The sequence below is a fragment of the Micromonospora sp. CP22 genome (genome assembly GCF_009712475.1).
In the GTDB taxonomy this organism is placed as follows: domain Bacteria; phylum Actinomycetota; class Actinomycetes; order Mycobacteriales; family Micromonosporaceae; genus Micromonospora.
In genome coordinates this window covers 57,672-114,639 of record NZ_VCJO01000008.1, presented here as the reverse complement: position 1 = coordinate 114,639, position 56,968 = coordinate 57,672, and the positions used below count along the sequence as shown (strand labels likewise).

The 56,968-nt window shown below is 70.1% G+C and carries 52 protein-coding genes and 2 pseudogenes (2 of these 54 only partly in view); 24 read left to right on the top strand and 30 right to left on the bottom strand.

Annotated elements, in window-relative coordinates; all coding sequences use genetic code 11:
- The 8 genes from FF096_RS15840 to FF096_RS15805 all read left to right on the top strand — a co-directional run.
- Nucleotides 1-776, top strand: the 3' portion of a protein-coding gene (locus FF096_RS15840; protein WP_309223374.1) for a sugar ABC transporter permease. 157 nt of this gene lie to the left of the window's left edge; only the last 776 of its 933 coding nucleotides appear in the window; the start codon falls outside the window, past its left edge; it ends in the stop codon at nt 774-776.
- Entirely contained in the window at nt 776-1,690 is a 915-nt protein-coding gene (locus tag FF096_RS15835) for a carbohydrate ABC transporter permease (RefSeq protein ID WP_155218834.1), read from the top strand. The genes FF096_RS15840 and FF096_RS15835 overlap by 1 nt, the downstream gene beginning before the upstream one ends.
- Complete coding sequence (locus tag FF096_RS15830) at nt 1,690-2,757, top strand: ABC transporter ATP-binding protein (protein WP_155218832.1); 1,068 nt, start codon at nt 1,690-1,692, stop codon at nt 2,755-2,757. Before FF096_RS15835 ends, FF096_RS15830 begins: the two co-directional genes overlap by 1 nt.
- Complete coding sequence (locus FF096_RS15825) at nt 2,757-3,827, top strand: ABC transporter ATP-binding protein (RefSeq protein ID WP_155218830.1); 1,071 nt, start codon at nt 2,757-2,759, stop codon at nt 3,825-3,827. The genes FF096_RS15830 and FF096_RS15825 overlap by 1 nt, the downstream gene beginning before the upstream one ends.
- Nucleotides 3,828-4,033: 206 nt before the next feature.
- Nucleotides 4,034-5,494, top strand: a complete 1,461-nt coding sequence (locus FF096_RS15820; protein WP_155218828.1) for an NAD-dependent succinate-semialdehyde dehydrogenase — start codon at nt 4,034-4,036, stop codon at nt 5,492-5,494.
- 102 nt (nt 5,495-5,596) lie between these two features.
- Nucleotides 5,597-6,808: an iron-containing alcohol dehydrogenase gene (locus FF096_RS15815; RefSeq protein WP_155218826.1), complete on the top strand. Its 1,212-nt coding sequence runs from the start codon at nt 5,597-5,599 to the stop codon at nt 6,806-6,808.
- A 64-nt stretch (nt 6,809-6,872) separates the two neighbouring features.
- Entirely contained in the window at nt 6,873-7,589 is a 717-nt protein-coding gene (locus FF096_RS15810) for a hypothetical protein (RefSeq protein ID WP_155218824.1), read from the top strand.
- A gap of 66 nt (nt 7,590-7,655) precedes the next feature.
- Nucleotides 7,656-8,576 (top strand): phosphatidate cytidylyltransferase, encoded by a 921-nt coding sequence (locus FF096_RS15805; RefSeq protein WP_155218822.1) that lies wholly within the window; start codon nt 7,656-7,658, stop codon nt 8,574-8,576.
- Here FF096_RS15805 and uppS read toward each other — a convergent pair.
- Together uppS and FF096_RS15795 are read right to left on the bottom strand one after the other, a co-directional pair.
- A complete protein-coding gene (uppS, locus tag FF096_RS15800) occupies nt 8,484-9,290 on the bottom strand; it encodes a polyprenyl diphosphate synthase (protein WP_309223373.1) in 807 nt (268 codons plus the stop codon). The genes FF096_RS15805 and uppS overlap by 93 nt on opposite strands.
- Nucleotides 9,291-9,308: 18 nt before the next feature.
- Nucleotides 9,309-9,977, bottom strand: coding sequence for a CDP-alcohol phosphatidyltransferase family protein (locus tag FF096_RS15795; protein WP_155218820.1), 669 nt, complete (start codon nt 9,975-9,977; stop codon nt 9,309-9,311).
- Nucleotides 9,978-10,166: 189 nt separating this feature from the next.
- Between FF096_RS15795 and FF096_RS15790 the strand changes: the two genes are divergently transcribed.
- Nucleotides 10,167-11,012: an SDR family NAD(P)-dependent oxidoreductase gene (locus FF096_RS15790; RefSeq protein WP_155218818.1), complete on the top strand. Its 846-nt coding sequence runs from the start codon at nt 10,167-10,169 to the stop codon at nt 11,010-11,012.
- A 14-nt stretch (nt 11,013-11,026) separates the two neighbouring features.
- Here FF096_RS15790 and FF096_RS15785 read toward each other — a convergent pair whose 3' ends face one another.
- The 5 genes from FF096_RS15785 to FF096_RS15765 all read right to left on the bottom strand — a co-directional run bounded on the left by FF096_RS15785 (nt 11,027) and on the right by FF096_RS15765 (nt 16,413).
- Entirely contained in the window at nt 11,027-12,076 is a 1,050-nt protein-coding gene (locus FF096_RS15785) for a hypothetical protein (RefSeq protein WP_155218815.1), read from the bottom strand.
- A 301-nt stretch (nt 12,077-12,377) separates the two neighbouring features.
- Entirely contained in the window at nt 12,378-14,141 is a 1,764-nt protein-coding gene (locus FF096_RS15780; protein ID WP_155218814.1) for an FtsX-like permease family protein, read from the bottom strand.
- Between the two features lies 1 nt (nt 14,142).
- Nucleotides 14,143-14,868, bottom strand: a complete 726-nt coding sequence (locus FF096_RS15775) for an ABC transporter ATP-binding protein (protein ID WP_155218812.1) — start codon at nt 14,866-14,868, stop codon at nt 14,143-14,145.
- Nucleotides 14,865-15,407 carry a PadR family transcriptional regulator gene (locus FF096_RS15770; protein WP_309223372.1) on the bottom strand — a complete coding sequence of 181 codons (543 nt, stop codon included), beginning with the start codon at nt 15,405-15,407 and terminating at the stop codon, nt 14,865-14,867. The genes FF096_RS15775 and FF096_RS15770 overlap by 4 nt, the downstream gene beginning before the upstream one ends.
- A gap of 100 nt (nt 15,408-15,507) precedes the next feature.
- Nucleotides 15,508-16,413 carry an oxidoreductase gene (locus FF096_RS15765; RefSeq protein WP_155218808.1) on the bottom strand — a complete coding sequence of 302 codons (906 nt, stop codon included), beginning with the start codon at nt 16,411-16,413 and terminating at the stop codon, nt 15,508-15,510.
- A 132-nt stretch (nt 16,414-16,545) separates the two neighbouring features.
- On the opposite strand from FF096_RS15765, the gene FF096_RS15760 reads away from it, so the two are divergent.
- Nucleotides 16,546-17,451, top strand: a complete 906-nt coding sequence (locus FF096_RS15760; protein ID WP_155218806.1) for a helix-turn-helix transcriptional regulator — start codon at nt 16,546-16,548, stop codon at nt 17,449-17,451.
- A 42-nt stretch (nt 17,452-17,493) separates the two neighbouring features.
- On the opposite strand, the gene FF096_RS15755 is transcribed toward FF096_RS15760, so the two are convergent.
- Complete coding sequence (locus tag FF096_RS15755) at nt 17,494-18,231, bottom strand: phosphotransferase family protein (RefSeq protein WP_155218804.1); 738 nt, start codon at nt 18,229-18,231, stop codon at nt 17,494-17,496.
- A 193-nt stretch (nt 18,232-18,424) separates the two neighbouring features.
- Nucleotides 18,425-19,303, bottom strand: coding sequence for a hypothetical protein (locus FF096_RS15750; RefSeq protein WP_230462651.1), 879 nt, complete (start codon nt 19,301-19,303; stop codon nt 18,425-18,427).
- A gap of 100 nt (nt 19,304-19,403) precedes the next feature.
- Between FF096_RS15750 and FF096_RS15745 the strand changes: the two genes are divergently transcribed.
- A complete protein-coding gene (locus FF096_RS15745; RefSeq protein ID WP_230462650.1) occupies nt 19,404-19,826 on the top strand; it encodes a squamosa promoter-binding protein 15 in 423 nt (140 codons plus the stop codon).
- A gap of 27 nt (nt 19,827-19,853) precedes the next feature.
- On the opposite strand, the gene FF096_RS15740 is transcribed toward FF096_RS15745, so the two are convergent.
- A complete protein-coding gene (locus tag FF096_RS15740) occupies nt 19,854-23,117 on the bottom strand; it encodes a hypothetical protein (RefSeq protein ID WP_155219008.1) in 3,264 nt (1,087 codons plus the stop codon).
- Nucleotides 23,118-23,183: 66 nt separating this feature from the next.
- Here FF096_RS15740 and FF096_RS27315 point away from each other — a divergent pair.
- Nucleotides 23,184-23,387 (top strand): annotated as a pseudogene (locus FF096_RS27315) (alpha/beta fold hydrolase); the annotation flags it as partial.
- Here the strand turns inward: FF096_RS27315 and FF096_RS15730 are convergent.
- The 9 genes from FF096_RS15730 to FF096_RS15690 all read right to left on the bottom strand — a co-directional run bounded on the left by FF096_RS15730 (nt 23,375) and on the right by FF096_RS15690 (nt 33,620).
- Nucleotides 23,375-26,239 (bottom strand): AAA family ATPase, encoded by a 2,865-nt coding sequence (locus FF096_RS15730; protein ID WP_309223399.1) that lies wholly within the window; start codon nt 26,237-26,239, stop codon nt 23,375-23,377. The pseudogene FF096_RS27315 and the gene FF096_RS15730 overlap by 13 nt on opposite strands.
- A gap of 185 nt (nt 26,240-26,424) precedes the next feature.
- On the bottom strand, nt 26,425-26,793 hold the full coding sequence (locus FF096_RS15725) for a 4'-phosphopantetheinyl transferase superfamily protein (RefSeq protein WP_309223371.1): 369 nt from the start codon (nt 26,791-26,793) through the stop codon (nt 26,425-26,427).
- Complete coding sequence (locus FF096_RS15720) at nt 26,777-28,009, bottom strand: acyl-CoA dehydrogenase family protein (protein ID WP_230462649.1); 1,233 nt, start codon at nt 28,007-28,009, stop codon at nt 26,777-26,779. Before FF096_RS15720 ends, FF096_RS15725 begins: the two co-directional genes overlap by 17 nt.
- The gene (locus FF096_RS15715) at nt 28,002-28,604 is read right to left on the bottom strand and encodes a hypothetical protein (RefSeq protein ID WP_155218800.1); all 603 of its coding nucleotides are present in this window, start codon (nt 28,602-28,604) and stop codon (nt 28,002-28,004) included. Before FF096_RS15715 ends, FF096_RS15720 begins: the two co-directional genes overlap by 8 nt.
- Nucleotides 28,601-29,467, bottom strand: a complete 867-nt coding sequence (locus FF096_RS15710) for a hypothetical protein (protein ID WP_155218799.1) — start codon at nt 29,465-29,467, stop codon at nt 28,601-28,603. Before FF096_RS15710 ends, FF096_RS15715 begins: the two co-directional genes overlap by 4 nt.
- A gap of 38 nt (nt 29,468-29,505) precedes the next feature.
- Nucleotides 29,506-29,763, bottom strand: coding sequence for an acyl carrier protein (locus tag FF096_RS15705; RefSeq protein ID WP_099845203.1), 258 nt, complete (start codon nt 29,761-29,763; stop codon nt 29,506-29,508).
- Nucleotides 29,764-29,858: 95 nt separating this feature from the next.
- Nucleotides 29,859-31,265: an alanine racemase gene (locus FF096_RS15700; protein ID WP_155218797.1), complete on the bottom strand. Its 1,407-nt coding sequence runs from the start codon at nt 31,263-31,265 to the stop codon at nt 29,859-29,861.
- Nucleotides 31,258-32,649, bottom strand: a complete 1,392-nt coding sequence (locus FF096_RS15695) for an ATP-grasp domain-containing protein (RefSeq protein ID WP_155218795.1) — start codon at nt 32,647-32,649, stop codon at nt 31,258-31,260. The genes FF096_RS15700 and FF096_RS15695 overlap by 8 nt, the downstream gene beginning before the upstream one ends.
- An 11-nt stretch (nt 32,650-32,660) precedes the next feature.
- Nucleotides 32,661-33,620 carry a 3-oxoacyl-[acyl-carrier-protein] synthase III C-terminal domain-containing protein gene (locus FF096_RS15690; protein WP_155218793.1) on the bottom strand — a complete coding sequence of 320 codons (960 nt, stop codon included), beginning with the start codon at nt 33,618-33,620 and terminating at the stop codon, nt 32,661-32,663.
- Nucleotides 33,621-33,950: 330 nt separating this feature from the next.
- On the opposite strand from FF096_RS15690, the gene FF096_RS15685 reads away from it, so the two are divergent.
- The 4 genes from FF096_RS15685 to FF096_RS15670 are packed head-to-tail and all read left to right on the top strand — an operon-like array spanning nt 33,951 to nt 39,208.
- The gene (locus FF096_RS15685) at nt 33,951-35,723 is read left to right on the top strand and encodes a condensation domain-containing protein (RefSeq protein WP_155218791.1); all 1,773 of its coding nucleotides are present in this window, start codon (nt 33,951-33,953) and stop codon (nt 35,721-35,723) included.
- Entirely contained in the window at nt 35,720-37,453 is a 1,734-nt protein-coding gene (locus tag FF096_RS15680) for a condensation domain-containing protein (RefSeq protein WP_155218789.1), read from the top strand. The genes FF096_RS15685 and FF096_RS15680 overlap by 4 nt, the downstream gene beginning before the upstream one ends.
- A 2-nt stretch (nt 37,454-37,455) precedes the next feature.
- Nucleotides 37,456-38,463, top strand: coding sequence for an ATP-binding cassette domain-containing protein (locus tag FF096_RS15675; RefSeq protein WP_309223398.1), 1,008 nt, complete (start codon nt 37,456-37,458; stop codon nt 38,461-38,463).
- Nucleotides 38,447-39,208, top strand: a complete 762-nt coding sequence (locus FF096_RS15670) for an ABC transporter permease (protein WP_155218785.1) — start codon at nt 38,447-38,449, stop codon at nt 39,206-39,208. Before FF096_RS15675 ends, FF096_RS15670 begins: the two co-directional genes overlap by 17 nt.
- A gap of 19 nt (nt 39,209-39,227) precedes the next feature.
- On the opposite strand, the gene groEL is transcribed toward FF096_RS15670, so the two are convergent.
- Nucleotides 39,228-41,516, bottom strand: a complete 2,289-nt coding sequence (gene groEL / locus FF096_RS15665) for a chaperonin GroEL (RefSeq protein WP_155218783.1) — start codon at nt 41,514-41,516, stop codon at nt 39,228-39,230.
- Nucleotides 41,517-41,520: 4 nt separating this feature from the next.
- Complete coding sequence (locus tag FF096_RS15660) at nt 41,521-41,868, bottom strand: hypothetical protein (RefSeq protein ID WP_155218782.1); 348 nt, start codon at nt 41,866-41,868, stop codon at nt 41,521-41,523.
- A 436-nt stretch (nt 41,869-42,304) separates the two neighbouring features.
- Here FF096_RS15660 and FF096_RS15655 point away from each other — a divergent pair, with 436 nt between their 5' ends.
- Nucleotides 42,305-42,817: a hypothetical protein gene (locus FF096_RS15655; protein ID WP_155218779.1), complete on the top strand. Its 513-nt coding sequence runs from the start codon at nt 42,305-42,307 to the stop codon at nt 42,815-42,817.
- Nucleotides 42,818-43,011: 194 nt separating this feature from the next.
- Nucleotides 43,012-43,563: a hypothetical protein gene (locus tag FF096_RS15650; protein ID WP_196222546.1), complete on the top strand. Its 552-nt coding sequence runs from the start codon at nt 43,012-43,014 to the stop codon at nt 43,561-43,563.
- A gap of 59 nt (nt 43,564-43,622) precedes the next feature.
- On the opposite strand, the gene FF096_RS15645 is transcribed toward FF096_RS15650, so the two are convergent.
- Nucleotides 43,623-44,594: a zinc-binding dehydrogenase gene (locus FF096_RS15645; RefSeq protein WP_155218776.1), complete on the bottom strand. Its 972-nt coding sequence runs from the start codon at nt 44,592-44,594 to the stop codon at nt 43,623-43,625.
- Between the two features lie 134 nt (nt 44,595-44,728).
- Here FF096_RS15645 and FF096_RS15640 point away from each other — a divergent pair.
- Together FF096_RS15640 and FF096_RS15635 are read left to right on the top strand one after the other, a co-directional pair.
- Nucleotides 44,729-45,103: pseudogene (locus FF096_RS15640) on the top strand (DinB family protein); the annotation flags it as partial.
- 112 nt (nt 45,104-45,215) lie between these two features.
- Entirely contained in the window at nt 45,216-45,782 is a 567-nt protein-coding gene (locus tag FF096_RS15635) for an SMI1/KNR4 family protein (protein ID WP_155218774.1), read from the top strand.
- A 156-nt stretch (nt 45,783-45,938) separates the two neighbouring features.
- Here the strand turns inward: FF096_RS15635 and FF096_RS15630 are convergent, their stop codons facing one another.
- Nucleotides 45,939-46,448, bottom strand: coding sequence for an O-acetyl-ADP-ribose deacetylase (locus tag FF096_RS15630; protein WP_309223370.1), 510 nt, complete (start codon nt 46,446-46,448; stop codon nt 45,939-45,941).
- Nucleotides 46,449-46,528: 80 nt separating this feature from the next.
- Nucleotides 46,529-47,308 (bottom strand): endonuclease/exonuclease/phosphatase family protein, encoded by a 780-nt coding sequence (locus tag FF096_RS15625; protein WP_309223397.1) that lies wholly within the window; start codon nt 47,306-47,308, stop codon nt 46,529-46,531.
- A gap of 295 nt (nt 47,309-47,603) precedes the next feature.
- On the opposite strand from FF096_RS15625, the gene FF096_RS15620 reads away from it, so the two are divergent.
- Nucleotides 47,604-48,767, top strand: coding sequence for an MFS transporter (locus FF096_RS15620; protein ID WP_155218773.1), 1,164 nt, complete (start codon nt 47,604-47,606; stop codon nt 48,765-48,767).
- 90 nt (nt 48,768-48,857) lie between these two features.
- On the opposite strand, the gene coaD is transcribed toward FF096_RS15620, so the two are convergent.
- Entirely contained in the window at nt 48,858-49,298 is a 441-nt protein-coding gene (gene coaD, locus FF096_RS15615) for a pantetheine-phosphate adenylyltransferase (protein WP_309223369.1), read from the bottom strand.
- 454 nt (nt 49,299-49,752) lie between these two features.
- A complete protein-coding gene (locus FF096_RS15610) occupies nt 49,753-50,487 on the bottom strand; it encodes an alpha/beta hydrolase (RefSeq protein ID WP_155218771.1) in 735 nt (244 codons plus the stop codon).
- Nucleotides 50,488-50,861: 374 nt separating this feature from the next.
- Between FF096_RS15610 and FF096_RS15600 the strand changes: the two genes are divergently transcribed.
- On the top strand, nt 50,862-51,575 hold the full coding sequence (locus tag FF096_RS15600) for a hypothetical protein (protein ID WP_155218767.1): 714 nt from the start codon (nt 50,862-50,864) through the stop codon (nt 51,573-51,575).
- A gap of 60 nt (nt 51,576-51,635) precedes the next feature.
- Here FF096_RS15600 and cas3 read toward each other — a convergent pair whose 3' ends face one another.
- Together cas3 and FF096_RS15590 are read right to left on the bottom strand one after the other, a co-directional pair.
- On the bottom strand, nt 51,636-54,494 hold the full coding sequence (gene cas3 / locus FF096_RS15595) for a CRISPR-associated helicase Cas3' (protein WP_155218765.1): 2,859 nt from the start codon (nt 54,492-54,494) through the stop codon (nt 51,636-51,638).
- Nucleotides 54,491-54,643 carry a hypothetical protein gene (locus tag FF096_RS15590; protein WP_155218763.1) on the bottom strand — a complete coding sequence of 51 codons (153 nt, stop codon included), beginning with the start codon at nt 54,641-54,643 and terminating at the stop codon, nt 54,491-54,493. The genes cas3 and FF096_RS15590 overlap by 4 nt, the downstream gene beginning before the upstream one ends.
- Before the next feature lie 241 nt (nt 54,644-54,884).
- Here FF096_RS15590 and FF096_RS15585 point away from each other — a divergent pair, with 241 nt between their 5' ends.
- Nucleotides 54,885-55,838: a serine/threonine-protein kinase gene (locus FF096_RS15585; protein ID WP_309223368.1), complete on the top strand. Its 954-nt coding sequence runs from the start codon at nt 54,885-54,887 to the stop codon at nt 55,836-55,838.
- Here the strand turns inward: FF096_RS15585 and FF096_RS15580 are convergent.
- Together FF096_RS15580 and FF096_RS15575 are read right to left on the bottom strand one after the other, a co-directional pair.
- On the bottom strand, nt 55,741-56,358 hold the full coding sequence (locus FF096_RS15580) for a hypothetical protein (protein WP_230462648.1): 618 nt from the start codon (nt 56,356-56,358) through the stop codon (nt 55,741-55,743). The two genes, FF096_RS15585 and FF096_RS15580, sit on opposite strands and share 98 nt — an antisense overlap.
- Nucleotides 56,359-56,534: 176 nt before the next feature.
- Nucleotides 56,535-56,705, bottom strand: coding sequence for a hypothetical protein (locus tag FF096_RS15575; RefSeq protein ID WP_155218761.1), 171 nt, complete (start codon nt 56,703-56,705; stop codon nt 56,535-56,537).
- Between the two features lie 95 nt (nt 56,706-56,800).
- Between FF096_RS15575 and FF096_RS15570 the strand changes: the two genes are divergently transcribed.
- Nucleotides 56,801-56,968, top strand: partial view of an N-6 DNA methylase gene (locus FF096_RS15570; RefSeq protein WP_309223367.1) — the 5' portion only. Its footprint extends 1,926 nt past the window's final position; the window shows 168 of its 2,094 coding nt (coding positions 1-168); the start codon lies at nt 56,801-56,803; its stop codon lies beyond the right edge, outside the window.

Sequence of the window (56,968 nt, the reverse complement as noted above, 5' to 3'; positions counted from 1 at the left end):
ACCTGTCCTTCACCGACTACTCGGCCACCCGTGGCGGGCCCGCCCGGTGGGTCGGGTTCGGCAACTACACCGCAGTTCTGACGTCGGCGCAGGTCCACCAACGCACCCTGACCACGCTGATCTACGTGGTCGGCGCGGTCACCCTGCAGACGGTCCTCGGTTTCACCATCGCCTACCTGATCTCCCGGCGTACCCGTGGGCGAGGAGTGCTGACCACCCTGTTCCTGGTGCCGATGATGCTCTCACCGGTCGTGGTCGGCCTGTTCTGGCGGTTCATGCTCGACGCGCAGTTCGGCGTGATCAACAGCATGCTCGGCTCGCTCGGCATCGGGCAGGTGGAATGGCTCACCCGGCAGCGAACGGCGCTGATCTCCCTGATCGTGGTCGACACCTGGCAGTGGACGCCGTTCATCATGCTCATCGCCCTCGCCGGTCTCACCGCGGTTCCCAAGTACCTGTACGAGGCCGCCTCGATCGACCGGGCGTCCGAGTGGTTCCGGTTCCGCACCATCACCCTGCCGCTGGTGTGGCCGCTGCTGCTGATCGCCGTGCTGTTCCGGGCCATCGAGGCGTTCCGGCTGTTCGACCTCGTCTACATCCTCACCAACGGAGGCCCGGGTGTCTCCACCGAGACGTTGTCGTTCCACGTCTACAAGGTCGCGTTCCTGGGCTTCAACACCGGAACCGCCTCGGCGTACGGGATCCTCATGGTCCTCGTCGTCATCGTCCTCACCCAGCTCTACCTGCGCTACCTGAACAAACTCAAGGAGGGCTGATGGCCGTCTCCGTCGACGAGGCCGTGTCCCCGGGTCCTACCCGGCAACGCCGGCCCGCCACGCGTCGTTTCGGCGGCGGCCGGGGTCGATCCGTGGTGGAGGTCGCGCTGCTGGCCGTGCTGGCCGTGGTGATGCTGTTCCCGGTGCTGTGGATGATCGAGACATCCATCAAGGAGAACCGGGACGTCTACGCCGTCCCGGCCCAGTTCTTCGGCTTCACGGTCACCATGGACCACTTCCGGGACGTGTTCATCGCCCCCGGCGGCGGTCGTTCGGACCTGTCCGTGGCGTTCCTCAACTCCGTACTGGTCGCCGGGGTCTCGACGACGCTGGCCACCGTGCTGGGGGTTCCGGCCGCCTGGGCCTACTCCCGCTTCGCCGTCAAGGCCAAGAAGGACCAGCTGTTCTTCATCCTGTCCACCCGCTTCATGCCGCCCGTGGTGGTCGTGATCCCGATCTTCCTCATGTACCGCCAGGTCGGCCTCATCGACACCAAGCTCGGCCTGATCCTCATCTACGCCGCGTTCAACCTCCCCTTCACCATCTGGATGATGAAGGGCTTCGTCGACGAGGTGCCCGCGGAGTACGAGGACGCCGCCATGCTCGACGGCTACACCCGTCTACAGGCGTTCCGACGATTCACCCTTCCCCTGCTCGTACCCGGCATCGCCGCGACGGCGGTCTTCGCCCTCATCTTCTCGTGGAACGAGTTCGTGTTCGCCATCTTCCTCACCTCCAGCGACGAGGTCCGGACCGCCCCACCCGCCATCGCGGGTCTGATCGGCGGCACCACCGTCGACTGGGGACTGGTGGCCGCCGCCTCCGTGGTGTTCGCCCTACCGGTGCTCATATTCGCCTACCTGGTCCGCAAGCACCTCGTCGCCGGTGTGACGCTCGGGGCGGTGCGACGCTGATGGCGGGCATCGAGGTGACCGCGCTGCACAAGCGCTACCCGGACGGGACGGTCGCGGTCAAGCACGTGGACCTGTCCATCGGCGACGGTGAACTGTTCGTGATGCTCGGCCCGTCGGGCTGCGGCAAGACGACCACGCTGCGGGCCATAGCCGGCCTGGAGCGGCAGACGACGGGCGACATCCACATCGGCGACACGCTGGTCAACGACCTGCCGCCCGCCGAACGCGACATCGCCATGGTGTTCCAGTTCTACGCCCTCTACCCGCACCTGAAGACCCGGGACAACCTGGCGTTCCCGCTGCGGGCCGAGGGACTACCCAAGGCGGAGGTCCGCCAACGGGTCGACGAGGCCGCCCGACTGATGCGGCTCGGCCCGCTGCTGGACCGGCGACCGCGCCAACTGTCCGGCGGCGAGCAGCAGCGCGTCGCGCTGGCCCGCGCCCTGGTGCGACGACCACGTGCCTTTCTCATGGACGAACCCCTCACCAACCTGGACGCGGAACTGCGGGCGGACATGCGCACGGAGATCAAGCACCTACAGGGGGAACTGGGCACGACGATGGTCTACGTCACCCACGACCAGGTCGAGGCGATGTCCCTCGGTCACCGGATCGCCATCCTCAACAAGGGCCGCGTCGAGCAGATCGGCACACCGCTGGAGGTCTACGACCGTCCGGCGAGTCTCTTCTGCGCCGCGTTCATCGGCTCTCCGCCGATGAACCTCATCGAGGTGGAGGTGGCCGACGGGAAGCTACGCAGTCCCGGCGGGCTGGCCCTCACGCCACCGCCGGGCCTGCCGCGCGACCGTCGCCTGGTCGCCGGGGTCCGACCGGAGGCGCTGGAGGTCACCGAACCGGGGGCGGACGGGTCGGTCCCGGCCCGGGTGGTCTCGGCGGAGTGGCTGGGCGACGAGATCATCTACGTCGTCGACCACGGCGGCGGGCACGACGTACGGGTCCGGATGCCACCGACGGTCCGGTTCGCCGCCGACGCACCGGTCGGGCTGCGGCACACCGGCGGCAACCCGACGGTCTACGACGTGAGCACGGAAGAACTGGTGGCCTGATGGGAACCGTGGCAACGCACGGGCTGTACAAGTCCTTCGGCAAGGTCCAGGCCCTCGACGGGGTGACCCTGGAGGTGCCGGACGGCTCGTTCTTCGTCGTGCTCGGGCCCTCCGGGGCCGGCAAGACGACGACGCTGCGAGCCATCGCCGGCCTGGAGAAACTCGACGCCGGGTCGGTGCATCTGGACGGCAGGGACGCGACCGGTGACTCCCCGGCCGCACGCGACCTGGCCATGGTCTTCCAGAACTACGCCCTCTACCCCCGCCACACCGCGTACGAGAACATCGCGTCGCCGTTGCGGGCACGCCGCTGTTCGCCGAGCGAGATCGCCGCCGCCGTCGAGCGGATGTCGAACCTGCTGCACATCGAACGTCTGCTACAGCGGCGTCCCGCGCAGTTGTCCGGCGGTGAGATGCAGCGGGTCGCCCTGGCCCGGGCGCTGGTCCGCAGCCCGCACGCATTCCTCATGGACGAGCCGCTGACGAACCTCGACCTCAAACTCCGCGTCGAGATGCGCACCGAACTCACCCGCATCCACCGCAGCCTCGGGGCGACCTTCATCTACGTGACCAACGACCAGGTCGAGGCCCTGTCCATGGCCGACCAGGTGGCGGTGCTGAAGGAGGGGAAGGTGCAACAGGTCGGAACGCCGACCGAGGTGTACGAGCGTCCCGCCAACACGTGGGTCGCCGGGTTCGTCGGAAGCCCGCCGATCAACCTGCTCGCCTGCCGCGCCGAGGGAGATCGGCTCGTCGGTGCGCAGGGCTGGACGCTGCCGCGGCCCCGCTGGTCCACCGTCGAGGACGGCCGTGCGCTGCTGCTGGGCGTACGCGCCGAGGACCTGTCCGTCGAGCAGCGTGGGAGCGCGTCGTTGTCGGGGGAACTCTACGGACTTGAGCCGCTCGGTGACCGGACGGTGGTCGACGTCCAGGTGGGTACGGAGATCCTCAAGGTCAAGGCACGACCCACCGTCACCGCGACACCCGGCGAACGGCTGCAGGTCACGGTCGACCTGGACCGGGCCCACCTGTTCGACGCGGACACCGGGCTGTCGCTAGCCGGGCGGTGACCGCGCCGGGTGGCGGTGTACGCCCCGGCAGCCGAACCTCGACGGACCGTCACCCCGGGGCTCGATCCGACGACGTGGCGACCGCCGGTGGCCCGGGGCGACCGGCGGCCCGCGTCGCCTGGGGACCGGACCACCACCACCGACCCGCCCGTCTACGCGTACGCGATCGCTGAGGCACGCCGGAGATCATCACAGGAGGCGACGCAATGAGTGACCCGACGAACGTCCTGGCCCCCGAGCACCGGCGGCTGCGCATCGGCGGCGCCTGGCGCGACGCCACAACCGGAGCCACCTTCACCGTCGAGGACCCGGCTACCGGCAAGACCATCGCCGAGGTGGCGGACGCCGACGTCGGCGACGGGCTCGCCGCGCTGGACGCGGCGAGCAGGGCCATGGCGCAGTGGGCGGCGACCCCGCCACGGAAACGGTCGGAGTTGTTGACCGCGACGTACCAGGCCCTGACCGAGCGGTCCGAGGAGTTCGCCCGGCTGATCACGTTGGAGATGGGCAAGCCGCTGGTCGAGGCGCGGGCGGAGGTGGCCTACGGCGCCGAGTTCTTCCGCTGGTTCGCCGAGGAGGCGGTACGCGTCGAGGGGCGCTACCGCACCGCTCCCGCCGGTGGCTACCGCATCCTCACCGTGCCGAAGCCGGTCGGACCGTGCGTCTTCGTGACGCCCTGGAACTTCCCGTTGGCCATGGGCGCCCGAAAGATCGCTCCCGCGCTGGCGGCGGGCTGCACGACGATCACCAAGCCGGCGGCCCAGACCCCGCTGACCATGCTGTTACTGGCCCGCGTGATGGAGGAGGTCGGCGTCCCGGCGGGCGTGGTCAACGTGGTGACCACCACCCGGTCCGGCAAGGTGGTCTCGGCACTGCTGGCCGACAGTCGGACCCGCAAGCTCTCGTTCACCGGGTCGACCGAGGTCGGACGCCTGTTGCTCCGCCAGGCAGCCGACAACGTGCTGCGTACCTCCATGGAGCTGGGCGGCAACGCGGCCTTGATCGTGTGCGCCGACGCGGACCTGGACGTCGCGGTCGACGGCGCCATGGTGGCCAAGATGCGCAACATCGGGCAGTCCTGCATCGCGGCCAACCGGATCTACGTGGAGGAGCCGGTACGCGAGGAGTTCACCGCACGTTTCGCCGAGCGGATGGGCGCGCTCTCGGTGGGCCACGGTCTCGACGACGGTGTGGACGTCGGGGCGCTGATCGACGACACCGCCGTCACCACGATCGACGAACTCGTCGCCGACGCGGTCGGTCGCGGTGCCCGGGTCGTGGTCGGCGGCGAGCGGCCGGACGGGCCGGGTCACTTCTACCCGCCCACCGTCCTCACCGACGTACCCGAGGACGCGCGGATGCTCCGGGCGGAGATCTTCGGGCCGGTCGCGCCGATCGTCTCGTTCACGTCCGACGACGAGGTGATGGCGAAGGCCAACGACACCGAGCACGGTCTGGTCGGTTACGTCTTCACCCGTGACCTCCAGCGGGCGCTACGGTTCGCCGAAGGGCTGGAAACCGGGATGGTCGGCGTCAACCGTGGCCTGCTGTCCGAGCCGTCAGCTCCGTTCGGCGGCGTGAAGCAGTCCGGGTTCGGCAAGGAGGGGTCGCACGAGGGCATCCTCGAGTACCTCGACCTCACCTACGCGGCGATCGACCTACCGTGACCGGCCCACCGCTGCGGGCACCCGCCGACGCCGTGTGGGTCACGCGGGTGGCCCGGACCTCCCCCACGCACAACGCCGCCGACGTTCCGGAGAGGCACAGACATGCTTGAGACCGTCCGCGGACCGCGCCAGCTGATAGTCGGCGAAGGGGTCGCACAGAACATCCCGCGAGTGGTGGCCGAGAGTGGCTCGCGAGTCCTCATCGTCACCGACCGGGTCCTGCTGGACCAGCCGGGTGTGGCCGAGATCGTGGCCGCCGTGCGAGAGCGGGTCGAGGTCGTCGCGGTGTTCTCCGAGGCGACTCCAGACGTGCCGCTCACCGACGTCGACCGGGCCGTCTCGGTCGCCGCCGAGGTGGACGCCGACGTGACCCTCGCCATCGGCGGCGGCACGGTGATCGACCTCGCCAAGATCGTCGGCGTCATCCGGCGGCACGGCGGCACGCCGCGCGACTACTACGGCGAGGCGAAGGTGCCGGGGCCGACGATCCCCCTCGTCGCGGTCCCGACGACGTCCGGCACCGGCTCCGAACTCACCCCCGTCTCCGTGTTGACCGACCCGGACCGCGAACTCAAGGTGGGGGTCTCCAGCGTCCACATCGTGCCCGACTTCGCCATCGTCGACCCCGAACTCACATACACCTGCCCGACGACCGTCACCGCCCACTCCGGTATCGACGCGTTCTGCCACGCCGTGGAGAGCTACACGGCGCGGCCCCGGGCCCACGGACCGCGTGACCCGGTGGAGCAGGTGTTCCTCGGCCGCAACCGGGTCACCGACCACTACGCGCTCCTGGCCGCCGAGCGGATCGCCCGTAGCCTGCCTCGCGCGGTCCGCGACGGCGGCGACACCGAGGCACGCGCGGACATGTCCTACGGCTCGATGCTCGCCGGGATCGCCTTCTCCCACGCGGGCACCGGAGCCCCACACGCCCTCCAATATCCGATCGGCGCGGCCACGCACACGCCACACGGCCTTGGCGTCGGGCTGCTCCTGCCCTACGCGCTGGACGCCGCCAGGGACGCCATCGGCGACCGGTTGGCCGTCCTCGCCCGGGTGTGTGGGCTAGACGTGACCGATGCTTCGGAGGCCGAGGCCACGGACGCCTTCCTCACCTGGCTCGACGGGTTCCTCGCCGAGATCGGTATCCCGCCCACCCTGGCGGACATCGGCGTGGCCCGCGCCGACCTCCCACGCTTCGCGCAGATGGCCAGTGGCGTCACCCGCCTGATCCAGAACCATCCGGGCCCCAACGACACCGCCAGCCTGACCGCGATCCTCGAAGCGGCCTGGACCGGGGATCGGATCATCTGACGCCGGGTTCCGTGCCCGGCCTCGTCGAGGAACGAGCGGGCACCTCACCTGTCATCATGACGGAGTGCCGATCGCTGCCGACGCGGCTGTCCGGATCCGGCGAATCCACACGCTGCTCAGCGTGCAGTCGCTGGTCGTGGTGCTGCTGTCGATCAACCGGCTGAGTGGGATCACCACCGGCTACGTCGCACCGAACCAGTTCCTGCGCTGGACTGACCTACTCAACATGCTCGTCCTGCCGGTCGTCAGTGTGCTGGTCGCGATGGGCCTGCGCGAGGTGACCCGCAGCGGCGCGACCCGGCGGTCCGGTGACCGGGCGCTGTCGGTGGTCTTCGTGGTGGGGGTTTACCTGCTCGGTGCCGGCTACGGCAGCCACGAGGTGACGAACTATCTGCACAGTCGCTTCTGCGGCGCTGACCTCGATCAGATGTGCGCCATCATCGTCTACCAGGACGACGAGTTCTCCCACTGGGTCTTCTTCAGCGGTTTCCTCCTGATCAACCTGGCGGTGCTGCTGACGGTGCCGTTGTACCCCACGACCCGGCCGGCCGTCGGCTGGCACGTACCCGCGCTGCTCGGCAACGGCATCGTCTTCGGCCTGGCCGTCTTCGCCAACCTGTCCTTCGAACCGATCGGGCTCGACCTGTACGTGGTGGCCGCGCTGGCGGTGGCGGCACTGGCTCTGTGGTGGCGTCGGCGACGGGAGCCCCTGCTGGTCTACTACCTGGTCGTCTACTGGTTCGGCCTGCTGTCGACAGCGGTCTACACCCATGTCGTCTAGGGCTGCGCCGCCAGCGGCCACAGGCGACGCCGGGTCGCGGCCGTACGCCTCGAAGGAGCCCGTCGGATGATCGAGAATCCACTGGCCAACCCCCATCTGCCGGGGACCGCCTGGCGGCTCGGCACCGTGCTCGCGGTGGTCGTCGCGGCACTGCTGTGGCGGCACTGGCGAACGGTACGGCGAGGAGCACACTCACCGCTCGCGGCCAAGGCGCTGACTGTCGTGTGGGTGGCGCCCGTTCTCCTGCTCGCCGTCTTCGCGGGGGCGGTGCCACTGGCCCTGGTGGTCGCGGTGGTGGTGACGCAGTCGGTACGCGAGTACGCCGTGCTGGCCCGACTCGACCGGCCGTACCGCGTGCTGCTGACCGCGTACTGCCTGGTCACCCTTGTGGTGGCGCTGGCCGGACAGCCGACGCTGCTGCTCGCGCTCCCCCCGGCGCTGGTCCTGGTGGTCGCCGCCGTGCCGATCCTGACCGGCCGGGTCGCCGACGCGCACCGGCAGCTGGGCGCGGTGGTCTTCGGCCACCTCTACATCGGCCTGGGCCTCTCCGTCGTCGTGCTCGCCCGTCAGGCCGAACCGTGGGGGCTGCGGTTCCTGGTCGTGGCCGGCACCGCCGTGGTGTTCGCCGACGCCGGTGCCTACCTGTTCGGCAACGCCATCCGTGGACCCAGGCTCGCCCCGAGTGTCAGCCCACAGAAGACCTGGAGTGGTGTCGGCGGTGCCGTCCTGGGCGTCGCCGGTGGGCTCGCCCTGCAATGGCCTCTGGTGCCCGATCGCTGGGGGCTCGCGGTGGCTGTCGCGCTTGCCGTCGCGCTCAGCGTGGGCGCGGTGTGGGGCGACCTCGTGGAGAGTGTCGTCAAGCGGGACGCCGGAGTGAAGGACGCGGGCACCGTGCTACCCGGCTTCGGTGGGTTGCTGGACCGGTTCGACTCGTTCCTCCTGAGCATCCCACTGGCCTTCGCCGTCGTCCTGCTGCTCACCCGGTAGGTCACCGACAGCGCCGTACCGCCGGCACCGCCGCTGGTAGCGCCGAACCGCCTCGGTCAGGTGCGCACCGGTGAAGTCGGGCCAGAGGGTGTCGACGAACATGAGTTCCGCGTACGCCACGCGCCACAGCATGAAGTTGGAGATCCGGTGCTCGCCCGAGGTGCGGATCAACAGGTCGACGTCAGGCATGTCCGGGTACTGGGTGAACTCGCCGAGGAGCTGCTCGGTGATGTCGTCCGGCGACACCTGCGCCCGGACGATCGCGCGAACGGCGTTGACGAGTTCGGATCGGCCACCGTGGTTGAAGGCCAACGTCACGGTGAGCCTGGTGTTGGCGGCCGTCACCCGCTCGATGGCGATGATCTCGTTGAGCACCTCCGGCGGAATGCGGGCGTCCTCCACGCCCATGTACCGCACGCGTACGCCCCGGGCGAGCAGTAGCTCGCCGTACTGCCGGATCGCCTCGGCATTGAGCCGCATGATCGCCGCGACCTCGGGACTCGGCCGACTCCAGTTCTCGGTGGAGAACACGAACAGCGTCAACCACCGCACCCCCAGGTCGAGCGCCGCGTCCACGCAGCCGAGCACGGCGGCGACACCGGCCGCGTGCCCGGCTGACCGGGGCAGCCCCCGCCGGGTCGCCCACCTGCCGTTGCCGTCCATGATGCAGGCGACGTGCCGGGGCAACTCCCCCGTCGGCCGGAACTCTCCCACGTCGACGTTCGACGCCCGCTACACGCGCTCTGGCTGCCGCCGGGACCGACCAGGTCGGATGGCGAGGGCGGCCCGAGCGTACTGAACGAGCGAGGCGTAGTAGAGCACGAGGCCGAGCACGGTGAGGGCCAGCGTGCCGGCGTGCAGGACCGACGCCCACGGCAGGTCGATCGCCGGCAGCAGGTACCCGGGAAGGCCGACGAGCAGTGCCAGTGTCCCGATCTTTCCGCTGCGGGTGACGGGCCTGGCCATCGCGCCTCGGGTGATCACGCCGACCACGAGTGCCAGGGTCAGCTCGCGCAGCAGCACACCGAGCGCCACCCACCAAGGCAGCAGGTCCACCACGAGAAGGGACACGACCAGAGCCGCGATCGTCACCCGATCGGTGATCGGGTCGAGCCAGGTGCCGACGCGGGTCACCTGGTTCAGCCGGCGAGCCAGATATCCGTCGAGGACGTCCAGGGCCGCGAACGTCCAGAGCAGAACGAAGGCGACGCCGTACGCACCCCGCCCGATGATCAGATAGACGATGACCGGCATTCCGGCCAGGCGGATGAAGGTGATGCCATTCGCCCAGGTGAATACCTGGTCGGTCGCGGTGGGCGTCGTGCCACCGCGGGCCCCTGAGGAGAAGATGTCATGACGAAAGAACGTCGCCACCCGCGCGCCGATTCCGGGCTCAGCCACCAACGGCCTCCCACAGGTTTGCAATTGTCCCGCTCACGGTAGCGTCCGAGTGGAGCGACCGCCATGGCTGAATCCCGTACAACCGTGCCGATTACCAAGATCAGAATGGCATACCCCACCGCCGCAGAGTGGTAAGGTCACAGCAGCACAATCGCCGCTGTCAGCTTCCACGCGTCGGATGTGGTGCGGATGCGCCGTCGAGGCATAGCCGGACTCGTCGCGGTCGTGACCGGTGGTTCACAAGGCATCGGAAGGTCCATCGCCGAACGCCTCTCGTCAATGGGCGCGCACGTCGCGATAGGCGACATCGACACCCAGTCGGCCCGCGAACAGGCCGCCCGGTTCGGCGCGCTCGGGTTGCCCCTCGACGTCACCGACGAGAACTCGGTGCAGGAATTCCTCACCGAGACGCGAACCCGACTGGGCGCGATCGACGTACTGGTCAACAACGCCGGCGTCCTCATTCCCGGCGAGTTCCGCACGCTCTCCCCCGTCGAGCACGACCTACAGATCGGGGTCAACCTCGGCGGCGTCGTACGGTGCATGCGACTGGTGATACCGGAGATGGTGGAACGCGGCTCCGGCCACATCGTCAACATCGCCTCCATAGCCGGCCGGATGCCCTGCCCCGGCGCCGCCGTCTACAGCGGCAGCAAGGCCGCCGTCATCGCGATGTCCGACGCCGTGCGATTCGAACTCGCCGGGCACGGTGTGGGCGTCACCGCCGTGCTGCCCACCTTCGTCCGCACGGAGATGGCTGCCGGCCTGACCCTCGGCGGCATGCCGACCCAGGGCACCGAGTTGGTGAGCGCAGCCGTGGCACGGGCGCTCACTCGACGTCGCCCCCCGGCCCGAGTCGCCGTACCACGATGGTCCGGCCTCCTCGCCACCCTGGACACCATGGCCCCCCGCTGGTCACGCGACGCCGCCCGACGGGCGGTACGCCTGGAGGCACAAGCCTCCTCCCGGTCGAGCTACCAGTCACGGATCGACAAGCAGATCGCCGGCCATCAGGGCCACAACGAGCAGCACTGACGGGTGAGCCACGATCACGTACTCAGGAAGAAGGCCACGATCGAGCCGAAGATGGCGGCACCGTACTGCACGATCGCCGCGGTGTTGAACGGCAGCCCCGGGCTCGTCTCCACCAGTCGATACAGCGCGATGTTCTCCTGGACGGACTTCACTTCCTGGGCGGTCGTCGGCGGCTCCGCCCCGGTCAGCGGCAGCATCGCCAACAGGGTCGCCTGGCGGGCATTGCGGACGGCCACGAACAACAGCATGTGCGGGATGATTCCGGTAGCCAGCGCGCAGACCGCCGCGATCGGCGGAACGGCCCTGATGACCGAGTCGAGCACGGCGCTGGAGCCGTAGGTCGAAGCCCTGATGGAGAGCAACTCCACCGCGAGCAGGGCGATCAGCGTGACCGTCGTGGTGAAGGCGTACCCGGTGCTCATCCGGGCGATGGCGGGAGTGCTGGCCGGTGAGTGCCAGACCAGGTTCAGGTCGCTGGAGCGCAGGATGCGGCTGGCGAAATAGACGAAGAACGCCATCCAGTACGCGCAGTTGCCGCCGATCAGCGTCGACCAGAAGATCGCCAGGTACGACACCGGCCCCATCTCGAGGTTGTCCACGATGTACGGCTGGATCAACCGCAGCAGCAGGCAACAGGCAACCGAACCGGCCACCGTCACCACGAGCTGACGCCGGACCGACATGAACCGCATCAGCGCGTCGGCCAGCGCCGCACGCAGCGAAGAATCCCGAATCAGGTCGTCGAGGTGGGGAGCCGTCTCCGCCAGGAGGGTCCACACCCACCACGCGCACAGCAGACCGAACACGCTGAGGGCCGACAGAATCGCCACCCAGGAGACGGCTTCGAACGTGTGCAACGCGTACGTGGGGGCGAAGAGTCGCGCTGTCACCTCGATGTAGAGCGGCAGACTCGCGGCGAGCGCGCACGGGCCCAACGCCCGCAGTAGACCGGGCCACTGCCGATCTCCGGGATGACCCATCCGCGCGAGACGCACCGCCAACATGCGGTCGAAGCCCCGCTCTACCGGCGTCACCAGAGTCGGCACCTGGCGTGTGATGGTCATATCACATCCGTTCGCAGACTGACGCACGTGACTGGCCCGAGCGTAAAGCGCGACGTCAAACGTCAGTCCCTCGAAATCCTCGATCAATTCGACCGCGCCCTGCACCGGCGGGACTGGCGGTATTGGTCGGCATCTGCGGCAACGCCAAGGGCTGGCCTTTGTCCGTGCCGGCGCTCGTCGAGGTCGTATCCGTGATCGATGCCGCCCCGAGTTCGATCTAATCCTCGACGGCGTTCGTAGCGCGACGCCGAATCGGAGCAGGGTGACCGGCGGCCTGCTTACCGTCGGCGGGTGGCGGCTGTCAGGTCGACGCGGATCGCAGCGCGTCCACGGCCGGGCGCCGTGCGGCGATCATTGCGGGAATGGCGGCGAGCACGGCGATGGCGAGTAGGACGCCGAGCGCGGTGCCGAGCAGCCAGACGGTGGGCGGGTAATGGACCTCGTCCCGGCTGAGGAAGGTGAGCAGCCCGAGGCCGGACGGGATCCCCGCCACGACGCCGGGTAGGGCGGGAAGCAGTTGCGCTGCCGCCAGGCCCATGCCGGCCTGCGCGGGCGTGGCCCCGAGCGCCCGCGCGACGGCCAGTGGCTGCCGAGCGTCGAGGACAGCCGTCCAGGCGCTCACGACCGCGTTGATGAGCGCGAGGAGGCAGAGTACGACGATGACGACGAGCAGCGCCTGCTTCATCCGCTCGCTACGGGGGTTGGCGAGTTCCGTGTAGCCGAGGTCGAAGCGCTCCACCTGGCCGTTGACCACGAGTACCGCGACGAGTGCGGTCGTGGTGATCAGGGCGTTCACGGTGACCAGCCGGGCACGGCGCGGCCGGCGCGCGTTGATCCGTACCCCGATCAACAGGGCGGTGGGCAGCAGCCGCGACAGCCGGATCCGCCACCGTCGACGGTGCGGTGGCGTCGCGGCGTCGGCCAGTGCGTGGACGGTGTTGGTGGTGACGGCGCGTACGACCGGCACCAGGGTCGCCGCCACGGCGATCGTCAGGGCGAGGAGCGTGGCGGCGACCACGGTACGCAGCGCGGGCGGCTGGGCGTTGACCGAGCCGACGAGCCCCACGCTGGGGCGGATCAGCACGGGTGCGACGGACCAGCCCACGGCCACGCCCGTCGCGGCGGCGGTGAGCCCGATGAGCAGGTACTCGGCGAGATGGACGGCGGCGATCACGGCCGGTCCGGCACCGACGGCCTTGAGCAGCCCCACCCGACGGCGTTGCCCGATGATCCGGCCCGCGACGATGCCGGCGACACCGGCCAACGCGAGGCCGCTGAGCAGCCAACTGCCGACGAGCAGCGTCATTTGCGCGTCCCGGTACAGCCGACCGTTGAGCCGGCCGATCTCCTGCCAGGTTGTCGCGTGGGGGCGATCGCCGTAGTTGACGCTGTCCGCCGGGTCGGTGAGTTTGAGGTTCAGGGTGTACGACAGCGGTTTGCCGTCGGCGAGCGTGGCGATGTCGCCGCGCTCGACCCAGACCAGGCCGCCGCGCTCGACCAGCACGCTGCCGGAGTAGTGCCACCCGGCGTACGGATACGTCGGTCTCGCGGCGGTGACCGCGGTCCCGGCCACGGACAGCGGATGGCCCTCGATGTCGACGGTGTCGCCGACGCGGATGCCGAGGGCGTCGGCGAAGGCGCTCTCGACGACCACGCCGCCCGGGCGTACCCAGGTGCCGTCGGTCACCGCCGGCCGGTTGATCGAGTCCGGTACGACGTCCCGGCCTTCGACAACGGCGTGCGCGGACCCACCGGCAGCCGTCATGGTCAGGTAGGCGATCGGGAACGGCCCGCTGTGATCAGCGACGCCGGCCGCGCCGGGCAGCGGTGCGAGTTCGTCCAACGCGGCCTGACCGGTGGCCAGGGGCGTCATGATCACGTCCGGTCCGGCGGTGGCGGCCCGGGTCTGCTGGTACGGCCGATCGGCGATCTCGTTGAGGTTGAGGCCGAGGGTCAGCGTGGCGGTGGTGGCGGTGATGGCGACCAAAAGCAGCAGGGTCTCGGTCCGGCGGCGGCGCAGGCTTCGCATCAGCAGCCGGCAGATGAGCAGGAGGCGACCGGACATGTCAGCGCCGCCCGTCGTAGACGTTCCCAGTGGTGGTGGCGAAGCGGCTGTCGTCGGCGAACGCCCCGTCCCGCATCGAGATCACCCGGTCGGCGACGGCGGCGATGCGGGCGTCGTGGGTGACCACCACGAGGGTCTGCCCGGCGCTGTGCAACTCCGCGAACAGCCGTAGCACCTCCAGGGTGGCCGCACTGTCCAGGTTGCCGGTGGGCTCGTCGGCGAGTACGACCAGCGGCTCGTTGCTCAGCGCGCGGGCGATCGCGACCCGCTGGCGCTGCCCGCCGGACAGCGCCGAGGGCAGGTGGGCGGCCCGGTCGGCCAACCCGACCCGGTCCAGCAGGTACATCGCCCGTCTGCGGGCCCGTCCCGGCGAGCGGCCGGCCAGTAGCGCCGCCAACTCGACGTTCTCGACCGCGGTGAGCTCGTCCATGAGGTGGAACGACTGGAAGACGAAGCCGACCCGGTCCCGCCGCAGCCGGGCCAGCGCCCGTTCGCTGAGCGTGTCGATCCGGTCCCCGGCCAGCCACACCTGCCCACCGGTCGGGCGTTGCAGGCCGCCGAGCAGGTGCAGCAGGGTGGACTTGCCGCACCCGCTGGGGCCCATCACCGCCAACGTCTGCCCGGCGGGCACGTCCAGGTCGACCTCGTCGACCGCCCGTACGAGGGTGTTGTCCGAGCCGTACCGTTTGGTCAGCCCGCGTGCCCGCAACGCCATCGAACCGGTCATGCCTGCTGCGCCTTCCGCCCCGTCCGATCACGATCGGCCCACATCCGCTCACATGCCTCCAGCCACTCCAGGTCGGCCCGCAGCCGCAGCACCACACCCTCCAGCAGCAATCCGGCGACCGGATCCACCGACCTGTCCAGTGCGGCGAGCTGGGTGTCGCGCAGCCGGCGCAGTACCTCGCGCCGCTGTGCGTCGACGAGTGCCACGGGATCGGCCAGCCGGGCAGCCGCAGCAGCCACCAGCTTCAGATGGAACTCCGTCAGGTCGGGCTTCGGCCAGCTCACCTCGGCCAGCCAGCCGGCGACCCGTTGCTGTCCGGCCGGAGTCAACGCGTAGACGCGACGGTCGGGCCGGTCCGGCAGCCCGTCGGCTCGCTCGGAGGTCACCAGTCCGGCCTTACCGAGCCGGGCCAGCGTCACGTAGATCTGCCCGGCGTTCATCGTGTCGCCCAGCGGACCGAGGGCGTCACGCAGGCGGCGGCGTAGTTCGTACCCGTGCGCCGGCTCCTTGGCCAGCATGGCCAGTACCACGTCCTGCACCCCAGCACACCCCTCGCTCCAGACCGCTAATAGATAGCCGTTAGCTATAGGGTTGTCAATCCCGAGCCGCGCCGTACCGCTGCGGGGCGGTGGCATCAGATCAGCGGTAGTCGACGCCGGTCAGGGCCTCGGCTGCCGCCCACAGCCGCTTGCCGACGACCGGATCGGCGGCGGCCCGGCTGAGCCGGGCCTCGGTGACCCGGCCCCGCGTCTCCCACAGCCCGGAGGGGCCGAAGAACTGGCCGCCGCGCACACCGGGCTCGGTCGCGGCACGCAACTGCGGCAGTGCGCCCTGCCGCACCGGCTGGGTCGCCAGCAGCCCGGCCCACGCGATCAGCCGCCCGAACCGGCCACGGTGCTCCCACGCACGCGGAGTCAGGTTGGTGCGGGTGAGACCGGGGTGGGCCAACGCGCTGACGATCGGCACTCCGGCCGCGCGCAGACGGCGGTCCAGTTCGACGCCGAAGATCGTGGTGGCGAGCTTGGACCGGCCGTAGGCCGACGCTGCCCGGTAGTCACGTTCGAACATCAGATCGTCGAAGTCCAGGTGCGCGTTCTTGTGCGTGATCGAGCTGAGACTCACCACGCGGGCCTCCCGCGCCGCAGCCAGGTTGTCGAGCAGCAGGCCGGTCAGCGCGAAGTGGCCGAGCATATTGGTGGCGAGGTGCAGCTCGAATCCGTCGACGGTGGTCCGGCGCGGGCCGAGCAACACCACGCCCGCGTTGTTGACCAGCAGGTCGATAACCGGATGGTCGCCGGTCAGCCTGGCCGCGAAGGCCCGCACGGAGGCGAGCGAGGCGAGGTCCAACTCGTACACCTCGACGTCGCCGCCGATCCGCCGGGCGACGTCCGCACCGGCGGCGACATCGCGTACGGCGAGCACGACGTGCGCGCCGTGGCGGGCCAGTTCGGTCGCGGTGACCAGGCCGAGGCCCGAGTTCGCGCCGGTCACGACGGCGACCCGACCACGCTGGTCGGGGATGCGGTCGGCGGTCCATCCGGTCATCTGCTGCTCCTGGGAGGTGTCGGTGCGCTGGGCCACCGACGCTAGGACCGGTCCACTCCGGTTCGATCGTTCTCGGCTGCCTAGGTCTGCGGGTCCTACCTTCGCCGGTCCGGGCCGCTGCACACTTGCGGCATGAACAGCCTCCAGCCGTACGCTCGCGAACTCGGCGACTTCCTGCGTGCTCGGCGCAGCCGGCTGCGTCCGCACGACGTCGGCCTGGAACCGGGCGGCCGACGCAAGGTCACCGGGCTCAGGCGCGAGGAGCTGGCCCTGCTGGCCGGGCTGAGCACCGACTACTACCAGCGGATCGAGCAGGGCCGGGAGGTACGCCCGTCCGACGACGTCCTGGACGCGATCGCCGGCGCGCTGGGCCTCGACGACGGGGAACGCCGGCACCTGTTCACCCTCGCCCACGCCGCCCGCCGGTCGGTGCCCGCCCGGGTGAACCGCGATCCGGAGCGGGTGCCGGAGGGCACCCGGCGCCTGCTGCGGGTGATGGACACCCCTGCGGTCGTCCTCGGTCGGCACCTCGACCTGCTCGACTGGAACCCGATGGCGCAGGCGCTGCTCGGCGACCCCGACGTCTACCCGACCGACCGGCTCAACATGCTCCTGCTGCTGTTCGACGACACGCTGACCGGCGAGCGCAGCTGCCCGGACTGGGAACGGCAGGCCCTGGACTACATCGGCATGATGCGTGCCGCCGTCGCCACCGACCCCACCCATCCGCGCGCCACCGCGATCGTCGGCGAGCTGAGCATCCGCAGCGCCGAGTTCCGGCGGCTGTGGGCCCAGCACGACGTACGCGAGGCGGTCAGCGGCACGAAGACCTTCCGGGTTCCCGAGGTGGGCGACATCGTCCTGGCCTGGGACACGTACCCGCTGCCGGGAAACCCCGGCCCCGTCATGCTCGTCTTCACCGCCGAGCCGGGCAGCGCCGACGCGGACCGCCTACAGCTCCTGGCGTCGCTGCACGCGACGCCGGTGGGCGTGGGCCCCGCACGGCAGGGTGTGTCCGGTGATCCCGGCGTACGGTGACAGGTCCGGCCGCGCCCTCGGTGCCACCTCGTGGCCGCCGGCTCACATCCGCGATCTCAACACGTCGAACTCGCAGCCCGGCGCGTCCGGGTCGAAGCCGTGTTCGATCAGCCAGCGGGATGCCAGCAGGCTGCGCAGCGACCACCAGGCGCGAATCACGTCCCGGTCGACGTCGGTGCCGTAACCGATGAGGAGATCGTCGAGGCGCTCCTCGTGCCCGAGGGTCAGGACGGCCAGATCGTACAGCGCATCACCGGGCGCCGCCTCGGACCAGTCGATCACACCGGTGACCTCGTCGTTGTCGGTGAAGATGTGGGTGATCTGCAGGTCGCCGTGCATGAACACCGGCGTCCACGGCCGAAGGGCGGCCTCGGCGATCTCGCGGTTGCGGTCGACCAGGTCGGTCGGTAGGACACCGCTGTCGACGAGCCAGGCGCATTCGCGGTCGAGTTCCGCGTCCAGCCCGACCAGCTTCTTGCCGACCCACGGCGGCGGTGGCGCGTCGTGCAGCGTCCGGATCACCTCGCCCGTCGCGGCCCACGCCGCCGGTGACACGGGCGACGGCTCACCGAGACAGCCGAGTGCCTGGCCGGGGACGGCGGCGATGGCAAGGACGGGCGGCTTGCGCCACAGCACCTCGGGGGTCGGGACGGGCGCCAGCCGCATCGCCTCGACCTCCACATCGATGCGGGCCTGATCACTGTCGACCTTCAGGAACACATCGCCGACCCGCAGGGTCGCGCGCTCACTGTGGGCTACGACGACCTCGACCTCATCCATGCCGACCATTGTCGGAGGCTCAGCATGATCATGGATTACCTGTAAGAGGGCACGCAGCACGTCGCCGCCGGCGGCCACTGTTCCGGAAGCTCGTGGATCAGCCGGAGGTCAGCCGACGGCGGTCAGGTGCGAACGGCTCGCTGCTCAGGTGTCGATCGGGCGCCACAGCCGCTGGAGAGAAGGCGGGAACGACTCACCCGGCGTTGAGGTCGGTGACGAGGGTACGCAGCCAGGACTGCGCGAGGGCCGGTTCCCGGCCGATCGCGCGGGCCAGGGCGTGGCGGCCGGAACGGCTGCGGCCATAGGCCACCAGCGCCGCAGCCTCCGCAAGCGCCTGCCGGGTGCGTTCGTCACGGCCGGGACCGTCGACCTCGGCCAGCCAGCGGTCCGGCCGCCACGAGCGGGTCAACTTGGTCTGGTAGTCACCGAAGTACGACCAGACGGTTCCGTCGAGGGACACGTTGACCACCGCCTGCGCCGGTAGTTGCCGCGTCCAGGCGGCCTCCTGCTGCCAGCGGTAGGTGTTCGGGCTGGTCTTGTGGCGGACGGTCACGCCCACGAAGCGCAGCTTGCGCCGGATCACCGGCCACGGTTCGCGTTGCTCGTCGATCCAGTCCCGCAGCAGGTGGAACAGGTCGGTGAAGGTGTTCCCGCCGTCGACCACGTCGACGAACGTCACCGGCCGTCGCCGCCGCGCCAGGTTGTGCGGCGTCACCTGTACGCCCGTGAGGATCTCCCGGGCCCGGGCACGTTCGGCTGGTGTCAAGGCACGTCGTCGCCACCGACGCCCGGCGCCGACGCCGGTGCGTTGGAAGGACAGCGGCAGCCGCCACAACCGACGTTCGCTGTCACTGTCGACAGCGCCGCTGAGCAGGTCGAACATCGAGTCCAGGCTTCTGCCGACGAAGACCAGGTCACCGTTGCCGCTGCGGGCCAGCACCTTTCCCGCGCAGGCCGTCAAATCATCGAGGAACCACAGATCCGGCGTACTCGTGCCGGTCAACAGCGACCCGAGTTCGTCCAGCGAGACAAGGTCCCACCGGAACGGCACCAGGTTCCCCGGTTCGGACATGTCCGCGATACTGCCATGATCGACGCCGAGGACGCCGACCGGCAGGTCCAGCCCTGCGCATGTGCTGGTCCGGCAACACGCGTTGGTGGACCATGCCGGGGTGAGCTGGGTAGCGAATCTGATGGTTCAGGCTGACATGGCCGACCACGACAATGTCCGGTCGTTGAGTGGCTGGCTGGAACGCGACGCGCCACGCAGAGCCGAAACCGGCCTGGACGTGCACGGCAACCCTGCTCACGGAGTCGGCACGCTGGAGACGCTGACCGACCCGGAGACCAACCAGTGGGGTGGCTGGAAGAACCCGGAGTGCGACGTCTGGGCCGGTGCCCTCAATCACGCGGACCTGGATGCGCTACTCGCCCAGCTTCGGGCGATCCCCTGGCGCTATCCCCAACGGGTGCAGGTGTTCCTGATGGACCAGGAGGAGTCCTACTTCCGGCTGTACATGTTCCGCGACGGCACCTGGAACCAGTACGCCCCGCCGCCGCCACCACCCGACGCCGACGATCAGCACGCGTGGTGAACCAGCCGTGACGGCGGTCAAGGACGCTCAGCTCATGTCGATCGCGTACGCCTGTTCGCGTACGTCGGCGTCGGGGTGTCGGCGCAGCCGGATCAGCAGGTCCCGCCACGGGGTTCTCCACCCGAAGCCGGCCCCGTGGCGGACCAGGGCAACGGCGAACAGGCCGCTGGTGAGGTCGCCGCGTTCCGTCAGCCGCGTGATGGTGTCGTTGAGGGTCGCCGGGTCGGGCCACTCGCGGAGGCTTCGCAGCCGGGTGGCGACACGTTCGGCGGTGCGAGTGGCCAGGACGGGCCGTCCCGCGCACAGCGCGGCGATCTCGTCGAGGTTGTCGAGTCGGCCGAGGTCGACCAGCAGCCCGGTCGCGGTGCCGGTGAAGGCGGGGCGGGTGGCGAGCCACCGCGCCGCTTCGATCAGCGCGGTCCGGTCGGCGCTGGTGGGATGGTGACCGGTCCGGACGATCGCACCGTGCGCGAGGAGTGCGATGCGGCGTCGGGCCGGGCGATCCGAGGCCGGGTCGCCCGGGTGGTCGTCATGGGAGTCGCGGTCCACCAGCCGGGCCAGCGCGATGCCGAGGACGTCGTCGCCACCGGCCTTGAGCAGGTGGGGGACTTCGATGGACACCATCGTCTCGTCGAGGTCGGTGAGCCGGTCGACGACCAGGTCGGTGAGACCGGCCAGCCACGGTGACCAGTCGCCGAGCCGGTGGAAGGCCGCGCGTCGAACTTCCCGGTCGGTGGCCTGACAGGCTTCGACGATGAGCGCACCGTACGCCGGGCGGTGTCGGTGCGAGATCGTGTCCGGGGTCGCGTCCAGGACCGCGCGCCGTTCCTCCCGGCTAGCGTCGACCGCGGCCCGCAGGATGGTCCAGCTCTCCTCGGCCGGTACGCGCTGCCGGGCGGCGGCGACGATCGCCGCTCGTACGTCGCGGTGCGCGTCCGGGTGGCGGTACGCGTCGAGCAGGGTCGCCATGACCTGCGGCGGCCCGTAGCGGGCCAGGAGCCGGGCAGCCTCCTTCCGGCTCGTGATCTTCGTCGGGCCGGTCAGCACCTCGGTGAGGACAGGGACCAGCCGGGACGGCGCGACGTGCCGGGCGGCCCGACCGGCCGCGTACATCGCGACCCGCGCCCGGTCGCTGTCGGCGTAGCGGACCAGCACCGGCAGTGCCTCGTCGGGCCGGTCGGTCCAGACCAACGCGCCCATCGCCGCCTCGGCGATCGCCACTTCGGGGGCATCGAGGTGACGCAGCACCAGCTCGCGGCCGACGCCGGGCACGTGGGCGGCGGCTCGGATCGCCGCCGCGCGCTGCCACACTCCCTGCTCGGTGTCGGCGAGGATCAGCCCCAACTGCTCCACGAAACGGGCCTGCTGGCGGGGCAGCCAACGCTCGGCGTGCGGCACCCAGACGGGCACCCAGCGAATCCCGGGTTCCACGAACCGGCCGCGTGGGCGGCGTTTGAACACCCGGTCGAGCAGGTCGGTGCGGGAGGCGGAGATGATCACCCAGACCTCGTGGAGCGTCACCGCCGTCGGATCGATGGCGAGCACCTCGGCGACGCGTTCCGAGCGGGTACGCGGATCATCGAGCCACAACCCGATCGCGGTGCGGGCAACCGACGCCAGCGTGCGCGGGCCGATCGCCTGACGCAGGAGGTCCTGCAACTGCGGCAGCCGCCGAGCCCGCTTGCCGAGCGCGTGGGTGAGCGCGAAGAGCGGGCCGTACCGGCCACGGGCGATGCCCGCCTCGACCCAGCCGCGTAGCCGCTCGAAGACCAGTGTCTCCTGCCCACGGCGCAGGACGGTGTCGAAGCGGCGCAGTACCGGCACGGCCGCGCCGGTGCTGACCAGGTCGATCGTCAGAAGCGCCCACTCGCGGAGCTGCGGCACTGCGACGTGGTGTTGCAGGACGTCGGCGGCGAGCGAACTCAGCGCTGTCGAGGTCGCGGCGGAGGCGTCGCGGGCGTCGACCGCGTCGGTGGTCAGCTGCGTGAGCCCGGCTGCCGTCTCCACGGTGAGCAGCGGCGCCGCCTTGGCGAGCGCGGTGAGCGCAGCGGCGCGTACCGGGTCCTGCTCGTTGCGCAGCCGGCCGAGCCGTAGGACCGTCTCCGCCACCGCCCGTGGGTCACGGGAGCGACGGGCGGCCTGCACCAGCAGCGTGTACCCGTGTGCCCGCTCGTCGGCGTCACCGGAGCGCAGCGCGTTGTCCAGCGCCGCTGACGCGTCCGGCCAGGCCAGGTACGCGCTCCAGAGGCGCACCGCCGCCTCGTGCTCCTGAATCGTCGCCAGGCCCAGTACCCGCCTCGCCTCGCGGATCCGGACCGCAGCCGGTAGCACCTCCATGACCTCGGCAGTCGGGATCAGCGTCGCCGTGTCGACCTCGGACAGTGCCCGGTCGTACAGCTCCGCGCGTCGGGCCGGGGCGACGGCGTCGAGCAGCGCCGCCAGCGCCGGGCTGTGTTCCCGGTACCGACTGGCCAGGGGCACCAGCTCGGCGGTGGACAGCACCGCGAGGCGGCGCAGTAGGGCCGGCGGAAGCACGTCGCGGCGCAACCAGGCCGCCCGGCCGGGTGCGGTGAGCAGCCGGACGACACGGCCCGGATCGTGTGCCGCGAGTCGTCCGTACGCGTCGAGCGGGCCGGGTAGCGACTCCTCCGGTGCGTACCGTTCAAGCAGATCGAGTGCCTGCGCCGGGTCGCACCGCAGCACCGCGACGGCGGCGTCACCCCAGACCCTTGCCCGCAGTTCGGGCGGGGCTTCGGCCAGCCGCTCGCGGACCCGCTCCAGGAGCGGACCGGTGTGCCACCGGACCAGCCGCTCCAGGCGCAGCGCGTGCTCCAGTTCCGGCAGCAACGCCCGTACCGTGGCATCGCCGCAGGCTGGTAGCAGCGCGGCGGCCTCCTCGTCGCCGAACTGGGCGCGGACCTCGCCGATCAGCGCGTCGGCGACAGTCGGCGCGTACCGGCGGCGCAGACTTCGATAGATACGACGCCGTTCCATCGCCGACCGGTCGGTGATGTCGCCGACCGGGATGTCGGCGCGCAGCGCCGCGGTGAGCGCCGCACCCCTGATCGACGGCAGCGGATCGCGGACCGCCGCGGCGATACCCTCGGCATCCCGGGTCGCCATCGCCGCGACCAGGGCCAAATGCCGCTCATAGGGGCCCTGCTCGCGCAGATTCCGGCAGACCTGCACACGATCAGGCGCGGTACGCGCCCACTCGACCAACCGGCGCATCCGCACGGGATACGGCAGCGGATCGAGCGACGCCAGCAGCCTGCGGGTGGCGGTCAGCATGGTGATCACAACGCGGAAGCGTAGCGGCAGGCCGCATCCGCCCACCTCGACGGCAGTAGGCCACAGGTGACGGCGCACAGGGTACGGCGCACTACCGGGTGCAGATCCACGACGGCGAGGGTGGGACAGGCCCTGTTGGGCCACTCGTGGGGTGCGCACCTGGCGTTGCGCTACACCATCGAGCACCCCGAACGGGTCAGCCATCTGATCTACGTCTCCGGCACCGGCATCGACCCCGAAGTCACCGTTCGAGTGGGTCAGGAGGACTGGGCTGACGCGAGCCCGCCGAGGTGGAAGCGGCGTACCAGGGCGGCCCGGTTGGTGACGCCCATCTTGGCGTACACGTGGGACAGGTGCATCTCCACGGTCTTCTGGGTGACGAACAGGCGGGCCGCCACCTGCCGGTTGGTCAGCCCTTCACTGACCAGGGCCGCCACCTGCGTCTCCCGCCGCGTCAGGGTCGGCGAGCCGCCCTGGCGGCGGGCCCGCCGGGCGCCGCCCGAGCGGCCCGCCAGCAGCCGCCGTCGCTCGGTGTTGACCTGGCGGGCGAAGAGGCCGGCGCCGCAGCGGTCGAAGATCTCCTCGGCCAGCCGCAGCGTCGCGACGGCCCTATCCGGGTCGCCGTCGGCGACCAGCGCTCGCGCGGCCACGATGTGGGCCTGCGCGGCGTCCAGCGGCAGCTGGACCCGCGTGAGGGTCTCCGCGGCGGCTGCGGCCTCCTCCGCTGCGGCGGCGGGGTCCCGCAGCGCCAGCACCCGGGCCTGCGCGGAGGCGGCCAGCGCACTGCGGCCCGGCCGGTCGAGTCGCTCGGCCACCTGGTACGCGCGCTGCGCCCACTCCGCCGCCGCCTCCGGATCGTCCTCGGCCAGGGCGGCCCGGGTCAACAGTTCGTACCAGCCGACCTGCGCCCAGGGTTCGAGGTCGGGCAGTCCGGCGTTCGCGGCCACAGCCAGGCACCCGGCAGGGTCCCCCAGCGCGAGCAGCGTCTCGGCGTTCGCGCTCAACGCCAGCCTGCCCGGCCAACTGGTGGCGGGCAGATCCAGGGTGTACGGAACCGCAGCTGGTTCGACCTCTTCGGTTCCGCTCCAGACGGTCAGCAGTCGACCCATCGCCTCGGCCGCGACGTGCAGTTCCCGGAACTGTGTGCCGGACGCCAGCCGCAGCACCTCGGCGCAGTCGGCGGACGCCTCCGCCAGCCGCCCGGCGCACCGGTGGGCCAGGCTCCGGGTGCACAACAGGTGCAGCAGGGAGAAGTAGCTCCGGGCCCCGGGCGAGACATCGATGGCCCGACTGAGGTGGTGCACTGCGGCATCGCAGCGGTCCAGCAGGATTTCGCTCCAGCCGACCCACAGGGCGCTCTCCGGCTCGTCACGGAGTTCGGCGTCCAACGTGGTGTTGAGTTCCAGCGCGGCCTGGTTGGTCTCGCCCCCGGCGGCGCGGTTGCCCCGCAGATGGCTCGCCGCCGCGAGCAGACCCAACGCGTGCGCCCGTACCGCCCCCGGGATGGTCGTGGCGCGGCGGGCGGCACCCAGCGCGGCGGCCGCCCACCGGCGGGCCTGCCCGGCCCGGCCGCTGATCAGTTCCACCGCGCCGAGCGCGAGTGCCAGCGCCGCCCAGTCCGCCGGCTGGGCCTCGTCGGGGCGCGTCAGGTTGGTGCGGAGCAACGCCGCCGCTGCCCCGTGCCGGCCGAGCTGGCGTTCGACCTGGGCGCAGAGCAGGGTCGCCGTGGTGCGGTACGCGGACGGGCGCTTGTCGAGCAGCCGCAGGGCGTCGTGCAGCACCGCTCGGGCGGCTCTCGGGTGGCCTGCTGCGGCCAGCGCCTGGCCGAGTCGCACCGTGAGCATCACGCGGGACTCGCTGGGGTTCGCGCTGCTCGGCGAGAGCCGGATCGCGGCGCCCAGCCATCGGACGGCGGTGTGCGGGGCCCGGTCGAGCACGGCGGTGGCCGCCTCGCGGAGTACCTCGACGGCGACCATGTCGCCCGGCACCGCCAACCGCAGCAGGTGTGGTGCCTGGGCGGCGGCGCTGCTCCGGCGGCGACGCAGCTCCGCCAGCGCACGGGCGTGCGCGGTCAGCCGCCAGCCGGCGTCGGTGGTGAGGTACGCCGCGTGCTGGACCACGGGATGTCGGAAGGCGAAGCAGCCACTGCCGGTCACCGGGCGAAGCAGGTCGGCGGCGACGAGTTCGTCGATGGCGGCCGGCACCTGTTCGGCGGCGATCCCGGCCACCTCGGCCAGCAGGCCGGTGTCGACCGGTTCGGGCCCGAGCACCGCTGCGGCCGAGGCCACCAGGTGGGCTGGGCGGGACAGCAGTTCGAGTTCGGCGGCCAGCGCGGCCTCCACTTCGGATGGGAGCGCTCCCAGTTCCACGTGTTCACTCGCCGGGCCATGTGGCAGCGCGCCGGCCAGCAACGCCGACAGGTACTGCGGGTTGCCCTCCGACAGCTCGTGCAACACGGCACGCTGCCCGGCCGACAGCGGCACCTCGGACAGCTCGTCGAGGTGCGCCCGCTGAAGCGGCGCCACCTCGATGCGGGTCACCTGCCCGGCGGTGTCCAACGCCAGCCGCAGCCGGGCCGGCGACTGGCGGCGACGATGCGCGATGACCAGCAGCAACGGCGTACGCAGAGGCGCGTCGAGCAGGTGGCAGATCAGGTCGATGGTGGCCCGGTCGCCGTTGTGCAGGTCGTCGATCGTGATCAGCAGCGGCCGTTCGGCGGCCAGTGTCTCCAACAGCACCCGCACGGCGCGTAACTGCCGGGCACCCGCCGGCACCCCAGCCGGTGCCAGGGAACGGGCGCCCGGCAGGCGCAGCGACGGAAAGGTGTCGTTGAGCAGTTGCGCGTGGTCGGAGCGGAGTTCGGCCAACCGGGCCGGGGAGACCTGGGGCAGGTACGGGTCCAGCGCGTCGACGATCGCCGCCATCGGCACGTCCGAACCGGGTACCGGTGCCCGACCGGCGAGCACCTGTACGCCGTGTTCCCGCGCCACCGCGGCCACCTGGTCCAACAGCCGGCTCTTGCCGATCCCCGGCTCCCCCGTCACCTCGACGATCCGTCCCGTGCCGTCGAGCAGGGCGGCCACGGCCGTGGCCAGCGCCGCACTCTCCCGCTCCCGGCCCACCAACGGTCGGCGGTGCTCGTCAGCCACCGCAGGCGGGCCTGGCGGCAGGGACAGCGCCCAACCTGCCGGTCGGGACGGCTCCGATCTCCGCTGGTGCCGATGGCCGAGACGAATCGAGGACCGGGTCAATGTGTGCTCCTCAGGGACGGTACGGCGGGGTTGCGGTGCTGGTCACCGAGCGGGCGTCACCATCCGGCGGCGACCACGGCCACCAGGTCCCGCTTGTGGGTGACGGAGACGGTCACGTGGGTGATCGAGGCCGACCGCGCCGCCTCAGCGGCGCTGCCCCGCAACGTGACGCTGGGCGACCCGCCGGGCTGACGCGGTAAGGCGATGTCGCGGGGGGCGACCCCCTCGAACAGGCCGGTGCCCAGAACCTTGAGCACGGCTTCCTTCGCGGCGAACCGCCCCACCAGGTATTCCCGGCGTCGGCTGTCGCCCAGCGCCTCGGCCTGGGCCAGTTCCTCGGCCGCGAAGAAGTACCGCAGGAACCAGCCCCGGCACAGGAGGCGGTCCAGTTCGTCCAGGGCGACGAGGTCAATGCCGAGCCGCACCGTCGACCGCCTGCTCCGGCACCGACTGCGGGGCGGCCCGGTCCCGCAGCAGTCGGTGGAAGACCGACATCGCGTGCAGGTTCGTCGTCCCCTCCATCAGTTCGAACGCCCGCACGTCGCGGTAGGTCTTCTCGACCCAGGGGTGCTCGATCAGACAGGCCGGACCCAGCAGCTCGGCCACGAGCCGGGTGGCGTCCTCGGCGACCCGCGCCGCCCGCGCCTTGACCGCACCGATGCCGGCCACGTCGACGACACCGGCGTCGATGTCACGGGCCACCGCGTACGTCCGGTGTCGGACCGCGGCGATGCGGTCCAGGATGCCGTCGAGCCGGTGCCGGTCGCGCCTGGGCAGCGACGGGCGGTGCGCGACCAGGTAGTCGCAGGCGGCCTGCGCGCAACCGATCGCCATCGCCGCGATACCCGGACGGAACCGGTAGAGGATGTAGGTCGCACCGTAGAGCCCCCGGCGGCTGGGTGACCGTTGTGCCCCGAGCACGTCCTCGTCGGCCACCGCGACGTCCTTGAAACGCAGCCGACTGATCCGCGCCCCGCGCAGGCCGACGGTGGGCAGCAGTTCGCCGCTGAACCCCGGCGAGCTGGTGTCCAGCAGCACCGCCTCGATGCCCCACGGTCCGGGTGCTCGACGGCAGAACACCACACCGAGTTGCGCGCGGGCGCCGTTGCCGATGTAGCACTTCACCCCGTTGAGCAGCCACCCACCACCCGGGGCCGGGGTCAGCGTCGTCTCCAGTTCCGTCGCGGCCGAGCCCTTTCCCGGCTCGGTCAGGGCGAAGAACGTGTGGGTGGGGCCGGACGTCAGCCGACCGAAGTACCGCTTGCGCTGTTGCTCGTCGGCCAGCGCCTGGACGGCCCCGCCGGACAGCGACGGACCGGGGCTGGCCAGGAGCACATTGGGATCGCCGTAGGACACCTGCTCGGTGGCGACCACCTGACCGAGGACGGTGCCGCTCACCTCCACCAGCCGCTCCGGGAACTCCCCCGCCGACCGGTACTCCGGCGGCAGCATCCCCTGGACGGGGAAGCGCACCTCCGGCTCGTGCAGGAACTCGGTGATGGCGTCCGGATCCTGGTCCAGCCGCATTCCGATCTCGCGCAACCGGCCGGCCATCGCCGCGCAGTAGTCGCCCAGCTCCCGGGTGCGTTCGTCGAGCAGGTCCGTCCCGGCGGGCGCGGCGGCCTCACGAAGCTCATTCATCGGCGTCCTCCGTGTCGGCGTGCAGGTAGACGTTGCCGACCACCTCGGCGAGGTGCAGGTCGCCGGCGGGTCCGTCGGCGAGGAAACCGCTGGCGCCGAGCAACCGCAGCAGGTCCCGGCCGATGTCGACCAGGCGCAGGTGACAGCGCCACCGGGCGTTCCGGTCGGCGTGCCGACGCGCCTCGGGAACGGCCGTGTCCTCGGCCAGCCGCAGCGCGATGTCGGCCAGTTGTCCGGCGACGAGTTGCTTGGCCAACAGCGTGGTGTCCCCTGAGGTGCGTCCTTCGAGGTGACGCAACGTGTGGGTGAGGGTGGCGTCGAGCAGTTCGCGGTGCGCCGCCAACAGGGCCACCGCGAAGCGGTCGGCGGCCGGTCCTTCGCCGAACGCGGACTCGGGGGTGGCTTCGGCGACGGCGAGGCCGAAGCGGGTCAGCGGCCCGGCCGGTGCGTCGGGCAGCGCCACCGTGGAGGCGAGAACATGACCGGTGGGAGACGCGACCAGCCGGCCGGGTGCCGCCCGACCGTGCAGCGCGTCCAGGACGAGGGGGTAGGGCGTCCCCGCCGCCTGCGGCGACGCGGGGGGTGCGGGTTTCATAGTCGGGCCTCCCTGCGCTCGGGCGCGCCGGCGCTGGACAGTACGGCGAGTTGACTGCGTCCGGTCCGCGGATCGGTGTCACAGAGGACGAGGTTGGCGTAGCGGGTGGCCCATTCCTCGTGGTGACGGGCCAGGTCCAGCCAGACGCTGGTGCAGTAGCCGCCGGGCTGGCAGCGGTGCACCGGCAGATCGACGCCGCTGAGCTGATCGTCCGCCGGCCACGGGCCGACGACCAGCAGGGTCGGCCCCGGCGGCAGCGCCGCGCGGTGGTCGGCCAGCAGGTCACCCAGCGGTACGTCCGCGCCGGCCGCCCGGGTCGCGGTGAACCGGAAACCGGATCGGGTGTCGGTGTCGGTGTCGGTGTCGGTGTCGAAGTAGAGCAGGACGCCGCTGTCCAGCAAGGGGGTGTCGTGCACCAGCGGATCCCGGTACGGCAGTGTGGTCTGCTCGCAGACGAACAGGGCCAGGCTCGATTTCCTGCCGGACCGGGTGTACGCGTCGGCGACGCGCAACGCGGTGAACGGCGCCTGTAGGCCCTGCTCGGAGAGGGCGAAGCTGTGGCTGCGCCCGCCGAACAGGGCGTTGAGCCGCGTGGTGACGGTCTTGACGGGATATCGGTCGGGCAGGGCATAGGCCAGGATCAGCAGATCCGGCGGACCGAACGGGCTCGGGCACCGGTCCATCAGTTCCTCGGCCAGTTCCCGGAACCCGATGTTCCGGGACTGCTTCAGCAGGTCCTCGTCGACCTCGATGCCGTACGGCGCGAGCAGGTCCCGGTGGTAGGTCAGCAGAGCCTCGTCGGGTTCGTAGGGAAGGCCGTCGGGGCGTACGAGCGCTGCCGCGCCGCGCAGGGTCAGGGACATGACCACGTCCTCGGTGAGGGGGGCGGTGGGCGCGGCGGTCAGGAACTCACCTTCCGCGCCCGCTCCAGGAAGTCCGTCAGGGTGCCCACCGTGCGGAAGTCGTCCATGTCCAGGTTCTCGGGATCCACCTCGATACCGATGTTGTCCTCCAGCGCCATGAGCAGTTCGAGAATGGCGGTGGAGTCCAGGTGCATGTCCTCGAAGAGCCGGGTTCCCTCGGCGAGCGGACCGAAGTCGCGCATCAGCACCTCGGTCAGCGCGGCCCGGATGTTCTCGACGATCTCGTGGCGTTCCATGTCTTCTTCCTCTCGGGATACCCGGTCCGCGGACCGGGTGACGCGGGACTGCTGGGGTCGGCGGCGGTCACCCCGACGGCGGTGGGAAAGGGGGCTCAGGTCGCTGCCCGTCCGGCGGGCACCGGCGCGGACGACGACTCCGGTACGGACGTCGGCTCCGGTTGGGCAGCGGCTGACGGTGGGACCGGCGGCGACGCGCTCGCGACCGGTGCGACCGGCACCACGAGGTGCTGCGGCCGGAGCAGGTCCTCGACGGTGTCCGCGCGGCGGACCAGGTGCGCCACGCCGTCGACGACGAGCACCTCCGACGGGTGGCCGTGACTGAGGAAGAGCACCGGCGACGCGCTCGGCCCGTACGCGCCGGAGCGCTCGACACCGATCAGGTCGCCTGGGCGTACCTCGGGCAGCGGCACCTTCTTGCCGATGACGTCGTTGGGGGTGCAGAGCGGACCGGTGACGGTGTAGTCGCGCACCGGCGGGTCGGCGGGACGGCTCAGCGACCGGATGGGGAAGTTCCGCTTGACGAAGCTGCCGATGCCGACCGCCGCCATGTGGTGGTTGGTGCCGCCGTCGGCGACGACGAACCATTCGCCGCGCGACGCCTTGACGTAGCGCGCCCGGACCACGTACATCCCCGCCCAGCCGACCAGATAGCGGCCCAGTTCGGTGATGACCCGGGTGTCGGGGTGTTCCGCGCGGAATCGCGCCACAGCGTTGTTGACCCCCTCGGCCACCGCCTCGATGTCGAGGGGAGACTCGTTGTCGAAGTAGGGAACGCCGAAACCGCCACCGACGTCGACCACGTCCAGCGGCAGGTCCAGCGCGGTGGCGAGCTCCGCCGCCGCAGTGAGCACGCTGCGGGTGTTGTGCGCGATGTCAGCGGCGTCGAGGATCCGGGTACCCATGTAGGCGTGCAGACCGATCACCCGTACGTGGCGCAGCGCGCGCAGGGTCGAGCCCGCCTCGGCGACACGTTCCTGGTCGATGCCGAACTGCCGGGGCTTGCCTCCCATGGCCAGCCGCGAGCCCTTGGTGGCGAACGACGGGTTGACCCGCAACATGACCGGCACCGGCTCGCCAGGGCCGTCGGGCAGCGCCGCCGCCATCGCGTCGACGGTGCTGACCTCTTCGAGCGACTCGCACACGATCGCGCCGATGCGCTGCTCGACGCAGGCGGCCAGCTCCTCCGCCGACTTGCCGGGACCGAGGAAGATGATGTCCCGCGCCGGCACCCCGGCCCGGCGGGCGGTCACCAGTTCGGCCAGGGACGACACCTCCGCGCCAGCGCCCAGGGAGTGCAGCAACGCGCAGACGCTGATGTTGGGATTGGCCTTCAGCGAGTAGTAGATCTCGACCGACGAGTCGAGCAGATCCCGCAGCTGCCGGTACGTCTCGCGGATCACCTCACCGTCGTAGAGGTACAGCGGCGTGCCGTACCGTTCGGCCAGTTCGGCGACGGGCAGGCCCTGGACGGTGTGGCCTTCGACGGCCGCTTCAGGCATGGCTTTCCTCCACAACGGACAAGGTGGTGACGGCGGCCTGCACCGCGCGGTCAAGGTCATGGAGCCGGTCACGGTCAGCGGCGACCAGCAGGGCGTACAGCCGGCCGTCGAACGGCTCCGGTGGGCCGCCGGCACCGACGGGCAGCAGCGCGTTCGCGGCGACGGTGGCGAAGCAGGTGACCAGCACCCGCTCCGTGTCCCGCGTGGTGGACACCGTGGCCAGTGCCCGCCGTACGGTGTCGAACTCCAGGGGCGCGGCGAGCCGCAACGGGTAGTGCCGGGCCAGCGCGACGGTCCCGGGCGGCTGGCACAGCTCGGTGACCCCACCCTGGTACGTCGACATGTTCAGTCGGGCGTTGATCTCCAGCACCGGGTAGACCGTCTCGTCGGCGCCGACGATGGCGTCGACACCCACCACGCCGTGGTAGCCGTCGGCGGACAACCGTTCCGCGACCGCACCTGCGGCGTGCTCGATCTGCCGGTACTGCGTGTCACTCAGCTCCGCCGGCATGAGATGGCCCTGGTGCACACCCTGCGCGGTCAGTGCCTGCTTGACGAAGTCGAGTTCGGCCCGCCCGTCCCGCGCGATGGTGATCTGGTAGTTGAGGTCGCACCGCTTGGGCAGCCACTCCTCGACCACCACGTGTATCCGGTCGTCGCCGGTACGCGCGGCCCGACGGTCCACCATGCGCAGCAACTGCGCCGCCCGTGCGGGGTTCTCCAGCACCAGCAGTCCCTTGCCGGAGACACCGTAGGCGTCCTTGACGACCAGTGGTTCGCCCGACTCCAGCCGGAGCCGGTGGTGGGACAGCACCTCGGCCAGTTCCTGCCGGGTCTCGCAGCAGACTCCGGGGACGGGTCGTAGGCCGGCCGCCTCGGTCAGCCGCCGACCGTAGATCTTGCTGTTGACCCGCTCGACCACCGCGGCGGCCGGGGTGGCCAGGGTGAGGCCGCTGCGCCGGGCCAACTCCTCCTCGTCGGAGGTGGTGCCCATCGGCAGCAGGTGGGCACCGGCCGCACCGAGCTGGCGCAGCCGGTCGAGCAGGACCGGTGAGTCCAGCACGTTCGCGGTGGTGGAACGATCGGGCCGGCTGTTCTCGGGCACCAGCATGGTGGGCAACGCCAGGCCCTGCCGCGTCAGGTAATCCCGGTAGTCCGGGTCGAGTGGGCGGCTGAGCAGAATCGCGTCGTCCGCGCCGGCGAGCAGCACGCCCAGCTCCTCCATCGCGGCGACCACCGGGCGGGGGCCACCAGACGGTACGGGCAGCCCCACGTGGTGGCGGGCCCACTGAGCCTCGGCCTCGAAGTTGCACAGCAGCACCAGCGGTGTATCGGCCGACCCCGTCAGGGCGCGCTTCAGCTTGCGCAGGTATGCGGTGGACATGCTCGGCTCCCTCAGCACTCGACGACCATGGCGGAATAGGTGGCGCCCAGGCCGACGGCGGTGACCAGGTAACGGCCTCCCGCGACCAGCGCGCCACGGCCGGCGAGCGTCGCGAGGTTGAGGAAGGGGTCCGCGCAGGAGCAGTGCGAGTACTCGCCCACGTTGTCCAGGAAGACCCGGTCCCGGTCCAGCCCCAGGGTGGCGCAGATGGTGATCCAGGAGGAGACGTTGACGTTGTGCGGGATGACCATGGTGATGTCGTCCAGGTCCAGCGCGGCGTCGTCCAGCGCCTCCCGGATCACCTCGGCCAGGTGGGTGTGGTATGTGCTGCCGAAGCGGTGCAGTGCCTCCCCGGCGAGCTGGTACCCGTCGAAGAACTCGCCCACCGTGCGGGAGGCGTACGACAGCACCCGGGTGCCCGAACCACCGAGGCCGATCAGGCAGGCGGAGGACGCCTCGCCGATGATCGAGGTGTTCCAGAGCACCTGGACCGCCTTGGTGAACGGCTGTTCGCCGGTGAGCACCAACGCGAGGGCGGCGGGATCCCCGTCGGCGCGTAACAGCTCGCCGGCGACCTCGACGGCGAGCAGGCCGCTGGCGCAGGCGTGTTGGGTCACCGCGAACGCCTCGGCGTCGGCGAGGCCGAGACGCTCACGCAGCGTGTCGGCCGCGACCAAAGTAGTGGGCGTGAGGTCCTGCGCGGTGTGCGCGAAGATCAGGTAACGGATCCGGTCGCGCTCCTCGACGGTGGACAGCAGGGCCTCGGCCGGCGGGCAGACCAGGTCGAAGAGCCCGAGATCGGGGTCGATGCGCAACCGGTCCAGCCCGCGGATGCGGCGGAACAGCCGGGTCTGATAGCGGTTCAGGCCCAGCCCTGCCGCGATTTCCTCCACGGTGACCGAGCGCTCCGGTGCGTACGCCTCCATCCGGCGCAGCACGACATCGGACCGGGTCGGTGCCAGCGTGGTCATGGGGCAATCCTCCGGTCATTTATTGATCGTCAGACGCCACTACGCTAGGAGCCGGTCACAGGGCGAGCAATGGGGGAATCCCCAGTATCTCAGGACCCCAAGAAGGCCCACGAAAAGAGACGTTGCCGATCGTAATCCAGAGCAGACAATTCACTCGCTTTGCCGACCATTCATCGCCAAACCCCTGGCAATTCGTACCGAACGGGACGTACGGACCGCGTTCGCACCCCGTACCCGGCCAACAATGGGGTTTTCCCGACTACCTACGACACAGCCGCGCGGGCGAGGGTGGGCGACAGTCACGCCGACCGCCGACGAACGGGAGACCCGATGTCCAGTCCCACGCTGGCCGACCGGATGAAGATCGCGTTCGAGGGTCTGCGGGCCGGCGAAGGACCCCTCACCTGCGGCCAGACCAACACCTGGCAGTGGATGCGAACAGACGTGGCCAATCCGATGGCCACTCTGCAGTGGAAGCTTCCGCTGCCGGCCGACACCCCCGTCGCAGACGTGGTGGACGCCTTCGCCATCCTGCTCGCCCGGCACGAGTCGCTGCGTACCACCTTTCACGAGCACGACGGCAAGATGCGTCAACGGGTCCTGCGCAGCGGGGTCCTCGTGGCCGAAATGCACCAGGTGGACGCCTCCGCCGATACGGAACTGACATCCCAGCGGATGATCGACCAGCTCCGCCAGAAACCGTTCGACCTGGCCAATGAATTACCGGTACGCCTGGCGATCGCGCTGGCCGGGGATAAGGCACTAGCAGCGGTTACCGTCTATTCGCACATGGCGGTCGATTATGGAAGTATGGCCATTCTTGGTCGGGAGTTCGCCGAGCTGATCGGCGCCACCGGCGACCGGTCCGTCGGAGCCCCTCGACACCAACCGCTCGACCAGGCGGCGGAGGAGGCCTCGCCGCGCGGGCGGCGGCGAACCGCAGCGGCCCTGCGGTACTGGACCCAACACCTACGCCAGATACCCCAGTGCCTGATGGCGTTGCCGCCGGTTGGCGACGGTGACGGCCCGGCCAGCGCCGCCCTGCGCTCCTCGGCCGCCACCGTCGCCCTCGACCGGATCGCCGCCCGGACACAGGCCAGTCCGGCGGCCGCCGTGCTCGCCGCGTTCTCCGCCGTGGTGTCGGTCCGGGTCGGCCAGTCCCGCTGCGTGTTCGCCTCACTGTCCAGCAACCGGTTCACCTCCCGGCTGCGTGACTACGTCGGCACCCTGGCCCAGGACGGTCTCGTGGTGGTCGACGTGACCGGACCGACCTTCGACGACCTGGTACGGCAGACCAGCGCGGCCATGCTGCGAGCCAACCGCAGCAGCATCTTCGACGTGACCGAACTGGTCACCCATGCCGTACAGATCAACGACGAGCAGGGCATGGACTTCAGCCGCGACTGCGTCTTCAACAACATCAGCGCCCACCTGCCCCCGGGTACCGACGAGACGACCAACGTCCAGTTGCCCCCGTTGGATCCCCCCGATCTGCGCTGGTCGCCCACGGCCGGGGCCGCCGAGCCCAGCACTCTCACCTGGATGCCGGCGCCAGCCTTTCCCAACCGCCTGGTGCTCCAGCTGATCGCCGCCCAACCGGCGCTCGTGGTCGGTCTGAGTACCGGTGACACCCGACACGTGCCCCCGCCCGAGATCGCCGGACTGCTACAGGGGATGGAAACCGTCCTCGTCGCCTCCGACGCCGGGCCACTGCCCCTAGCGGACGTGCCTGACCTCACCGGACTGACCCCGGTGCCCCGCGACAGCGACTGGGTGCGGGTGGGGGTCAGTTGGGTGCGGCTCAGTGAGGTTCAGCACCTGCTGCGCGACGCACTGGCCACCCCGGCGTACGTGACCGCCGAACCGGACGGTGACAGGCATCGGTTGACCGCGCACCTGCTCGCCACCGACAGCGTACGGACCCCGCGCCAGGCGCACACGGCGTGCATGGCCCGCCTCGCCGGCCGGTACGCGGTGTCCGCCCCGCACCACTACGTCCTGCACGACTCGGCTCCGACCGACCTCACCGACCTGGCGGCCTGGCGTACCCAGCCGGTGCTGGCCCACGGTGACGGCCGCGCATCCACGGAGGACCACCGATGACCGCCCCGAGCGAGACCATCCGTACCATCCACCTCCGCGTCGACGGCGACCGCGAGGCGCAAGGCCCACTGACCCTCGGCCAGGCGAACGCGCTGCAATGGATCTCCGCGCTCACCGACGACCACTTCCTCAGCCTGGTGCAGTGGATCTTCACGGTTCCGGCGGGGACCACACTCGAGCGCGCCTGCGCCGCCCTGGGCGAGCTGGTCCGCCGGTACGAGTCGCTGCGCACCACCTACCACGACGGGCCGGACGGTCCGGTGCAGCGCGTCGCGCGTACCGTCGACCTGCCGATCGAGATACACCAACGACCGGCCCAGCCCGACGGCACGACGCTGGCCCGAGAGCTGATCGCCCAGCTGCGTGCGCACCCCTTCGACCTCTCCAAGGATCTGCCGCTGCGCTTCGCCGTGGCGGTCGAGGGCGACCTGGTGCACACGGTGGTCGCGGTCTACTCACACATGGCCGCCGACTACGTGAGCATGACGGTGCTGGGCGACCGCTTCACCGGGCTGCTCACCGGGACCGTGGCCGACGGGGACGCGCCACCGCACCAGCCGCTGGACCGGGCGGATCGGGAACGTTCGCCGAAGGGCCTGCGGCAGGCGGACGCGGCGCTGCGGTACTGGTCCGACATCCTGCGGCGACGCCCCCGGTGCGTACTGCCCCGACCGACCACAGGTGCCGAGGCGTCGACGACGCCCACGCCACGCAGCGCGGACCTGAACTCGTCACGGTCAGCCGCCGCGCTGGACCGGATCACCGTCCGCACCGGCGCGAGCCGGGCCATGGCGGTGCTCGCCGCGCTCGCCGCCGTGCTCGCCATCCGCACCGGCCAACGACACGTGGTGCTCTACTCCCCCGCCGCCAACCGGCTCGGCGTGCCGCTGCGCGACTATGTCGGCACCATCTCCCAGGACGGCCTGATCAGCCTCGACGTCGACCAGCCCGACTACGACGCGCTGGTGCGGCACGCCGGGACCGCGTTGCTGCGGGCCAACCGGAACAGCGTCTTCGACGCCGAGGCGCTGCAACGCGCGCACGACCGCATCGCCCACGAGCGCGGCATGCCGATGGACCGTGACGGCGTCTTCAACAACATCTCCGGCAATGCCCCGCCGGATCTGCCGACAGTAGCCACCACGGAGACCTTCATCGACTGGTGGACCCCGACCGGCTTCACCAACCTGCTGCTGTTCCACCTGGTCCGGACCGAACAGGCGCTGATCCTGGAACTCATCACCGGGGACAACCGGTACCTTCCCGACGCGGAGATGGAGGCGCTGCTGCTCGGCACCGAACGGGTACTCACCGTGGCGGCCACCGGCAACGTCGCCCTGGCCGACCTCGGCACCCTCGCCGGCATCGACCCGATCCCCCGCGACGGCGACTGGCACTTCGTCGACCACAGCTGGATCCAGCTCAGCGAGGTCAACCGGGTACTGCAAGCAGCCCTACCCGGGCCGGTCCGAGCCTTCGTGACCGACGAAGGCCCCGAAGGCGCGACCGTCGTCGCCCACCTGACCGCCGTAGCCGAGATCACCGACCCCGTGCAGGCACACCTGGCCTGCCTACGACGAGTCGTCGACTCACCCACGGCCATCACCCCACACCGATACGTCCTGCACCGGGGCGCACCCGCCGATCCCGCTGACCCGCAGGCGTGGCGGGAACTGCCGGTGCTGGCCGACGGTGACGGCCGGGATGCGGGAAGCGAGGCAGGGACATGAGCATCATCGAAGCGAACGAGTTGACCCGTACGTTCCGGTCCGGCCGGCAGAGCGTCGAGGCGGTCCGCGGCGTCAACCTGCGGGTCGAGGCCGGCGAGATCGTCGGCTTCCTCGGACCCAACGGCGCCGGCAAGACCACCACCCTGCGGATGCTGACCACGCTGCTCCGCCCGACCAGTGGCACGGCCCGGATCGCCGGTGCGGACCTGGCCACCGCGCCCCGCGAGGTACGCCGCCGGATCGGGTACGTCGCCCAGTACGGCGGCACCGACCCCAACGCCCTGGTGGAGGAGGAACTGTTCCTCCAGGCGCGCCTCTACCGGATCCCGGTCGCACCCGCCCGGCGCCGGGTGGCCGACCTGCTCGAACGGTTGGACCTCGGCGGGCTGGGTAAGCGGCGGGTCGGTTCGCTCTCCGGCGGCCAGCGTCGCCGCCTGGACATCGCGCTCGGCCTGGTCCACGATCCGCAGGTCGTCTTCCTCGACGAACCCACCGCCGGCCTGGACCCGCACAGCCGCAACAACCTGTGGGAACACACCCGCCGGCTCCGCGAGGACCTCGGCACCACCGTCTTCCTGACCACCCACTACCTCGACGAGGCCGACGCGCTCTGCGACCGGATTTCCGTCATCGACCACGGGCGGATCGTCGCCGAGGACACCCCCGCGAACCTGAAACGCCAACTGGCCTCGGACGTGCTCACCGTGGAGGTGGTCGGCGATCCGGCCGCTGGCCAGCGGCTGCTGGCCGAGCTGCCGGGCGTCCGGCACGCCGCGGTGACGAGCACGGGCGGGATCCAGGTCACCCTGGCCGACGCCGAACAGGGGATCACCGACGTGATCACCGCCCTGTCCGGCGCGGGCATCGGCGTGCGTGCCCTGCAACTGGCGCGGGCCAGCCTGGACGACGTCTTCCTCAGCCTCACCGGCCGCGAACTGCGCGACGACCCGCAAGGCCGGCACTCCTCCATCCCGACCACCGAGGGGGCGGACCATGTCCCTGCTCGTTGACATCATGCTGGTGTTCCAGCGCCACCTACGCATCTCCCTGCGCAATCCACTCTGGATCGTCATCGGGCTCTCCCAGCCGGTGGCCTTCCTGGTGCTCTACGGCCCACTGATGACCAGCACCCTGTCGATCACCGGCGTCGCACCGGAGCGCGCCTGGCAGACGTACGTGCCGGGGGTCCTCGTGCAACTCTGCCTCTTCGGCTCCGCCTTCGTCGGATTCGGAGTGATCGCCGAGTGGCGCGGAGGCGTGATCGAGCGGCTCCGGGTCACCCCGGTGAGCCGGGTGGCGTTGCTGCTCGGTCGGGTGCTGCGGGACGTCGCGCTGCTGGTGGTGCAGGCGGTGATGCTGGTCCTGGTGGCGTTGCCGCTGGGCCTGCGCGCGTCGGTGCCGGGTGTGCTGGTGGCACTCGGCGTGGTCACGCTTCTCTCGCTCGGCCTGGCCTGTCTGTCCTGCGCTCTCGCGCTGACCGTCAAGAGCGAGGACACGCTGGGCCCCACCCTCAACACCGGCCTGATGCCGCTGCTGCTGCTGTCCGGCGTGCTGCTACCGATGTCCTTCGCACCGCGCTGGCTGGACCTGGTCTCCCGGCTCACCCCGTTCCGGTACATCGTGGACGGCATGCGCAGCGCGTTCCAGGGTGAGGTTTTCACCGTAACCGTGCTGTCGACAGTCCTGGTCGCCCTGTCGATCAGCGTGCTGTCGGTGCTGCTCGGCGTACGCACCTACCTGCGGCAGAGCGCCTGAGCTCGACACGGAGGTGCTCTCAGGCGACCTTGAGGAAACGGACGGCGGCAGTCTTCGCTGCCTCGAGCGCTGAGGTCAGCACCCCGCAGCCGTCGTAGATACCGGCCGCGAACAGGTCCGTGGGTTGGTCGGTCGTGACGTCGATCGGTGAATCGAGCCGCCCGTCGACCGGGATGCCGGCGTTGGTCAAGATCTGCCGGTAGGGCGCGCTCAGCGACCGGGCGACGATCCGCACGCCGACACCCTCGTCGCCGGTGCCGGCTGCGACAGCGACCTCGTCGGCGATGCCACAGAGGCTGGTCGCTCCACCGGGTAGGAGACCGTCGGCGACTGCGACCTGGCTGAGCTGGACACTCCGGCGGTAGCGCTCCATACGCTGCTTGAGTGCGGCCTCGGTGGACGCGCCGACCTTGATGACGGCCACCCCACCGCCGAGCCTGGCCAGCCGCTCCTCCAGCTTCGCCAGGTCATAGCGATGGCCAGCCTGTGAGATGTCGGCTCGGATCCGGTTGATGCGGTCCTGGATCCGTGCACTGTCGCCCGCGCCGTCGATCAGTGTGGTCTGGTCCGCCGTGACGACGGCCTTGCGGACCCTTCCGAGCAACTCCAGTGTCGCGCCCGGCAGTGCGTCGGTCGCAAGGACCTGCCCGCCGGTCAGGGCAGCGATGTCCCCGAGCAGTGCCTCGCGCTGCGCTCCCGACTCGGGTGCGTTGACGGCGACCGACGAGAACGTGCCCCGCACCTTGTTGACGACGACCGTGGCCAGTGTCTCCCCGTCGATATTGTGCGCGATCAAGAGAAGCGGCTTCTGGGCCTCCATCACCTTCTGCAGGATCGGGAGCAGGATCTGCACGCCGGACAGGTTGCCATCGACGATCAGCACGTACGCGTCGTCGAGAACGGCTTCCTGCCGCTCCACGTCGGTCACCAGGTAGGGCGAGACGTAACCCTGGTCGAGGCGCATGCCTTCGGTGATCTCCAGCTCCGGACCGACGGTGTTACTCTCCTCGACCGTGAGGACGCCGTAGGCCCCGACCTTGTCCATCGCCTCGGCGACTATCTCGCCGGCTGCCGGGTCGCCAGCGGCTAGCCCGACGACCCGAGCGATCTGTTCCTTGTACTCCACCGGCCTGGCCAGAGGCGCGAGGGCCTCGATCGCGCGGGCGACCCCCGCCTCGATGCCGCGAGCCAGCGCCATCGGGTGGGCTCCGTCCTTCAGCGCCTCCACCGCGCCGTCGACCATGGCCTGCGCGAGCACGATCGCCGTCCCCGCTCCGTCGCCAGCCCGCTGGTGTGCCTGTTGAACGATCTCGGTGGCGTACTCGGCACCGAGCTGATCCCGTGGGTCCGCAGCCTTGTAGCGAGTGACGAAAACCGACGGATCGTCGGTCTCGGCGAAGCTGCCGTCCTCGTTCTCGAAGACGATGCGACGGCCCAGTGGTCCCAGCATCAGCCGCAGCCGCTCGGACACGCGGTGCAACCCGCGGGCCACGACGACCTGGTTCCGGTTGTAGTTGCTGGGCCGTTTGGCGACCGCGGCCGGTTGCGTTTGCCCCGGGATGCCGGCCAGCTTCCGCTCCGCGACATTGGCCAGGTAGATATTCAGCTCGGCGTCGTGCGCCCAGAACTTCGGCGACTGGTTGGGTTGCCGGATGCCGACGCCGTCCTTCACGTATCGGAAGAGCTCGTCGATGCCGATCCGGTGGTCGCCGTCGAGATCGGCCGCACCACTCAGTCCCTCGATCAGCACGTCGGTGAAAACCGAGGCGTGCGGTGACGAGTCGGCGATGCTGTCGCCCTCCCACGAGTACTCATAGGCGTCGGATGCGGTCAGGACCACGTAGCCGCTGCCGAGCTGATCGTCGAGCGCGTTCCGGGTGGACGCCTTGAACCCCTCGGCGAACGCCCCGCTGAAACAGCAGTCGAGGATGAGGACCTTCGCCCGGGCGGGTAAGGACTCCAACTGCTCGTTGACGAAAGATCGCGACACGGCCGTGCTGGCTGGTCGAGTACGTCGGGTGTTGGTGGCCGCGAAGTAGAGCCGGTGCAGCCGGTCCACGATGCCGTGGCAGGAAAAGTAGATGAGAACGAGGTCGTCCCGGAGCCGGTCAGCGAGAATGTTCTCGATGCCAGCCCGTACATCCGCGTCGGTGGTGTCCTGCAACACCTCGACCGAGTCGAACCCGCCGACCTCGGGCGCCTCGAGCAACGCGGCGAGTCGGCTCACATCCTGGCTCGGCGCCCGTAACTGGCTGAGTCCCGGATCCTCGTACTCCCCCGCCGCGATCAGCAGCGCGTACCGGCCCATGTCGCTATCTCTCCGATCGCGTCAGCCACTCGACGAGCGCCCGCTCGGTGTCGCGGCTGGCGTTCTCGATTTCGATCGACCGCTCGCCGTCCTGAAGCTTGATCCTCCCGGCCAGCCCACGCCGCATAGCCGCCATGACGACCTGAGCGACTGCCCGCATGACGGGCACCGAGAGTGCCCCGCCCAGCAATAGCGTCCCAGCAGCTACGGCCGTACCGCTCTTGCTGCCGTCGGGATCAGCCGCAGCGCTGGTCTCCAGCGGCACTCCTTTGCGGGTCAGCTCCCGGCCGAGCGTTGTGGCAGCACGCGCGGCGTCGACGCTCGGACCGTCCTCGATGACGAGCTGAATCATGTGGAACCAACCTTCCGGCCCGCATCGATCAAGGATTTCGGCACCAACATGCTAAGGGACGTGCATCCATAATCGATCATGCTTTCGGTTCACAGGATCGGCTACTCCTCCATCGCATGTGTCGACTTCCGGACCTGCCGATACGAGTGCATCTGATCATGGCGAACTCCGGGCTACGGATGCGGACCGTCGAACATTCCCGCGCAACCCGAACTCGAACCAGGCAGCGAGGTCTGCGTCGAGATCGGTCTGAGTCGCCTCCGGCGCACACTCTCGCTTATCGGCGGCCAGATTCTGCGGTCCCCTCACGGGTCTGCCACGGAACCGTCGTCGCTCTGCGTCATGAGGAACGCTCCGGCTCAGGCTCGGTCGTGCCGAGAAGAGCGCGCGGTGACTGCCAGCAACACAGCATCCAGGGCACCGATGATGATCCTCCGTGGCGGAAGCCGCCACCCACCCTGCCGCACCGCTCGGTCATACTGGCGTCGTGTTCGCCCTTGTCGCCGATACTCCCGTCGCAGCCGGTGAGTTGGTCCGCCGAGGGCCAATGCAGTTCGGCCAGGACGTTCCAGGATGGACGGCGGCGCCGTACTGCCTGCATGTGCCGATCGAGCACCTTGTCGCGGTTTTCGAACCGGTCTACGACACGTTCCTCAACGACGGGCTGGCCGATGCCCGTGACTGTAGCGACGACTGGCCCGAAATCGAGGCTCTCGTCGCTGCCGGCTGCCCACCGCTGTCCGACATACCCACGAGACTGCCGGAACTGCTCGCCGAGATCCTGCGGGAGTCGTTGTACATGGACGTCCTCGACGCACTGCTGCCGCTGAAGCCCGACGTCACCATCAGATACCTGGCCAACACCGTCGACCATGTCGCCGTCGATCCGAACTGGGTGGCGGTGTGCGGACGAGCCTTTCAAGTACCCGAAGCGACCCTGTCCGGCTGAACCCCGCAAACGCCGACGACTCACCGTGTCAAGGCCCCCAGCATTAGGTTCCAATATTCGCCGCCGAGTGGATCAGGGCATTGGCGAACGTGACAGACATCGGGAGGAGACGGAGCGCGGACATGAGTGACGGCAGGTGGTTGGATCAGCTGGATCAGTGGGCCCGGCGGGGGTGGAGCCGGTTCCTGCTGCTGGTGGCAGCGCTGACGGTCGTAGGGGCGGTCATCGTCGTGATGCTGATCGTCGTGTTTGACGCGACCGGCGTCTTGGCCGAAGACTCACCATTCTGGCGCGGTGACGGGCCGGACTGGGCAGGAACCGTCGGCATCGTCTGCTACCTCACCGGACTGGCCTGCATAGGGGGCGCCTTCTGGTGGCTCGTGCGCAACGGCTACTACCAGCGTTACGCCCGCACCCGGCAATGGGCAAAAAGCTGGTCTCGTAGCCGGCACCTGGTCCGGCAGGTACGCGGCACCGTCGCACGCCGGGACGAGGATCGACCGTTGCTGCCCCTGGTTGCGGAATACCTGATCGACCAGCCGACATTCCTGCTGCCGCTCTACGGCGTGGCGCTGCTTCAGATCGGGCAGATGTTCACTCGGTGGGCACCGGGCTTCACCCTCATCGCCGTGCTCTTCGTCGGGGTGCTTACCGTCGGGGCCCTCCGGTCCTTCCAGAGCGCGCGCCGGGCGAGAGTGTTCCTCGCCGAACACGCGGGCGGCGAGACCTTACGCGTCGACCGCTGACGGCGGCATCTCGGCCCTGCGGGGGCGTACTGCGCGTCGACACCCGGGGGCCCTGACCGTCAGATCAGCAACAGCGTCTTGCCCACGGTGGTGCGGTTCTCGACCGCGGCGTGCGCGTCGGCGGCAGAGTCCAACGGGAAGGTCTGACCGATGATCGGCCGGACACGCCCCGCTGCCGCCTGCGACATCATCCGTTCCGCCCACCTCGCCACATTCGGCCTGAAGCTGGAAAGCTGCTCGATGCCAATCACCTCCACACCCTTGCGGCGCGCCTCCGCCGGATCGATACGGGTGACCTCGCCGCTGGAGGCGCCGTGTATCGAGAAGCGGCCGCCACGGGCCGTGACCTCGAACGCGGCCCGCCCGATCTGGCCTCCGACACCATCGAACACCACATCCGGTCCCGCGCTCCCGGTCACTTCGAGCACACGCTTGGTCCAGCCTGGTTCGGAGTAGTCGACCACCGCTTCGACGCCCAGGTCACGAAGCACGTCGAGCTTTCGGGATCCGCGAGCGGCTCCGACGACGTGCGCGCCAGCCGCACGGGCGAGCTGCACCAGCAGGTTGCCCACCCCGCCCGCCGCCGCTTCGACCAGAACCCAGTCGCCGGGGCCGATCTTGGCGCCTTCGGCCAGTCCCATTGCCGTGCTGCCGTCGGTGTAGAGGGCGGCGGCCTCCGGCAGGCCCAAGCTGTCCGGTACCGGAAACAGGTTCCCGACCATCGCCACCGCCTGCTCGGCGAAACCACCGGTCTCTCCCGTGCGGGCGATGACACGCCGCCCCAGCCATGCCGGATCCACCTGCGCGCCGACCGCACTCACGAGCCCGGCCACCAGGCCGCCCGGCACATACGGCAGCTGCGGCCGCTCATGCCACCTGTCGGTGCCACGCCGGATCTGGGTCTCGACGAACGTCATGCCCGCTACCGCCACATCGACCACGACCTGGCCCGGCCCGGCTACCGGATCCGGTACCTCCGCCGGAACCAGCACCTCGGGACCCCCGAAACCGATCGCCTGGACCACCCGCATCTCACCCTGCCCCCGTCCCGCTCGCTGACGCGATCTACTGACAGGATGAAATCTGAAGTTAAGTTGAGGTCAAGGGATTCGCTCTGACGAGACGGGATCCCACCGGCGTCACGTCCATGGCAGGCTCATGCCGCATGATCGACGAATTCGCGAAAGACAACCTGCACGGGAGGCTGCGGCGGGACCGCGAGGCGTTGCTGTGGAAACTCGACGGCTTGTCCGAATACGACGCCCGTCGGCCTTTGACAGCGACCGGGACCAACCTCCTCGGTCTGGTCAAGCACGTGGCCACCGTCGAGGCCAGGTACTTCGGCGAGGTTTTCGACCGCCCTTCCCCGGAACCGCTGCCCCGGTGGCGGGACTCCAACGGCGCTGATCTGTGGGCGACTGAGGACGAGACCCGTGAGCAGATCATCGCGTTCTACCGACGCACGTGGGAACATTCGGACGCGACGATCAACGAGCTTCCCCTCGACGCCCCCGGCCACGTGCCGTGGTGGCCGGAGCCTTATGGCCCGCGCCGTTCGCAGCGGACGAAGCGCCCGGGGCCCGGATCGAGAACTCGAATGCTGGTTGACTACCCGCATGGTTGATCGGCGCGATGACCTGTCGACCCGGCTGATGCGGGTGGCCTCGAAGTTGGCGGCCGCAGCGTCGGTGCCCCGCGAACCGGTGATGTTCGGTGCGGATTCCCACCGTTTCCGGCTCGGGCCGGTGTTACCGGAAGGTGAGGTCGTCGGTTTCGAGAAGCGTCATGGGGTGAGGCTGCCGCCCGACTATCGCGGTTTCATCACCACCATCGGACATGGAGGACCTGGTCGGTTCGGTGGAGCAGGCCCCTTCTATGGTCTGCTCCCGATCGAGGACTGGGACCTGACGCTGGAGGGCGACCTCGACGTCACCATGTTGGCCAGGCCGTTCCCTGCCGAGCCCGGCCGGGTGTACGAAGACTGGCTTGCTCAGGCGGCGCCGGGCGAGGACGACGAGCCGTACCGCGGGACGTTGGCCCTCAGTCATCAGGGCTGCGGCGACCTGTCCCTCCTCGTCCTCAGCGGCCCTGCTCGCGGACGGGTTGTCGACACCCACCCCGGCAAGCAGGGCCCGCGCTTCACTCCGGATCCGGACTTCCTTTCGTGGTACGAGAGATGGCTGGACGCCGTTCTGGCCGGCGAGCACCACTTCCGCTGAGCGGTCGGTCGATTCCGCCATACGCGCACGTCATCTTGATCATGCACGTTCGTGCCTCGTCGGGTCCGTCGAGTCTGTCGGTCGCCGCCACGAGTACGGCGACCGAGAAGCTCACCACACCGCCCATGGTGCCCTTCTGTGTCGGACGCCGGTGGGTCAGGCCGTGGCTGCCATGGCGGCTTGTAGGTGTTGTCGGGTGTCTTCGTCGAAGGCGACGAGGCGTACCCGGTGGACGCTTGTCGGCGTGGATTTGATCGTTGCCACGGCGATCCTGGCCGCCTGGTCGGCAGGGTAGCCGTACACGCCGGTGGCGATTGCCGGAAAGGCGATGCTCCGGACGCCGAGTTCGTCGGCGACCTGGAGGCTCCTGCGATAGCAGGAGGCCAGCACGTCGGCCTCACCGTGGCCGCCGCCTTCCCAGACCGGACCGACGGCATGGATGATGTGCCGTACCGGTGGGTCGAGGTCGAACGCCGGGGTTGCCATCGCGTTGCCCGGCTCGCACGGGCCGATCGCGCCCCCGGCTTGCGCCAACCGAGGCCCCGCAGCGCGGTGAACCGCGCCGTCGACCCCACCACCGCCGAGCAGTGACTCGTTCGCGGCGGTGACGATGGCGTCCACGTTCTCTCGCGTGATGTCACCCATCACGACCTCGATCTCCACCACAGCAGAATCCTGACATACCAGACGAGGTTGTGCCCGCACAGCGTCACCAGACCAACTGCGGCGCGCAGGGATACGCCGGATCAGATGTCGAGGATCAGGGCGCGATGGTCCGACACCTCCGGCTCGGCCAGAATCTCGAACCGCTTCACCGCGGCGACGTCGGAGACGAGCAGATAGCTCGCGTGTCGCACCGCCTTGCGGTAGTGGGAGGTTCGAGTGTCTGCCGCGCCAACCAGATCGACAAGGCCGACCTCGGCCAGCACGCCGAACGTCTCGCTCTCCGGCAGCAGGTTGAAGTCTCCGCAGACGACCACCAGATCGTGCGGGCCGCGTACCCGGCACACGAGCTCCGCGAGCCGCTCGGCCTGCCGACGCCGTACCGGCGTATCAGTCTTGCCGGCCGGATCGCGCAGCCCATGCACCTGCACCACCCAGACCGACCGGCCCACGGCACGGTCTACCGTACGCACGGCGAGCGCCACGCGTGGACGATCCTCGACCGTCCACTCGACGTGGTCGACGAACTGCCCGTGCACGAAGGCCGAATCGACGCCGACGACTGGGAAGTGCTCACCGACCAGGGTCGCCAGACCGAAATCCTGCTGATGACGCGCGCCCGTGCCGTCGTACACCGGCCCGGAGTCGCTCGCCACGAAGATCGCCTGATGACGGGGCAACGTGCCACGTACATCATCGAGGAGATCAGCACGTTGGGGCAGCGACCGATGCGCATCCTCGAACCGCGTCCACCCGGTCAGGCCGGCTGTCCGGGTCACCTCCTGTAGGCAGACGATGTCGGCCTGGCTGCGAGGAAGCCACGCGACAAGTTCGTCGAACAACGCGCCACCCCAGGTGTTCACACTCACGATCCGCACAGCGACGCACCCCCGTCCCTCGATGTCCAGCGATCACGCATCACCGGCGCGACCCGACCTTAGATCAGTCGGGCCGTAACGGTTACGTCACCCGGCCACAAGCACCTTGGCCTAGGATGGAGGCGTGATCCCGTCGGACGCCGCGTACGCCTCGTGGATCACGCCGGATCTGCCGCTCTACGGCAATGATCACGAACGGTCCGACTTCGCTCCCTGACCGGCCCGGCCATCACGGCCGTCCCGTGTCCACTCTCATCTCGTCGTCCGGGAGCGACGTCTCATGTCTGCTGAGCTAATCCCCCCGAACAGCGCGCGTGCGGTGCTGCGTGCCCCGCAGGTTCCTCTGCTACTCGCCGCCAGCCAGGTGGGCCGGCTGCCTGTTGCGGCCTCCCCGATCGCCCTGCTGCTGTTCGCCCGCCAGCACGTCAGTCTCGGCGTCGCCGGTCTCGTCGTCGCCTTCTACACCGCCGGGATGGCGGCCGGTGCGCCGGTGCTGGCGCGCGCCGTCAACCGGCATGGTCAATCTGCCGTCCTGAACGCGTCAGCGTTGTTCTCAGCCGTCGGTTTCGCCGTGGTCGCGCTGGGTGGCGGTCGCCTGATCCCGACCCTGGCTGGTGCGGCGGTGGCCGGTCTGGGCACGCCGCCGTTGGAGGCATGCCTGCGTGCGCTCTGGCCGACGCTGGTTCCCGCACCCTCGGTGCCGGCGGCGTACGCCTTGGAGATCGCCGTTCACGAACTCACCTTCGTTGTCGGCCCGCTTGTCGCGGTCGCCGTCGTAGCTCTGGCCGGTACCTCAGCCGCGCTGCTGGTGGCGGCCTTGTTGCAGTTGGCCGGGGCTGCGGTCTTTGCCGCGAACAGCCGTGTGCGCCAGTGGCGGGACGATCCGGCGCCCCGACACTGGGCCGGCCCGCTGCGCTCGCCACGCCTGGTCTCGCTGGTGCTCGGCGTGGTCGGGGTAGGCGCGTCGATCGGGGTGTTGCCGGTAGTCGTCACCGCTTACGCCGAGACTGTCGGCAACCGTTCCCTGGCCGGGTGGCTGCTGGCGGCGCAGGCGGCTGGCGGGCTGATCGGCGGGTTGTGCTATACCCGCCTGAGCCCCGGCGGCCCGGCCCGACTACCGCTGGTGGCCGTGGCGTTCTCGGCCGGGCTGGCGCCGCTGGCACTGGCTCCGGCACCGCCGGTGATGGCTCTCCTGATCGTCGTTGCCGGCCTCAGCCTGCCCCCGCTGCTGACCGTTGTCTTCCTGGCTGCCGACCGGCACGCACCTGCCGGCACATCGGTGGAGGCGTTCGCCTGGATCATCACGGCGTTCGCCGTCGGTAGCGCGGCAGGCTCCGCTGCGGCGGGCGCGCTGGCTACCGTCGATCTGACGTACGGATTCCTCCTGGCACCTATCGTCGCCGCCGCCGCGGTGCTCGTCATGCTCCCAGGGCGGGTTAGCTGACACCGGTTAGCCGTAGCGGATTGCGGCCAGTGAGCAGCATCCAGGGTGGGCTGCCAGTCCACGTCCGTCGGGATGAGACGGAGGTATCCATCACTCACGGGCCGACCGTGCCGAGCGGTACGCGCGAAAGACCGTGGACGAGGTGGCGGCCAGTTGCGGACGGGACGGCAACCAGACGGTCTGGATACCAAGTTGCTCGTTCATCGCGGCGAGCTGGTACTCGTGTTGGAGGTCTGCGGCCGTACGTAGGCCGCGGACGATGACCGTGGCGCCACGGCGCAGACAGTAGGCGCTGGTCAGGCCAGCCCAGGTATCCACTTCGACGTTGTCCCAGGATGCCGGCATGACGTCGCGTACGAGTGCCGCCCTGGTCGTGGCCTCGGCGGTTGGCTGTTTGTCGGGGTTCACCGCCAGCAACACGATGATCCGATCGAACATCAGCCGAGCACGGTCCACCAGGTCGCGGTGCCCCGGGGTGAACGGATCGAACGTACCGGGATAGATCGCCAGCGAACCGTGAACAGGCGTCACCACGACTCCAAGTGAACATTTCGGACTTTTATCCGAGCGACGTTTATCGCCAGTATGGTGGCCGGCGCTACGTGGCAACGCCGAGCCCGGGGCCGGCGTCGTTCCATCGGTTGGCGAAGGCGCCTGCGCGGGCGGCGGCGGTGACGCTGTGGGCGGCAAGTTCTCGACCCTGACGGACAGCCCACCATCGTCGTCACCGGACCCGACGGCGCCCTGTGGACGGCATTGGAGAACGGCGCCCTGGCCCGCATCACTGTCTCCGCTCGTGACGCAGACAGTCGCCTCCGCCTCGCGACAGCCGCAATCCAGTGGCTACGACACCGCTGCGCCGATGCGCAGGACGCTGTCAATCCGTGACAGCGCCCTGCGCACTCACGCGCCGCCGCCCGAGCGCTACCGGGCAGCTACGGCCCATCCATGCAGCCTGGCCCAGCACCGTCAACGTGCCGCAGCGCTAGCGCAGATGCCGCCTGAAGAACCCGGCCGCGTCCTCCCCCGCGAAGTGCGGGACGCCGGTGTGTCCGCCCATGTTGGCGTGCAGCGTCTTCTCCCTGGAGCCGAAGGCATCGAACAGGTCCAGGGCCGCCTGCCGGTCGTTTCCCTCGTCGTCCCACTGCAGCAGGACGTGCAACGGAATGGTGACCTGTCGGGCTTCCTCGAACATGGTGCGAGGCACGAAACTCCCGGCGAACAGCCCGGCAGCCACGATGCGCGGCTCGACCACCGCAAGCCGGATGCCGATGGAGATCAATCCACCCGAATACCCGATCGGGCCACTGATGTCCGGCAGTGACAGCAGGGCATCCAGGGCGGCCTGCCATTCCGGGACCGCCCGGTCGACGAGCGGGAGGACGAGTGCGTCGATGATCTCGTCGCTGACCGGCTCGCCGGCCTCCAGCACCCGACGCAGGTCGGCTCGGGCCTGCTCGGCGGCAGCCCACCGGGGCCGGTCACCGCTGCCGGGCAGTTCGATGGTGGCTGCCGCAAAACCCTCCACCGCGCACTGCCGGGCGCGAGCCAGCAGGCGGGGGTACATGGTGCGCAGTCCGAGCGGGGGGTGCCCGAGCAGGATCAGCGGCACCGGTGCCGAGGCTGATCCGGGCGTCCACAGGATGCCGGGGACCTCGTCGAGGGTGAATCCGCGTTCGAGGATCCCGTCATCGAGACGCTGTTCGGTGGTGAATCGCATGGTCGTGCCTTTCGGGAGTGCTCGCGAACGGCGCTCCCGGACGACCTATCGCCCGACCGTGACCCCGGAGGGGAGCACCCATGTCGAAACGTTCACGGGTACCACCTCCTCGATTTCGCACGGCCGCGAGGAACCTAACAGCGTCCACCGTGATCCGCCACCCGTTTTCCGGCGCAGGCTCCGTGCCGCGTGAACCGACAGGTCGCAGGCGTCGATCCTGGGTTGCGGTCGAATGCTTGCCGTTGACGGCAGTGGTGATCCTAGGATCCGGTGTGGCGACGAGGGCTGGTGACGGCTGGCGGTGGTGGCTGAGCGCGGGCAGCGCGGGGCTGGTGATGTTGCCGTACTGGCAGGGTGAGTCTTGGCTAGCGGTGGTGGCGGCAACGTTCGGTGTGATCGTGGTCGGTGCGTGGGCGTGGGGTACCCGGAGCGGCCGTGGCGTGGGTGTTGTTGTCGGTGTCGGTCTCATCGTCGTGCTGGCCGCGATGTTCGCTGTCTCGCAGTGGCCTCGCGGCCTACCCGTCGCGCCGTGGCTTGACTGGTTCGCGGGGTGGTTGATGGTCGGTGCGGTGTGCCTGGCGGCGATGGTGTTCAGCCGCATCACATATCCATCGCCGGTGGAGTGGAACTGGGTGTCGGTTCGGTGGATCGCCTCGGTGGTACCGCTGGCCGCTGTGGTGCTGCTGTGCGGTGGTGGGCTCACCTACGGTCAGCTCGACGCTGACTTGAGGTTCCGCGTAGTTGTTCGCGAGGACGAATTCCTTCCGCTGCCGATGTCGCTGCGGCTGGTCTCGGCCGAGCCGTGTGCCTCTGGCGGCAGCGCCGGCAACTGCACGGCGGAGTTCGTGGTGACGGCCACCGACGGTGCCAGCCGGGGAACGACCGTGAACCGGCTCGTCGCTCACCTGCGCGAGCGCGGATGGCCACTGCAACCCGAACGTGGCAGATACTACGGCATCCGTGAAATCAGCGGACTCATGCACTGGAAGCCACACCGAATGTGGCTGTACACCGAAGAAGAACCACCTCCGGTGCTAGAACCGGCGTCACCACGCGACTCCGTGACCGTATACATCGACAACACCTAACGCAGCCCTTGACGGGGAGGCCACGGACCGTCGTCCTCCGGCCAAGGTGGGTGCTCGCGCTCAGGCTCGGTCGTGCCGAGGAGCGCGCGTGGCGCGGACCGCGCGCAACCCTTCGACCGGGTCGTAGTGCAGGTCGAAGCCGGCCACCGAGGCGGTCCCGTCGGGGTTGATGTCGAGCACCAGTTCGCCGGCCAGCCACGGGCTGTCCTGCCAGGCACGCAGATCGTTGCGCTGTTCCAGGTCGGCGACGACGTCGTCGACCACGTCGGCGGCGGTCATCGCTCGTGGCAACGGCAGGCTGCAACGGGCGATCATCCGAGGTAGTGGTCGACGGGGCAGGCTGCTGGTCGGCACGGGTACCCCGCCCCCGTCGATCCACGGGGGAAGGATCAGGCCCTGCGGGGTGCGTACCAGGAGTAGGACGTCGAGGGTTTCGGTGTCACGGACGTGGCCGTGCGCCCTACGCTCGTCGGCGTGGCCGACGCCGCCGGAGAGCCAGCCGATCAGGGGTACGCCCGGTTCGGCGACACCGGCCAGGCGGAAGCTGTCGGCCTTCGACTCCTTGGTGGCGATCTCGTCGCGTTGTCTGGCCTCCGCGTCGATCATGGCGGGCTGCCAGGACTCAGGGCCGACCGGCGTGTCGCCGTAGGCGGTCTGGGTGATCGTCGCGATGTCGTCAGGTAGCCGCAACGGTTTGCCGTCCAGGTAGGGCAGGAGCACGGCGGCGCTGCGCAGCAGGGTGGCCGGCTGGTAGACGCGTCGTGATCCATTGACCGGCTGGGGTGGTTCGACGCTCCAGTCGGCGCCGGTGATCCAGCAGGTCGGCGTCGCGTGCCGGGCGGGTCGGTCGGCGCGCGGGTGGCGGTGCAGCCGCCCGACGCGTTGCAGCACCAGGTCGACCGGGGCGAGGTCGGTGACGAGCAGGTCGAAGTCGATGTCGAGGGACTGCTCGGCGACCTGACTGGCCACCACGATGTGCCGGTGGGGGCGGTCGCCGCTGCCCGGTGGGCCGAAGGTGTCGCGTAGCCAGCGGTCCTTGGCGGCCCGGTCGACGGCCATGAAGCGGGAGTGCGCCACCGACACGGGTGTGTCCGATCCGAGGGCTGCGCGGAGCGCGGCGGCGGTCTCCTGGACCCGGGCCACGGTGTTGCGGACGACGAGGGCGCAGCCACCGTCGGCGAGCCGGTCGCGGAGCAGGTCCACCAGTGCGGGCAGATCGTCGGGGAGCCGCCGCAGCGCCACGTCGCTGCTCCGTCCGGAGTCGCCGCAGCTCGTCGCGGTGGCACCGCGCTGCTCGTTGGAGACGGTCACCAGGGGGTAGCGCAGATCGGTGCGCAGGGGTGCGTACGGGTCGATGCGTGGTTTGCCCGGGTCGCGCCAGGTCAGCGTCGGGGGTGGGCCGAGGCGGCCGTCGTCGTACGCCTTCATCAGCTCGGCGCGTCGGTGTGCCGGCAGCGTCGCGGAGAGCACGACCACCGGTACGCCGTACGCGCCGAGCCATTCCAGCGCCCGGTCGAGGAAGCGGCCCATGTAGACGTCGTAGGCGTGTGCCTCGTCGATGACGACGACCTTGCCGGCCAGTCCGAGGTGACGCAGCACCAGGTGCTCGCTGCGCAGCGCGGCGAGCAACAGTTGGTCGATGGTGCCGACGACGAAACTGGACAGCATGGTCCGCTTGGCGCCGGCGAGCCAGCGGTGCACGCCGATGTCGGCACCCCTGGTGTCCTCGCCGATGCCGCTGGGCAGCAGGGTCGTCCGCAGGTCGTCGTAGTCGGGATTGAGGGCGGCTTTGCCGTGGACCAGCCGCACGTCACGGTCGCCCCAGCCGACCTGGGTGTCGGGCAGCCGGCGCAGCCAGGACAGCATCCGGCCGAACATGGCGTCGCTGGTGGCCCGGGTGGGCAGGGCGAGATAGCAACCGGCGGCTCCGGTGCGGCGGGCGAGGATCTCCACCGCCGCGAGAGCGGCCTCGGTCTTGCCGTCTCCCATCGCCGCCTCGACGATCATCATCCCCGGTGTGGGCATGGCCTCGGCCAGATCGGCGACGGTCCGCTGCACCGGACGTGGTGCCGCCCCCACAGGCAACGCGAACCGCGCCGCGAACAGCTTGTCCACGCTGGTCGGTGCGGCGGCGGGTCGCCAGGGCACCGGCAGGTCCACCAACTCCCACCCGGCACGCAGCCGATCGGCGTCGTTGCCGATGATCAGGTACGGGAAGTACTCCTCGTTGCTGGCGATCCAGTCGGCGACGGTCACCAGCCCGGTCAGCATCGCCTGCACCGGCTGCGACAGCGCCACTCCGCTCCAGTCGGCGAGCCGGTAACCGGCACCCGACCGGTGCGCCATCCAGGTCAGCAGTTCGTGTTGGACGGACCGCCACGTGTCGCCGCCGAGCAGGTGGGGGCGCATCCGCAGCTCGCGCAGGCCCATGTCGGTCGGCGGCACGCCGTGGTGCCCGCCGACGACCACGGCGTACGGGTGCGGGTCCGCCCAGTCCTGCTCGTGCAGCCAGTCGGCCACCAGCACGTGCCCGGCGGTGGCGTGCGGCGCGTACCTGCGGTCGGCGCTGATCAGATCCCGCTGGTAGCCGAGGCCGTGGTCACGCATCCGCTCCGCGAGGTTGTACGCCTGACAGGCGAAAGCCGGGGTGGCCTTACCGATGTCGTGGATACCGGCGAGCCAGACGAGCAGAGTGCGAGCGTCTGCCTCACCACCGGGCAGTTCGTCGGCGACACGGTGCCGCGCCGCACGACCCAGCCAGTGATCCCACAACTGTCCGGCCACATCGGCCGTGTCCGCCAGGTGCCGCCACAGCGGCAACCAACCCACCGGAGAGGTGCCCAGCCGGTCGGTCTTGCCCCAGACCGTGCGTGCCGCCGCGCCCAGCGGTGGGGCGTCGAGGCTCGCCCGGGCGGTCATCGGGCCACCGGCAGCAGCGGGCTCGGTGCGCCGCTGTGGTGCAGGTCCTCATCCACGCCGAGCCGCGCCTGGTCGACGGCGTGCTGCATCCGGCGTTGCAGCCGGGCGTGAGCGGGCAGGAAGCCTTGACCGATAGCCAACTCAGCCATACGTCCCCCGATAATGGGCACCCGGGCCTGCCGGGAGCGAGATGGACGGAACTGTCACACGCCAGACACGACCGGCCGTCTGATTCACGCAGCATGGACACCGCGCCCGCAGTCACCGCGCGGTCACTTCATGATGCATCTTGTGAACCGTGCTTGCAAGCACGTACCTCCGCTCTGTGTTCACCGGCGACCCGGACGGATGTCCCCGATCGCGACCACGTCGGTCGCTATGCTGAGCCGCGTGTTGCCCGGCACAAGCCTCAAAGACCGCTATCGCCTGGCTCGATTCCCCCTGGCGCACAAGGGAATGGGCGAGGTCTGGCCGGCACACGACGCACTGCTGGACCGGCCGGTCATCGTCAAGTTCGTCGCCGTCACGGACCTCGACCTGGTGCGCCGTTTCCGCCGCGAGGCGCTGCTCACCGCCCGTCTCGACCACCCCGGCGTGCCCGCCGTCTACGACCTCGGCGAACACGCCGGCCACCCCTACGCGGTCCTTCAGAAGATCGACGGCATCTCCCTGTCGGACCTGGTCGCCGAACACGGTCCACTCCCGATCGGCTGGGTGGCCGCCATCGGAGCCCAGATCAGCAGTGTCCTGCTCGCGGCACAGCGACTCGGGCTCGTGCACCGCGACATCAAGCCCAGCAACGCCATGCTGGAGTCGAGCGGCTCGGTCAAGGTGCTCGACTTCGGCCTGGCCGTCATTCCCGACGACGACCGCTACTCGCGGATCACCCAGAGCGGGCAGGCCGTCGGCACCTTCGGCTACATGGCACCGGAGCAGATATTCGGTCAACGCACCGATCACCGCGCCGACCTGTACGGGCTGGGCGCCACCCTGTTCGACCTGCTCACCGGCAGCCCACCCTTCGACGGCCTGACCACCATGACCACGGTGCGGCGGCAACTCACCGCGGCACCGCCCCGGCCCGCCACGCTGCGACCCGAGACCCCGGCCACGCTCGACGACCTGGTGCACTCGCTACTGGCGTCCACCCCCGACGACCGGCCGGACAGCGCCGCCGACGTCTACCGCGTCCTGGCGCCCCTGTCGGAAAATTTGCCGCCGATACCCGGTGTGCTGGACGAGTCCGTCACCGCCGTGCAGGCATACGCCGCGATCGTCGGCCGCACGCCACCACAGCACGCGCGCCCACTCCCGCAGCAGCACGCACCAGACGCGGATCACTGAACAATCGGGGCAGCAGCACCGCCTTCTGTTCGGCGAACCGGCGACCCCCGTAGTGGAAGATCTGGGCACAGTTCTGCCCGCGCGTCTCGGTCGTCATCGCGCGCGCCGCCAGCGGTGAGTACATCGTGCTGTGCTTCAACCAGGCCGCTTCCTCGCCGTGCCGGTCGAAACCCCGGCCGCTCGCCGCGTGCCCGAACACATCGTGAACCGCCCGGAACATGTCGTTCTCCCCGTCACTGAGGTAGGGATGAGGGTTGCCGGTGGCCGCGCTCGCCCACACCTTCAGCCGACGTCTGCGCAGGTCATCGACCATCGACTCGACGTCGGCGTACGGGTCCTCGTCGACGATGCGCACGCTCACGCCCAAGCCACCGAACTCCACCCGCCCGACCAGGAGGTGGTACTGCTGAACGGTCTCCCGGCAGAACGCCGCGTAGGCGGCGTAGGCACGTTCGTCGCACCGGGGTGCCGCCACGTACGCATCCGCGATGGCGGCACCGAGGACCGGATCAAGGCGCACTCGCGCGTACGCCTGGGAAGAGTCGATGCCCGCGGTCGCCGGAGCGTAGCGGCGCGCGCCACGGCAGACGTACGCGACCGGCGGGAAGCACGCAGACGCAACGGTTGACGAAGCTGCTTCGCGCAAGGGTGTTCATGGTCCTCCTCAGGTCGACGGAATCGGGTCGGTCGTACGGCTCAGCGCGGAGTCGCTCGCTCCCGCTCCGAGGGCGGGCGCACCTGCTCACGCGCTGCGGTGAGCTGCTCGCGACGGAGCAGCTCACCGAGCATCCGGATCTCGGAGGCGCGACGGGCCTGGCAGAGCTGGGCGAACTTTCCGACCGTGGTGCTGCGGCCACGACGTGGCATGGGGAACCTCCCGATGGGGTGTCGAACCGAACGACCGGAACCATAGCGCCTGTGAAGCGCGTACACAAACACCATTGTCGTGGTAAGGTTCACGAGTGACGACGGAGCCGAGTCTGGTCCCGAACGAGACCACCCTGACCGCCAGCGGTATCGCCCGGCTGGCCAACGTCGGCCGGGCTGCGGTGAGCAACTGGCGACGCCGCTACGCCGACTTCCCGACACCCGTCGGCGGCACCCCCGCAAGCCCGTCCTTCGACGCACGG

Bases quoted from the DNA above. Each gene is read 5' to 3' on its own strand.
- FF096_RS15835 (WP_155218834.1), top strand. From the start codon at position 776: ATGGCCGTCTCCGTCGACGAGGCCGTGTCCCCGGGTCCTACCCGGCAA.
- FF096_RS15830 (WP_155218832.1), top strand. From the start codon at position 1,690: ATGGCGGGCATCGAGGTGACCGCGCTGCACAAGCGCTACCCGGACGGG.
- FF096_RS15825 (WP_155218830.1), top strand. From the start codon at position 2,757: ATGGGAACCGTGGCAACGCACGGGCTGTACAAGTCCTTCGGCAAGGTC.
- FF096_RS15820 (WP_155218828.1), top strand. From the start codon at position 4,034: ATGAGTGACCCGACGAACGTCCTGGCCCCCGAGCACCGGCGGCTGCGC.
- FF096_RS15815 (WP_155218826.1), top strand. From the start codon at position 5,597: ATGCTTGAGACCGTCCGCGGACCGCGCCAGCTGATAGTCGGCGAAGGG.
- FF096_RS15805 (WP_155218822.1), top strand. From the start codon at position 7,656: ATGATCGAGAATCCACTGGCCAACCCCCATCTGCCGGGGACCGCCTGG.
- FF096_RS15790 (WP_155218818.1), top strand. From the start codon at position 10,167: ATGCGCCGTCGAGGCATAGCCGGACTCGTCGCGGTCGTGACCGGTGGT.
- FF096_RS15785 (WP_155218815.1), bottom strand. From the start codon at position 12,076: ATGACCATCACACGCCAGGTGCCGACTCTGGTGACGCCGGTAGAGCGG.
- FF096_RS15780 (WP_155218814.1), bottom strand. From the start codon at position 14,141: ATGTCCGGTCGCCTCCTGCTCATCTGCCGGCTGCTGATGCGAAGCCTG.
- FF096_RS15775 (WP_155218812.1), bottom strand. From the start codon at position 14,868: ATGACCGGTTCGATGGCGTTGCGGGCACGCGGGCTGACCAAACGGTAC.
- FF096_RS15765 (WP_155218808.1), bottom strand. From the start codon at position 16,413: ATGACCGGATGGACCGCCGACCGCATCCCCGACCAGCGTGGTCGGGTC.
- FF096_RS15760 (WP_155218806.1), top strand. From the start codon at position 16,546: ATGAACAGCCTCCAGCCGTACGCTCGCGAACTCGGCGACTTCCTGCGT.
- FF096_RS15755 (WP_155218804.1), bottom strand. From the start codon at position 18,231: ATGGATGAGGTCGAGGTCGTCGTAGCCCACAGTGAGCGCGCGACCCTG.
- FF096_RS15750 (WP_230462651.1), bottom strand. From the start codon at position 19,303: ATGTCCGAACCGGGGAACCTGGTGCCGTTCCGGTGGGACCTTGTCTCG.
- FF096_RS15740 (WP_155219008.1), bottom strand. From the start codon at position 23,117: ATGCTGACCGCCACCCGCAGGCTGCTGGCGTCGCTCGATCCGCTGCCG.
- FF096_RS15720 (WP_230462649.1), bottom strand. From the start codon at position 28,009: ATGAATGAGCTTCGTGAGGCCGCCGCGCCCGCCGGGACGGACCTGCTC.
- FF096_RS15715 (WP_155218800.1), bottom strand. From the start codon at position 28,604: ATGAAACCCGCACCCCCCGCGTCGCCGCAGGCGGCGGGGACGCCCTAC.
- FF096_RS15710 (WP_155218799.1), bottom strand. From the start codon at position 29,467: ATGTCCCTGACCCTGCGCGGCGCGGCAGCGCTCGTACGCCCCGACGGC.
- FF096_RS15705 (WP_099845203.1), bottom strand. From the start codon at position 29,763: ATGGAACGCCACGAGATCGTCGAGAACATCCGGGCCGCGCTGACCGAG.
- FF096_RS15700 (WP_155218797.1), bottom strand. From the start codon at position 31,265: ATGCCTGAAGCGGCCGTCGAAGGCCACACCGTCCAGGGCCTGCCCGTC.
- FF096_RS15695 (WP_155218795.1), bottom strand. From the start codon at position 32,649: ATGTCCACCGCATACCTGCGCAAGCTGAAGCGCGCCCTGACGGGGTCG.
- FF096_RS15690 (WP_155218793.1), bottom strand. From the start codon at position 33,620: ATGACCACGCTGGCACCGACCCGGTCCGATGTCGTGCTGCGCCGGATG.
- FF096_RS15685 (WP_155218791.1), top strand. From the start codon at position 33,951: ATGTCCAGTCCCACGCTGGCCGACCGGATGAAGATCGCGTTCGAGGGT.
- FF096_RS15680 (WP_155218789.1), top strand. From the start codon at position 35,720: ATGACCGCCCCGAGCGAGACCATCCGTACCATCCACCTCCGCGTCGAC.
- FF096_RS15670 (WP_155218785.1), top strand. From the start codon at position 38,447: ATGTCCCTGCTCGTTGACATCATGCTGGTGTTCCAGCGCCACCTACGC.
- groEL (WP_155218783.1), bottom strand. From the start codon at position 41,516: ATGGGCCGGTACGCGCTGCTGATCGCGGCGGGGGAGTACGAGGATCCG.
- FF096_RS15660 (WP_155218782.1), bottom strand. From the start codon at position 41,868: ATGATTCAGCTCGTCATCGAGGACGGTCCGAGCGTCGACGCCGCGCGT.
- FF096_RS15645 (WP_155218776.1), bottom strand. From the start codon at position 44,594: ATGCGGGTGGTCCAGGCGATCGGTTTCGGGGGTCCCGAGGTGCTGGTT.
- FF096_RS15635 (WP_155218774.1), top strand. From the start codon at position 45,216: ATGCGGGTGGCCTCGAAGTTGGCGGCCGCAGCGTCGGTGCCCCGCGAA.
- FF096_RS15620 (WP_155218773.1), top strand. From the start codon at position 47,604: ATGTCTGCTGAGCTAATCCCCCCGAACAGCGCGCGTGCGGTGCTGCGT.
- FF096_RS15610 (WP_155218771.1), bottom strand. From the start codon at position 50,487: ATGCGATTCACCACCGAACAGCGTCTCGATGACGGGATCCTCGAACGC.
- cas3 (WP_155218765.1), bottom strand. From the start codon at position 54,494: ATGACCGCCCGGGCGAGCCTCGACGCCCCACCGCTGGGCGCGGCGGCA.
- FF096_RS15590 (WP_155218763.1), bottom strand. From the start codon at position 54,643: ATGGCTGAGTTGGCTATCGGTCAAGGCTTCCTGCCCGCTCACGCCCGG.
- FF096_RS15575 (WP_155218761.1), bottom strand. From the start codon at position 56,705: ATGCCACGTCGTGGCCGCAGCACCACGGTCGGAAAGTTCGCCCAGCTC.